Here is a 56,681-nt window from a genome sequence, read left to right as displayed (position 1 = left end):
AGTACCGCGACGATCAGCAGCGCCAGTCCACCCGCGCCGCGCCCGAGCAGAACCCGCAATCCGACCTTGCGCACCATGACGAGCGCCGATATCAGCAACGCGACCGCGACCAAGATGATCAGCATCAGGCCGATCTGCACGATCCCGAAGTCCACCGGGAAATTCATGCGGTAGTTGTACCCCGATCGGGCGCGTCAACTCACCTGAACCACATACCAACTCCGGCAACACGCCCTGAACACGCCGTCGCACTGGATGGTTCGTTATCGGGTCACGCCGGTGGCGCTGATCGTCCAGGGGTCGGTGCGCAGGGTGCAGATGCGGGTTTCGAGGTCGGGCAGGGCGGTTCGGACTGCTGTTTGCGCCTGTGCGCACCATGGGAATTCGGTGGCCCAGTGGGCGGCATCGATCACTGCGGGGCCGCCGCGGCGCAGGTGTTCGTCGACCGGATGGTGGCGCAGGTCGGAGGTGACGTAGGCGTCGACGCCGAGGCGCGCCGCGGTGTTCAGATAGGAGTCGCCCGCGCCGCCGCATACCGCGACGGTCCGGATCATGCGATCCGGGTCACCAGCCGCGCGCACGCCCCAGATGGTCGCGGGCAGTGCGGCGGCGACCCGAGAGGTGAACTCGCGCAAGGACTCCGGTTCGGGGAGGGTGCCGACCCGACCGATGCCGAGCCCGGATGGCAGCGCCGCGCGCTCGGTGACGTGGTAGGCGGGGTCTTCATAGGGATGGGCCGACCGCAGCGCCGCCAGCACGGCGGTGCGCGCCGAGGGCGGTGCGATCACTTCGAGGCGGTCCTCGTCGACCTGCCGCAATTCCCCGATGGCGCCGATCGCCGGGTTCGCCCCTGTCACCGGACGAAACTGCCCCACTCCTGGCACCCGTAAAGCACACTCACGATAGGTACCGCTGCCACCGGCACCGGCTGCGAACAGCGCGGCCAGCACGGCATCCGCATCTGAACGCGGCACCTGCACCACCCAATTGTCCATGGCAGCTTGCGGTTTCGAATCCAATGGTCCGGTGACGGTGAGTCCGAGCGCCTCGGCCAGCGCATCGGAAACTCCCGGATCAGCGGAGTCGGCGTTGGTATGCGCCGCGAACAATGCGCACCCGGACCGGATGAGCCGATGCAGCAGAGCGCCTTTGGGCGTATCCGCCGCGACAGTGTCGACGCCGCGCAACAGCAGCGGGTGGTGCACCACCAAAGCCTGTGCCCGCCAATCGATCGCCTCATCCACCACGGCGGCAGTGGCATCCACGGCGAACAGCACCCGAGTCACCTCATCGACCGGATCACCGCACACCAACCCCACCGAATCCCAGGACTCCGCCAACTTCGGCGGATAAGCCGCGTCGAGCACCCCGATGAGATCCGCGAGCGTCGTCATCCGTCTACCTCCGTCTCCCGTTTTCCGGCCACACCAAGATCACCTGCCCACACTCGACAGTCCAGGACGAGCGCCCTCGCGCCCACACGGGTGCGGACATCACACGGACAACCCAGCTGGGTCGACATCAAACTCCTGCCGCACGGATTCCGGCGATCAACCGATCGACCTCGGCGGGACCGCGGACAGCAATGCGCAGGTAATCCGGTCCGAGGCCGGGGAAGGTGTCGGCACGGCGGACCGCGATTCCATGGTCTGCCAGGTGCTTTCGCAGGAGTTCACCGTCCGGCACGCGCAGCAATAGGAATGGTCCGTCAGCGGGGGTGTGGACGTGTATGCCCAGCGCGGTCAGTCGTTCGATCATCGAGTGGCGCTCGGCGGCGATCGTCTGTGCTCGCTGTTGTGCCGCGGCGACCGCATCCGGCTCGGCGGTCGCGGTGATCGCTTCCAGTTGCAGCGTGCCCAGCGGCCAGTGGGCGCGGCCGTGATTCAGGCATGCCAGCAGGTCGGGTGCGCCGAGGAAGTAACCACAGCGCAGACCCGGCAAGGCCCAGGTTTTGGTGAGGCTGCGCAGGACGAGGATGTCCGGTGCGGGCGAAGCGGCAAGTGACTGCGGTTCGCCGGGAATCGCATCGGCGAAGGCCTCGTCGACGACGATGATGCGGCCCGGTCGACGTAGCGCGCGGATGGTTTCGGCGGGGTGCAGGACCGAGGTGGGGTTGGTCGGGTTGCCGAGCACCACCAGGTCGGCGGCGGTGGGAACGAGCGCCGGGTCGAGGGCATACGGCGGTTCGAGTACGACGCGGGTCACCGGGATATCGGCCTCGCGCAGCGCCAGTTCGGGTTCGGTGAACGAGGGATGCAGCACCGCGGCCAGTCGCGGTGCGAGCCTGGACAGCATTGCGAAGCCCTCGGCCGCGCCCGCCAACAGCAGCACTTCATCGATCGCGCGACCGTGGCGGGCCGCCACCGCGGTGCGTGCGGCGAGTTCGTCGGCCGCGCTCGGATATCTGCCGAGATCGTCGAGGCGCGCGGCCAGGCGGTTGCGCAGCCAAGGCGGCGGCGCACTGCCCTGCACGTTCACCGCGAAATCGAGCATGCCGGGGCGCACGTCGACGTCACCGTGGTGACGCAGTTTCGCGTGATCGACACTCTCGGCTGACACGAGAAATCACCCTACGTGGCGGTCCCTCGGGACGACCGGCCAGAATGGCTGTCGTGGGTGAGTTGCACGTGTCGTTCGTCTGTACCGGCAACATTTGTCGATCGCCGATGGCGGAGAAGATGTTCGCGGTACACCTGTACCGCGAGGGGCTCGCCGACCGCGTGCGGGTCAGCAGCGCGGGCACCGACGGCTGGCATGCCGGACAGGACGCCGACGCCCGCACCAACGCCACCCTGGACCGCCACGGCTACCCGACCGGCCACATCGCCGCGAAATTCGGTAACCAACACCGCGACGCCGACCTGCTGATCGCCCTCGACTCCGGCCACGAACGCCGCCTCGCCACACTCGGCATCCCATCGGACCGCCGCCGCCTGCTCCGCAGCTTCGACCCCGCCGCCGACACCCTCGACGTTCCCGACCCGTACTACGGCGACACCGCCGACTTCGACCTGGTCCACGACCAGATCGCCGCCGCCATCCCGGGGCTTTTGGACTGGGTCCGTACCACCCTCGCCGCGCGCGGCCCGATCGCCGACAATGAGCCCGGAGATAAACCAGACCAATCAGTCTCTTATGTCCCAGACGGACGCTCGTGATGCGCCGACTGACCTTCCTGCTGCGCCCGAGCTGGCTGATCCTGGCCGTACTCGTCGCGGCCTTCGCTTATCTCTGCTTCACCGTGCTCGCACCGTGGCAGCTCGGCAAGAACACCACCACCTCGCACCGCAACCAGCTGATCGCCGATTCGGTGCACGCCGCCCCGATCGATATCGCCACCGTCCTGGACAACCAGAGCACCGATTCGCGCGCCGAATGGCGACGTGTCACGGCGACCGGCAGTTACCTGCCGAACTCGACCGTGCTGGTCCGGCTGCGCCACCTCGACGGCGCGCCCGGCTACTCGGTACTGGCCAGCTTCAAACTCGACGACGGCCGCATCCTGCTCATCGATCGCGGTCTCGTCGCGGCCGTCGACGGTTCCCGCCCACCGCAGATTCCGGACCCGCCCACCGGGCCGCAGAAGATCGAGGCGCGCATCCGGATGTCCGAGGGCGTCACCCCCGGTAAGGACCCGACGGTCCAAGACGGCTACCGCCAGGTGTACTCGGTGGACACCACGCAGGAAATGACAGTCCTACAGGAGCCCCTCACCGTCATCCCCACCGGCGAACGCGGCGGCTACCTGCAGCTCAGCGAAAACCAACCCGGAGCGTTCACCCCTACTCCCCTCCCTCAACTCGACGCGGGCCCCTATCTCTCCTACGGCCTGCAATGGTTGGCCTTCGGCATCATGGCTCCCCTCGGCCTCGGCTACTTCATCTATGCCGAGATCCGCGAGCGCCGCAAGGACAAGGCCACGGCTACCCCGGAACCGACCCCGACCAAAACCCCGACCCCCACACCGGCATCCACCAATGAGCAGCGCCTGGCCGACCGCTACGGCGGTACTCGCTGACCAAGTCCGCCACTGGGCGGAGTCAGCGCCGCAGAATCGACCAGAGTGCGGCGGTCAGGACCGCGCCCACCTGGATCGCCTCCGACATGCGTACAGCGCGCCGCAGATCCGCGACCCGAGGTGCGGGACCGTCACCCAGAGTTGGACGCAGTTCGGTGCCGTGCCGATATTGGGTCCGCCCGCCGAGCCGGACACCGAGCGCACCTGCCATCGCGGCCTCGACGACCCCGGCATTGGGGCTGGGGTGCTTGGACGCGTCTCGTCGCCACGCGTGCAGTACGTCGGCCGGATGTCCGCCCACCACAGGCGCCAAGGCGGCGGTGAGCATGCCGGTGATGCGCGCGGGCAACAGATTGGCCAGATCGTCGACGCGGGCGGCGGCCCACCCGAAGCGCAGGTACCGGTCGTTGCGGTAGCCGATCATCGCGTCCAGCGTGTTGATCGCGCGATACCCGAGCAGCCCGGGTGTCCCGGCGACCGCACCCCACAGCAGCGGCGCGACCGTCGCATCCGAGGTGTTCTCGGCAATGGATTCCAAGGCGGCACGGGCCAATCCGTCCGCCTCGAGCGCCTCGGGATCGCGCCCGCACAGCGAAGGCAATAGCGCCCGCGCGCCCGCCACATCACCGGACTCGAGCCGGTCGGCCATCTCGCGTCCGGCGCGCACCAGACTGCGCCCGCCGAGCACCGTCCATGCCGCCAGCGCGGTCGCAACTACCCCACCGCGCCGTAGCCCGAACCCGAACACCGTTGTCGCACCGACCAACACCAGTTCGTGCACAACCCCCGCCGAACGCCGATCGGTGTAGGTCACCCGCTCCAGCGCAACTGCCGCCGTACCGAATCCAGCCACCGGATGCCACCGGCGTGGATCACCGAATACGCGGTCGAGCGCGAATCCGAGCATCAGCCCGGCCGCCCTGGAAGTCCCCGTTCGCACCCGGCGAGGGTAGCCCGTCACCGCGCGCAACCCGCCAGCACGCCATGCGAGCAGAGATGTCACACTCGCTAACCCTGCGTCGTCATCAGCATGACGACACCTAAGCTCGCCCCTGTTGGGGCCGCACGACCGAACGGCGAGACCAGTGACTGACCAGCCTTCCTCCGAACCCATCGACCAGGCCGAGTTGGCTCGGCGTTTCGAGGAGCACCGGCCGTATCTGCGCAGGCTCGCCTACAGCACGCTGGGCAGTCTCACCGATGCCGACGATGTGGTGCAGGAGGCATGGCTGCGGCTGCAGCGCCAGTACGAGGCCGGGACAGCGGGCGAGATCGAGAATCTGCGGGCCTGGCTATCCACCGTTACCGGGCGTCTGGCCCTCGATCAGCTCGGTTCGGCCCGCGCCCGGCGCGAGCAGTACGTCGGTGAATGGTTGCCGGAGCCCGAGGTCACCACCTGGGACGATCCGGCCGACCGGATCACGCAGGACGAGCGCGTCACCACGGCGCTGCTGGTCGTATTGGAATCCCTCTCGCCCGCCGAGCGCACCGCATTCGTACTACAGGATGTGTTCGGTATGAGCGGCCCCGAGGTCGCCGAGGTCGTCGGTCGCACACCGGCGGCGGTGCGCCAGCTCGCCTCGCGTGCACGCAAGCGCGTCGAGGACGGCACACCCCGCTTCCCCGCCTCACCCGACGAACAGGAGAAGGTCGTCTCGGCCTTCGCGGTGGCCTGGCGCTCGGGTGATCTGAGCGCGCTACTCGGCGTGCTCGACGCGAACGTCAGCCTGACCGCCGACGGCGGCGGCAAGGTCCCCGCCATCCGCCAGGCCGTGCGCGGCGCCGAACTCATCGCGAAGATGCTGCTCGGCTGGTACCACGCACCGTCCGCGGCGGGCGCTTGGGGCCGCGCGGTTCTGGTCAACGGTGCGCCCGGTCTGGTCGTCTTCGACGGCAACCACACCGGCGTGTTCTCCTTCACCATCGATAACGGCCGCATCGTCGCCATCAATGTGGTCCGTAACCCGGACAAGCTGCACGACCTGCCCACCGAAGGCGCGCCCGACTGGTACCTCGGCCCGGACGCCGAATAACCCACGGGGCCCGCACATTCGATGTGCGGGCCCCGATCGGCTAGGTGGGCGCTTGGACAACGGGCGTTTCTGGCTCGACAACGGTCCCGGATCGCTTGCGTCGCAACATAATGAGCCACACGCCGCGAGCCAGAACAACGCACAGGCCCGCCAACGCGGCAATGCCGAGAAATACGACGAGACCGGGCCAAACGTAAGTCACCTGGAGGAAAGTCGGGGCCCGACCGCGGAAGACCAGACCTGCGAGCTGTGGCAGCGCGATCAGGATCGGGATCGGGGCGAGATAAGGCAATTGGCGCAGCGCGATGAGCCAGCTCGGGCGAGCCTGCTGATCAGCCCACCGGCGCGATCGCACCAGGCAGAACCCCCCGAGCCCGAGAGTTGCGAGTGTCAGCAGCGCCATTCCCCAATCGGCGTAGATGCCCCACGGGCGATGCACATCGGGCGACTCGCCCTGGGTCAGCGCGACCAAGCCCTGCGCGATGATCTTGGGATCATCCTCGAGTGCCAAGCCGGTATCGGCGATGACAGCGATCCCGTAGCCGGTGTCGGACACCAGGACCTGCGCGGCGGTGTAGGTGAACCAGTCACCGTAGTGCACGAGCTGATCGGATTGCGCACGCTCCCAGCCCATTCCGTAATCGTCGTCACTGACTCCCGAGGGCGTGTGCATCTCGGTCACCGCCGCCGACGACACCAACCGGTGCCCGTCCGGCGCGACACCACCGTTGTTCTGGGTGATCAGCCACGCGGCCAGATCGGCGGCCGTGGTGATTACACCGTGGCTACCGCCGACGAACCAGTCCGGCTCAGCAACCGGTATCGCGAAACCGTATGCCCGAATGTATCCGTGCGTCACCTCCTCGGCCTCGCGCGCCGAATTCACCGTCGTGCTGTCACGCATTCCAATGGGCCCGAATACATTACGCCGCATATAGTCCGCGAACGGTTCCCCACTGACCACCTCCACCAACCGAGCGGCCACCTGATAATTCGGATTGTGATAGTGGAATTCCGTCCCCGGATCGGCGGCGAGTTTCGCAGCATGCAGTCGCTCGACCGCACCGGCCAGTGAATCCGCCTGCGGCCGTCGCAGATCGGGAAATGCGGTATCCGACATTCCGGACGTCTGATTCAACAACTCGCGCACCGTGATCCGATCGCCACGCGAATCGGCCAACCGAAAGTCGGGGAGGTACTCACGCACCGGCGCGTCGAGACGCACCTTCCCGGCATCGACCAACTGCATCACGGCCGACGCCGTCATGGATTTGCTCACCGAAGCGATCGGCATGCGCGTCGTCGCGCTGATCGCCGCGCCGCTCGAATCGTGCCCATATCCCGCCACGTACACCACCTGATCCCCGTGGGTAATGGCGATCGAAGCCCCCGGCAACCGTGTCCGGGAAAGGTATTCGGACATATATCGGTCCACCGCGGCCGGATCGACGCCCTCCACCGTCGGTGCCGCAACCGCCGCACCAACCGACGGCAACAGCACCAGAAGCACCGCCATCACCACTACCCGCCGCAGGAATTCCGCAGTCACCGCTTTCACCCTTCCCATCGCGCGGCCGCGCAATCGCAATACGTCAGCCAGCCAACCCAACCGGTTCGGGTATCGAATATCCGTGCGCCGCCGCAACCTCCGCCGATAACAGCCGCCCTTTATCCGCGGTGACCCCGCGTGCGAGATCGGGATGCGCCCTACACGCCTCCCGCCACCCGTGAGCGGCAATCGCGCGCACATACGGGACAGTGGCGTTGGTGAGCGCCACGGTAGCGGTGTGCGGCACCGCACCCGGCATATTCGCCACACAGTAGTACAGCGAATCGGCCACGCGGAAAGTGGGATTCGCATGCGTTGTCGGATGCGAACCGGCGAAACACCCGCCCTGATCGATGGCGATGTCCACCAACACCGACCCGGGCCGCATACCGCGAACCAGTTCCTCGGATACCAGCTTCGGCGCCCGCGCACCCGGCACCAGCACCGACCCGATCACCAGATCCGCCGCCAGCACGGCCCGCTCGATCTCGACCGCATTCGAGGCCACCGTCGAGATGCGCCCTTCGAACCGTGCGTCGAGTTCGCGCAGGCGCGCCAGATTGGTGTCCAGCACGGTGACTTTCGCCCCCATCCCGGCCGCGACAATGGTCGCGTTCGTCCCCGCGACACCACCGCCGAGCACCGCCACATCGGCCGGAAGCACTCCCGGCACCCCGCCGAGCAAAAGCCCGGCACCACCGAGCGGCGCCATCAGGTGATACGCGCCGACCTGCGGTCCGAGCTTGCCCGCGACCTCGCTCATCGGTGCCAGCAGCGGCAGCGACCCATCCGCCGCGCGCACTGTCTCATAGGCGATCGCGGTGATTCCGGACCGCAGAATCGCATCGGTGCATTCGCGCGACGCCGCCAGGTGCAAATAGGTGAACAGCACCTGCTCCGGCCGCATCCGCGGATACTCCTCGGCGATCGGCTCCTTGACCTTCAGAACCAGCTCGCCCTCCCACCACACCTGCTCGGCGGCGGGCACCATCCGCGCACCCGCGGCGACGTAATCCGCATCCGAAAATCCGGACCCCACCCCCGCGCCGGCCTGGATCAGCACCTCGTGCCCGTGCCGCACCAGTTCCCCGGCACCAGCCGGGGTCAGCGCCACTCGAAACTCCTGCTCCTTGACCTCCCGCGGAACTGCGATCCTCATATCGCCATCGTGGACCACCGACGGTCCCGGCGCCATGAACGCCGCGCTGGACGCACTGTCGGTTTCCGAGGACGCTCACACAGCGAACGTCTCACCCAGCTTCGGAATGCGCAGCTGTTCACCCCGACCGGCGTAACCGAAATTCCGCTCCAGGCGCTCGAGCGTCTCACTGAAGTGCGCCCATCCCTCGGCGTGCACCGGCACGATCACCGCATCACCCAGCGCCTCGGCGGCCTGCACCGCGGTGCGGGCATTCAGCGTGAGATCGATATCGCCGAACCGGCCGACATTCGCCGCACCGGCGAACAGGATCGCGATATCGATCCGACCGATGCGCGCCACGATCTGCTCGACGAGCTCGACCGAAGCATTATCACCCGACACGTACACGGTCGGCAGCCCCTCGGCCTGCAATACGAACCCGGTGACCACGCCGGTCTGCGACTCGCACCCCACTGGCCCGTGCAGTGCGGGCACACCCGTCACACGCACCTCACCCAGTGTGACAGTCTCCCAATTCGCCAGTCCCCGAACACCTTCGATGCGACCGGCGGCATCCGGCGTCGACAAGACGGTCGCCACGGTGGACAGGAATTCACGGCCGGAGTGGTCCAGATTGTCGTCGTGCTGGTCATGCGACAGCAGCACCACGTCCACCGGTCCCACCTGCTCCACCGGAACCGCCGGGCCGGTGAGCTTGTGCAGTGTTATCGGACCCGGGTAGTCGCCCGGAGCGTCGAAGGTGGGATCGGTCAGCCACGTCAGGCTGCCGTACCGGAAGCGCAGGGTGGGCCCGCCGATGTGCAGGGCTTCGAAGGTCGTGCGTGCAATCGTCTCGGTCATGGGATCAATACTTGTCGCCCCGATATTCGATCAATAGTGGCCCGTGAGCCGCGTAGCGATAAGATCAGGCCATGCGTTCCGTCGCCGCTCTGGCCTTCGATGGGGTCATCCCCTTCCATCTGTCGGTACCGACGCTGGTCTTCGGCCGGGTCGGCACCGAGGGGACACCTGACTATCGCGTCGAGGTGTGCGCCGAACAGCCAGGCACGCTGCGGACCCCGGCCGGTTTCGACATCGTCGTGAAAACCGGACTCGACGCCTTCGAGCGTGCCGACCTGGTGGTGATCCCGAGCTGGCAGCGCGGCATGGGCATTTCGGCGCAACTGCGCGACGCACTCCATGACGCACACGCCAGAGGAGCCCGGATCGTCGGCCTGTGCCTGGGCTCCTTCGCGGTGGCGGCGAGCGGCTTGGCGGACGGTCGGGAAGTCACCACCCACTGGGCCGCGGCCGCCGAATTGGCCGCGACCTATCCGAAGGTCCGGGTCCGCGCCGACACCCTCTGGACCGACCTCGGCGATATCGTCACCTCCGCGGGCGTCGCCGCCGCACTCGATTGCTGCCTGCACCTGGTCCGCGACGACCTCGGCAGCCGCGCCGCCACCGAACTGGCCAGGTCGCTCGTGACCGCCCCGCACCGCAGCGGCTCCCAGGCCCAGTACATACCGGTCGCAGTACCCGAAGCCGCCGACGACGATCCGATCGAACGCGCGATGGTCTGGGCGCGTACGAATCTCGGCGAGCCGATCGACCTGGATAGTTGGGCTCGCATCGCGCTGATGTCGCGACGCACCTTCACTCGACGCTTCCGCGAACGCACCGGGAACAGTCCGCAGCAATGGCTGCTGCAACAGCGCGCCGACCGCGCCCGACTACTTTTGGAATCCACCACCGAGACCATGGATCGCATCGCCGCCGAAACCGGCTTCGGCACCGCGGTCAGTCTGCGCCACCACTTCCACCGCATCCTCGGCACCAGCCCGGCCGCGCACCGCGCGCTGTTCGCGGGCGCACCCGTCCCCGAATACTCGGCCGCGGAGTAATAGCGACAGGATTGCGATGCCGCCTCCGCCGAGTTCGCCCACCCCGTGGGCTCCGCCGGCCTCGGTCCCTTTATGTTTTCGGCATGAGGATCGAGGTAAGCGGACATATACCCGAAATCGACGAGACCGCGTGGATCGCACCGAACGCCACCGTAATCGGACGCGTGCAACTGGCCGCCGAGGTGAGCGTCTGGTACAGCACGGTCCTGCGCGCCGACCTCGAGGCGATCAGCGTCGGCGCGCGCACCAATATTCAGGACGGCTGCGTCCTGCACGCCGACCCGGGTTTCCCGCTCACCGTCGGCACCGGAGTTTCGGTGGGACACAATGCGATCCTGCACGGCTGCACCGTCGGCGACGATGTGCTCGTCGGCATGGGTGCCACGGTCCTCAATGGCGCGGTCATCGGCGCGGGCAGTCTGATCGCCGCAAATGCCCTGATTCCGGAGGGTGCGCAGATTCCGCCCGGTTCGCTGGTCGCGGGTGTGCCCGGCAAGGTGCGTCGGGAGTTGAGCGAGGCCGAGCAGGACGGCATCCGACTGAATAGCGCTGTGTACCTGCACAACATGGCAAACCACCGCGACGCGAAGCAGATGTGAGACAGAGCACACTGATCAAGTGACCAAACTAAATCGCTGATAACATTTTGCCAGCGTGCCCGGTGTCCCGGGATCTCCCGCCGACGCAGCTGTCGAGTGGCCTGTAGCGCGGAGGGCGAGCCCACCGGATGGTGGCCGCGCAGCGTGCAGGTAGGAGGTATCACGGTGGCGTACGTGCAGCAGAGTATGCACCGGCCGTCGGGGCGGATCAGCGTGGCCGACATCGCGGCCCAACCGGGTGGGGTCGAGGCGCTACAGCGGCGAGTGCACGAGTTGCGCTCCAGCGGAGTGGATTTCGCCGCCAATGCGATCGAAAAGGAGATGGCGGAACTGGATCTGCCGCGCACATAGTCGCGCGTGCGCCGGTCGTCTGTCCAGTTCTGGTGCTGATCCGCGGTAGCACTGCCGCGCCCCGGTGAAATAATGAACGGCACTCACCCGCACCGTCGCGACGCCCAGCCACCACCGGCGTCCCGAGCCGATCGACTGGAGCCTCGATGCCGACCGTTCCGCCCATCCTCCAGCGCATCCTGGAAAAGCCCGTCAGCGACGGCGAGAAGTTGCTGGAGAGCGCGCTGTCAGCTTTCCTGGACTTCGGCATCAAACGCACCAGCATGGGCGAGATCGCCCGGCGCGCCGGAATCAGTCCGGCCACGCTGTACCGCCGCTTCGAATCGAAGAATGATCTGGTCGAGGCGGTCAGTGTGCGCGAGGCGCAGCGTTTCGTCGCGGAGATCGATAAGCGGGTACAGAAGGTCGACGGCGTCGAGGAGCAGCTGATCGAGATCTTCGTCGCGGTCATCACCGCGATCGCGGGCAACGAACTGTTGCGGCGGCTGCTACGCACCGAACCCGATCTCATCCTGCCCCGGCTCACCACCGAGGCCGGACCGATCATCGCGGTCGGGCGCACATATCTGGCGGAGAAATTGCGCGAACTCCACAGCGGCGCGGATGACGATTTCGACTTCGAACTCGTCGCCGAGATCATGGCGCGGCTGGCACTGTCGCTGGCATTGACGCCTGACGGGCTCATTCCGATCGATGATGTGGCGGCGGGTCGGGATTTCGCGCGACGCACCCTGCTGCCGATGGTCGGTGTCCGCGCCAGCGCATAACCGTCAACGCGTTTCGAATACCCGGATGCCGAACGCGGCCGCTACCCACTCATCGAGCAACCGGAGCGAATTCGTATCGGGCTCTCTGCCGTCGTCGATGAATTCCCGCACCAGTTCGACGACTCCACCCGCCCGCATCGTGGTCGGATCCGGCAGCGGTAGCCGCGACACATACTGGGTGATCCACCGCCGCCGACCCGAATACAGCCGATTCCCGCACACCGCATCGTAGAACCGCAGGCCCAACGCCGAGTTCGCGACGCCCATCAGCAAATACGCCAGCCGCTCCGCGGCGCCGTCGACCCCGAGATCGGCCAGCGATATCCAATAGCAGTCCCCGTTCACCACCGCCCCGGACCGATCCAAGGCGAATCGCGGCCGCTCACTGATATCGGGGAAGACCACCTTCGGCACCCGCCACAGATGCGGCCGCTGCGGCACCCAGATCTCGAACCATTCCCTGCCACTGTCGGTCAGATATTTCCGACCGGCCAACGTCTCCCGATGTGACTCCAAATATGCTGCGGCGCCCGGAAAATCCCGCAGGTCAACGGGCATGCGCGCGGGCTGCGCCGTGTCGTACGGATACAGCACCCGCACGTCGCGCTCCCGCGAGATTTGCCACGGATCGACATCCTGATGGGTGATCAAATCGAAGAGCAACTCCCCCTCCGGCGGTGGCCGCACCTCCCCCCACCGATCGGAGATGAATACCCGATCCGCAGTCGTCTTGATACCTACCCGAATTCGCCCCACGGCACCGAATGTCCGCCAGGTCCCCGCCTCCACCTCGGCCAGCCACCTGTCGACCTCCGGCCGGGACATTCGCCAAGCGCCGCTGTCCTCGGCCGCGTCACACCTCACATCCACACCGTTATCCGGACCGGAGGCGGCGATCTGCCAGTCCACCACCGAGCCCACCGGATCGCTGCGGATCGCCCGATCACCTGATATCTGATCGCCGGACGCCCCGCGGGTCACCGCCCGCTCACCCGTCGCCAACGTGCCGACCTCGACCGCGAAGGTGCGCCCACCATGCTCGACGCAGTGACTGTGTTCGGCCGCCAGCGCCTCGAAAAGATCTGTCCCACCGATGTTTTCGGCGGTATCCACCTCGTAGGCCGAAACATAGCGGCAAACTGCGCGCGACGCCGTCCGAGTGGCGATGGTGACCGCGGGCAACACCGCAGCCTCGAACAACTTCGTGTCGCCGAGGTCATACAGTTCGACCGGAGCCAACTCGGTGCGCAGCAGGCTCCGGATGTTCGCACCGGCCTTGGTGGTGAGAAACCGATTGGCACACAGCAATCCGAGTACCCCACCCGACCGCAGCAGCCGCGGCGCGACCGCGACGAATGGATGGGTGAGATCGATCCGCCCCTGCAACCCGAACTGCTTGCTGAGCAACCGCGCGGTCTTCCCACCCAACTGCTGAGTCCGCACATACGGCGGATTGGTAATGATCGCATCGAACGCCCCCGCCGCGATCCCCGCCGATTCGGTCAAGAAATCCCCGACATGCCACTCGACCGCAACTCCGGCGGTCGCCGCCCGCTCCCGCGCGACCGCAACCCCGGCCGCATCCAGGTCGTATCCGACCAACTCCACCCGAACCCCCGGCAACAACTCCCGCGCAACCTGATCCAGCGCAAGCAGCAGCTCACCGTCCCCACAGGCCGGGTCGAGCACCCGCAGCATCCCTCCGCTCGGCACCCGCACCCCTACTGGTACCTCAATCCCCTCTTCCTGCACCTCCCCATCAGGCATCCCAGTACCCGATGCCGCCACTGTGTGCGCCTGCCCATCATGCGCCCCCGCCTCCCGCACGCGCGGCACCACAGCATGAGCGACTCCAGAGCGCCCGGTCCGCAGCGGCGCATGCTCGAGCAGCCGCCGCGCGAGAAAGCGCGCCAGGGCTGGTGGCGTGTAGTGCCTACCGTGCCGTTTGCGGTCGCGCGCGGCGGGCTCGCCGGGATTCATTCCTGGGATTCTGCCTCGTCACGACGCAACCGAGGCGATAACGCGGTCGACCGGATCTCGCGTCGTCGCGGGCGGGCCCGCGTGCGGCGACCGGCGAAGCGGCGCATGAGCTCATCGGCAAGTTCCTCGTACCGCACCTGTCGATGCTGCCGAGCCCGCGGTGCCCGGCGGCGTTACCACCGGGCACCGGTGCTCATGCCCTCGAGTAGGCGACCATCGGGTCCTTGTCTTCCAACGGCGGTACCTCTTCACCATCCAGCACCTTGCGCATCCGCTCGGAATCCAACTGCCCCTCCCACTTCGCGACCACGAATGTCGCGACGCAATTGCCGAGCAGGTTCACCGTGACCCGCATCGAATCCATCAGTCGATCCGCCCCCAGCAGCAACGCGACCGCCGCCACCGGAATCGACCCGTGCCCGATCGCACTGATCGTCGCCGACAACGCCAGGAATGACGAACCCGGCACGCCCGCCATACCTTTCGAGGTCAACATCAGCACGCCGACCGCCGTAATCTGCTCGCCGAGACTCAGATCCACCCCGAGCGCCTGCGCCAAGAACAGCACGCAGATGGACAAATACAGCGTCGCACCATCGAGATTGAACGAATACCCGGTCGGTATCACCAGCCCGGTGGTCGCTCGGGAGCAACCGGCCTCGGTCAGTTTGATCATGATCCGCGGCAGCACCACCTCGGTCGATGCGGTGCCCAGCGCCAAGAACAGCTCATTCTTGATGTATTTGACGAGCTTCCACAGACTCACCCCCGCGAAAACCCGCACCACCACCGCGAGCACCAGCAGGAACAGCACCGCCGCCGCATAACAGCAGGCGATCAACTTGCCATAGCTGCTGAGCGCGGAAAGTCCGTACTGCCCAACGATGTAGGCCATCGCGCCGAACGCACCCAGCGGTGCCAATTTCATAATCCAGCCGATGATCGTGAAGAAGATCTTCCCGATGTGATCGACGGCCTCCAAAATCACCGGCGGGCCATGCTCGCCGAACTTCGCCAAAGCCAATCCGAACAGCACCGCGAAAAACAACACCTGCAACAAAGCATTCTCCGCAAACGCCGAAATCACCGATGCCGGAATGATATTCAGCAAAAAGTCGACGGTATGCGGCAGCTCGCCGTTCTTTGTGGTCTTGGCGATCTTCTCGGCGCCGGTGGCCAGGGTCTGCGCGTCGACATGAAAGCCCGCACCCGGCTTCACCAGATTGCCGACCAGCAAACCGAAGAGCAGTGCGAAGGTGGTGATCACCTCGAAGTAGATCAGCGCCTTCACACCGATCCGCCCGACCGACTTCATATCGCCCACATGGGCGATGCCGAGCACAACCGTGCAGAAGATGATCGGCGCGATCACCATCTTGATCAGCTTGATGAACCCGTCGGCCAGCGGTTTGAGGTCCGCGCCGAAGTCGGGCCACAGCTTGCCGACCAGAATTCCGGCCACGATCGCCACCAGCAGTTGCAGGAAAAGCGACCGGTACCAGGGCGGTTTGCGCACCGGGTCGGTTGCTGCGGTGGATTCGATCGTCACGCTCATGCGCGCAACGTACGAGCTATTCGTATCACCAAAGTTTCAACTATATTGCCGCGCGGAAACCCGATCGATATATGACCATCACTCCAGGTCCGACAGCGAGAACAATACGAACGAAAGCGGACCCCGGGGAAATCCCGAGGCCCGCTCTTACCGCTGGATTTACAGCGGAATGTTCTTGTGGTGGCTCTTACGCACCGGCGCCGCCGCCAATGCCGCGGCGATGATGCTGCGAGTCTTGGCCGGGTCGATGACCTCGTCCACCACACCGATCGCCAAGGCCCGCTCGACACCACCGGCGATGCGCTCGTGCTCGACCGTCAGACGCTCGTGCAGCGCCTCGCGCTCTTCCTCCGGCGCGGCGGCGAGGGCCTTCTTGTGCAGGATGCCGACCGCGGCCTTGGCACCCATCACGGCGACCTCGGAACCCGGCCAGGCATACACCGCGGTCGCGCCGAGCGAGCGGGCGTTCATCGCGATGTAGGCGCCACCATAGATCTTGCGGGTAACCAGCGTGACCCGCGGCACCCGAGCCTCGGCGAATGCGTGCAGCAGCTTCGCACCGCGCCGCACCACACCTTCCCACTCCATGCTGACACCGGGCAGATACCCGGGCACATCGGTGAGCACCACCAGCGGAATGCCGAACGCATCGCACAACCGCACGAAACGCGCTGCCTTCTCGGCACTTTCGGAGTTCAGGCAGCCACCGAGGCGGATCGGGTTATTGGCGAGGACACCGACGGTGCGCCCGCCGAGCCGTCCGAGACCGGTGACGATGCTGCGCGCATAACCGCCCTGCAGCTCCTCGAACGAGGACTCACCGTCAACGTTGTCGAGCAGTTCGTGGACGATCGGCTTCACGTCGTAGGCGCGCTTGGCCGATTCCGGCATCATCGCCTTCAGATCGACATCACCGTGCGCGGCAGCGACCAGATCGAATTCGCCCTGCTCGGCGAACATCGACACCAGGCGCCGTCCACGGTGCAGCGCATCGGCCTCATCGTTGGCGACGATGTGCGTAACACCGGATTTCTTACCGTGCGTCTCCGGACCACCCAGGGTGGCCATATCGACCTGCTCACCAGTCACACTGCGCACCACATCGGGACCGGTCACGAAGACCCGGCCCTCCGGCGCCATGATCACGATGTCGGTCAGCGCAGGACCGTAGGCGGCGCCGCCGGCCGCGAAGCCGAGCACCACCGAAATCTGCGGCACCAGACCGGACGCGCGAACCATGGCCTCGAAGACCAGACCGACCGCATGCAGCGCCTCGACACCCTCAGCCAGGCGAGCGCCGCCGGAATGCCAGATGCCGACCACCGGAATGGCGGAATCGATGGCGGTGTCGATCGCGTCGACGATGTGCTTGCAGCCCTCCACGCCCATCGCGCCGCCCATGACGGTGGCATCGGAGCAGTAGGCAACGGTGCGGACACCGTCGACCTCGCCGATCGCGGCCAACACACCGGACTTGTCGCGCGGGTGCAGCGGGAGAACGGTTCCGGGGTCGAAGAAGCGTTGGAGCCGACCGAGCGGATCACGCGGATCGGTCGCAGTTTCTGGTCGAAACGCGGGAGCAACAATTGTCATCGCGTTTTCTCCTCACCTCGAGCAAGTGCGCCGCTACCGCGGCTGCGTATGTCGAACACCGGTGGGGTCGACCGACTTTGGCGTTGGTCGACCCCACCGGCGATCGTTGTGCAGTCAGCCAGTCTGTGCGGTCAAGCCCCGGAGGGGGCAGCTTGCGTAACCCGGTAGGGGCTCCGCACAAACTGAATCGGTTACCGAGCGGCTATGCCCGACCGAAGGCGAGCGCGACATTGTGCCCACCGAATCCGAACGAGTTGTTGATGGCGTACTCGATCTCCTGGCGGCGGGCCTCGCCGTGCACCACATCCAGATCGATCTCCGGATCCTGGTTCTCCAGGTTCAGCGTCGGCGGGACGAGGCCGTCGCGGATGCTGAGCACGGTGAGCACGGATTCGAGCGCACCGACGGCGCCGATCGAGTGACCGAGGGCCGACTTCGGTGCGTACACCGAAGCGTGGTTGCCCACGGCCTTGTTGATCGCGTTCGCCTCGGCGGTATCGCCGATCGGGGTAGCGGTCGCGTGCGCATTGATGTGGGTGATGTCCTTGGGTGTCAGACCCGCGGTCTGCATCGCCCGCGTCATCGCCCTGGCGGCACCATCACCCGTGGGATCCGGTGCGACCAAGTGGAAGCCATCGGAGGTGATACCGGCGCCGAGCAGGCGCGCGTGGATCGTCGCGCCACGTGCCTTGGCGTGCTCCTCGGTCTCGATGACCATCAGCGCACCGGCCTCGCCGAAGACGAAGCCGTCGCGATCCTTGTCGAAGGGACGCGAGGCGCCCTTCGGGTTGTCATTGCGGGTGCTCATCGCGCGCATCATGGTGAATGCCGCGATCGGCACCGCGTCGATGAAACCCTCAACGCCACCGGCGACGACGATATCGGCGTCACCCATGACGATCATTCGCCACGCATTGGCGATGGCCTCGGAGCCCGATGAGCATGCCGAGACCGGAGTGACCACTCCTGCCCTGGCCTTCAATTCGAGACCGACGACGGCCGACGGACCATTCGGCATGACCATCTGAACAGCCAGCGGCGAAATCTTGCGATAGCCACCGTTCTTCAGCTTGTCGACCGAGTCGATGAGCGCATCACCGCCACCGAGCCCGGTACCGATCGCCACACCCAGACGCTCCGGGTCGACCTCGGGGCTGCCCGCGTTCTGCCAGACCTCACGACCGAGTACGGTCGCGAGCTGTTCGACGTAGGCCATGCGCCGACATTCGACACGGCTCAGCAGGGTCTCTGGCCGGACCTTCAGGTGACCGCCGATGCGGACCGGAAGGTCGTACTCCTCGACGAAGGGGTCCTCGAGAACGTCGATCCCGCTCTCGCCGTTGAGGAGTCCCTTCCACGTCGCATCGACATCACCAGCGATCGACGTGGTCGCCGCCAGGCTTGTAACGACGACGTTGGGGAAGTTCCCGTTCAAGGTGGAAGGAGTGGTCACGGTGTCGGCCCTACTCGGCGTCGAACTTGGCCTTGAGCTCCGCGGCCGCGTCAGCGTTCTCGGCCTCGAGCTTCTGGATGTAGCCGACAGCGTCGCCGACCGTCTTCAGGCTGGCCAGATCCTCGTCCGGGATCTTCACGCCGTACTTGTCCTCGGTCTGAACCGCGATCTCGACCATGGACAGCGAGTCGATGTCCAGGTCATCGACGAAGGACTTCTCGATCGTCACCTCGGAGGGCTCGATACCGGTCACCTCTTCGATGATCTTGCCGAGTTCCTCGACGATTTGTTCCTGGGTCAGAGCGGCCACTTCGTGGCTCCCTTCTTATCTACTTTGTAGGGCTTCACTGTTGTTTTTCGAATCGAGCGAGCCGATGGTTACCGTCCGCTCGGTCACGATCGCGTATTGGGTTACACGGTCGCGGGGGGAAAGCTAGCCGGAAGTGGTGAGCCCGGCCAACGCGGGGAGGTCTTCGGGGGTCTTCAGGGCCAGTGTTGGCGTGCCCTTCAGTTCCCGTTTTGCGATGCCGACGAGCGTGCCCGCCGGCGGCAGCTCCGCTACTGCCGAAACCGCCGCTGCACGGACAGTCTCGGTGCACAGGTCCCACCGAACGGGCCGGGTGACCTGCGCCGCGAGCTTAGCGACAGCATCGGCGCCGGAGGTAACCGGCTTGCCATCGAAGTTCGAAAGCAGGGTCCGAGTCGGTTCGCTCGGCGCGATCTTGGATATGGCGTCCGTCACAGCGTCCTGAGCCGGGGCCATGAACGCGGTGTGAAACGCGCCCGCGACGGGCAGCGCACGCACCCGCGCCTTCTCGGGCGCGTTCGCGGCGAGTTCCGCGAGGGCGGTCAAACGTCCGGCGGCCACAATCTGACCCGCGGCATTGCGGTTGGCCGGGACGAGTTCGAGCTCTTCGAGCCGGGCGAGCACGGCTGCCTCATCGCCACCGAGCACCGCGGACATACCGGTCGGCTCCAGTGCGCACGCCTTGGCCATCTCCGCACCGCGGATGGCGGCCAGTCGCACCGCATCGTCGGCGGAGATGACTCCGGCGACCGCTGCGGCGGCGAGTTCACCTACCGAGTGTCCGGCGACAATGGTATCGGCTGGAAGTGAATCCGACTCGATTTCCGCGAAGGCCAGCAGTGCGGCGGCGACCACGAGCGGCTGGGTAACGGCAGTATCGGTGATCTCCTCCGCCGTCGCGGTGGTGCCGAGGCGAACCAGATCCAGGCCGGAGGCCTTGGACCAGAGGGCGAGGCGATCAGTCGCGCCGGGGAGGTCGAGCCAAGGCGCGAGCATGCCGGGTGTCTGGGACCCCTGTCCAGGGGCGAGCAACGCGATCACACCTCTAAGAAAACACTGTGAGGTACGCCGCAGGTGATGTCGACGCGAATGAACCTTGCGGAGTGCTTTTGTGGAGGTCCCACAAAAGCGCATGTGGGTTGTCCCGATCGACCGGGTCACCGGATCCGTTACAGGCCTTCGTGCCCTACTGGGAATTGAGTGACTTCTGGGGTAGGAGTCGACGATTCGTTACGGGTTCGTGTCAAACGACCCACTGTGGCGGCGATCCGGAGCACGTAGGCGTCCCTCGGATTCATCGGATCACGGCCCGTGATCTCCGCTATCCGCTTGAGGCGATAGCGAACCGTATTTGGATGAACGTACAGCTGACGCGCACACGTCTCGACCGCGCCACCGCAATCCAAATAGGCCTCGAGAGTGTCGGCCAGCGCCGATCCGGCGGCAGCCAACGGTAGGACAAGATACTCGTTCAACGCGTCGATTGCAGCTCGGTCACCCAAAAGGGCCCGCTCCGGTAACAATTCGGCGGCGTGCACCGGTCGCGGGGCCACGCGCCAGCCGACAACAGCCTCCATTCCGGCCAGTGCCTCCACCGCGCTGGCGTGCGCCGCACCGAGGGTGCGCATGGTCGGGCCGATCACCACCGGACCGTCGGAGAACACCTCGGCCAGCAAATCCGCGAGAAATGGTGAGGCATACGAGGTATCGCCCAGATTCCCGCTGACCACCATCACCAGCCGCGACCCCTGGACCACGGCCAGCGCCGCACGACCGTGCCGCGCGGCGATGGCGTGCACCGAGCCGACCATCGAGACGCCCTGATCCCCCGGCGGCGTGCCGACCAGCACCGTTGCCGGCGCGGTGGCATCCCAGTTCAGGGTCGCGGCCCGCGAGAGCATGTCCGGACCGGTATCGCCGCGCACGACCGCGTCCACAACCAATGCCTCGAGGCGGGTATCCCATGCGCCGCGGGATTCCGCGGCGCTCGCGTACACCGAGGCGGCGGCGAATCCGAGCTCACGCCCGTAGCGCAACACCGCCTCGGTGAGCGCGACCAGCTGCCGGTCGTTGCGCGCGAGCGCGGGCAGCCATTGTTCGAAGAACTCCATGGCCACGCGGACCATGTCCACGGTCTGGCGCAGCGTCAGCCGCCGCGCCAGATCCTGCGGGATCACTTGGAAGGCGTCCAGGCTGAAACGGATATCGCTATCGGGATCCTGTAGCCATTCCAGGAAGTTCACCACCGCGGTCTGCACCAGCATCTGCACGCCCGCGCGTTGCGCGGCATCCAGATCGGCGAAGAACGGCAACCGATCCTGCATCGACCCGACCGCCTCGGTGGAGAGGCGTCCGGAGAACTGCTTCACGCGTTTGAGCAGCGTGTCCGGCAGCGGGTCGCGGGTTTGCCGGTTCGGGGAGAGCGCGCCCGTCGGCAGATACACCTCATGCTCGGAGGAGCCTTCGGAGATCCGACGCGGCCGCGGCGGTTTACGTTCCACCATCCAATCGTCCGCTATGCGAGTTCATCTTCGGTGCCGGGAGCCGACTTCGGCGCGGCGTCGACATCATCGATGCGGTATTTGGCCGCCGCCTCGACCGCCTTGGCCGGATCTATCTTTCCGGTGCGGCCCAGCGCGGCCAGGGCCGCGACCACGATCGACTGCGCGTCGACGTTGTAGACCCGGCGCGCGGCGGGGCGAGTATCGGAGAAACCGAAACCATCCGTGCCGAGCGTAGTGAAGTCGCCGGGCACCCACTTGCGCACCTGATCCGGCACCGCGCGCATCCAGTCCGTCGCGGCCACATACGGACCCTCGACCCGGGCCAGCGCCTGGGTGACGTACGGGACGCCCGCATCGACGCCGGGGTTGCGCAGCTGGGCGATTTCCTTGTCGAGTGCCTCCTTGCGGAGCTCACCCCACGAGGTCACCGACCAGACATCGGCCTGCACACCCCATTCCTCGGCGAGCAGCGCTTGGGCGCGCACGCCATCGGGCACCGTGACACCCGAGACCAGGATCTGGGCGCGCACATTGCCCTCACCGCCGCGCTTGTACAGGTAGATGCCCGCGAGCAGTCCGGCGATATCGAGATCGTCGGGCTCGGCGGGCTGTACATACGGCTCGTTGTAGAGAGTGATGTAGTAGAAGATGTCCTCGCCGCCGAAGCCACCCGCGGAACCGTGCGGATGCGTGCCGGGAAGTGCGACGGGACCGGGCTCCGGAGTGCCACCGCCGTACATACGACGCAGACCGTCCCGCACGATATGCGCGATCTCGAAGGAGAACGCCGGATCGTAGGTCACCACGGCCGGGTTGGTGGACGCCAGCAGCAGCGAGTGGCCGTCGTTGTGCTGTAGACCCTCACCGGTCAGCGTGGTTCGCCCGGCGGTTGCGCCGAGCACGAAACCGCGCGCCAGTTGGTCTGCCGCCGCCCACAATCCGTCGCCGGTGCGCTGGAAACCGAACATCGAGTAGAAGATGTACAGCGGGATCATCGGCTCGCCGTGAGTGGCGTACGACGTGCCCGCCGCGGTGAACGATGCGGTCGATCCGGCCTCGTTGATACCCTCGTGCAGAATCTGCCCGACGGCACTCTCTTTGTAGGCAAGCATCAATTCCGCGTCCACGGAGGTGTACAACTGCCCGTTGCGGTTGTAGATCTTCAACGAAGGGAACCACGAGTCCATACCGAAGGTACGGGCCTCGTCCGGAATGATCGGCACGATCCGCTTGCCGATCTCCTTGTCCCGCAACAGCTCCTTCATGAGCCGAACCAGGGCCATGGTGGTGGCCACGTTCTGCTTGCCGGAACCCTTGCGCACCGACTTGTAGGCCTCGTCCCCGGGCAGTTGCAGCGGCTTTGCTGCAGCACGCCGTTCGGGCAGGAAGCCGCCGAGCGCCTTCCGGCGATCGAGCATGTACTGGATTTCGCGCGCCTGCATGCCCGGGTGGTAGTACGGGGGCAGGTAGGGGTCCTTCTCCAGTTCGGCATCGGAGATCGGAATCCGCTGCAGGTCACGGAAGTCCTTGAGGTCCTGCAGGGTCAGCTTCTTCATCTGGTGCGTGGCATTGCGGCCCTCGAAGTGCTTGCCGAGGGTGTAGCCCTTGATGGTCTTGGCCAGGATCACCGTCGGCTGGCCCTTGTGCGCCATCGCGGCCGCATAGGCGGCAAACACCTTGCGGTAGTCGTGACCACCGCGCTTGAGGTTCCAGATCTCCTGATCGGTGAGGTCTTGGACCAGTGCCTTGGTGCGCGGGTCGCGGCCGAAGAAGTGGTCGCGGACGTAGGCGCCGTCATTGGCCTTGTAGGTCTGGTAGTCGCCGTCGGCGGTGGTGTTCATCAGGTTCACCAGCGCGCCGTCGCGATCGGCGCCGAGCAGCGCGTCCCACTCCCGGCCCCAGATGACCTTGATGACATTCCAGCCCGCGCCACGGAAGAACGACTCCAGTTCCTGGATGATCTTGCCGTTACCGCGCACCGGGCCGTCGAGGCGCTGCAGGTTGCAGTTGACGACGAAGGTGAGGTTGTCGAGGCCCTCGTTGGCGGCGACCTGGATCAGGCCGCGCGACTCCGGCTCGTCCATCTCACCGTCGCCGAGGAAGGCCCAGACGTGCTGATCGGAGGTGTCCTTGATGCCGCGGTCGTGCAGGTAGTGGTTGAACCGTGCCTGGTAGATAGCGTTCATCGGGCCCAGGCCCATGGACACCGTCGGGAACTCCCAGAAGTCGTTCAGCAGCCGCGGATGCGGGTACGACGGCAGGCCGTGGCCCGGCCCGCCATGGCTGTACTCCTGCCGGAAGCCGTCCATCCGGTCGGTGCTCAATCGGCCCTCGAGGAAGGCGCGGGCGTAGATGCCCGGCGAGGCGTGACCCTGGATGAAGATCGAATCGCCGCCGCCCGGATGGTCCTTGCCGCGGAAGAAGTGATTGAAGCCGACCTCGTAGAGCGCCGCCGAGGACGCGTAGGTCGAGATATGGCCGCCGACACCAATGCCGGGACGCTGCGCCCGGTGCACCATGATCGCCGCGTTCCAGCGGATCCAGGCACGGAAGCGCCGCTCCACCTCTTCGTCGCCGGGGAACCACGGCTCGTTCTCGGTGGGGATGGTGTTGACGTAGTCGGTGGAGGTCAAGGATGGAATGGCGACCCTGCGCTCACCGGCGCGTTCCAACAGCCGGAGCATGAGGTAACGCGCGCGGCCCGGACCTTCCCGGTCGAGCATGTCATCGAACGATTCGAGCCATTCGGAGGTTTCCTCCGGGTCGATGTCCGGTAGATAGGACGCCACCCCTTCGCGGATAACCCGCACCCGCCCGCCCGTAGGCGGCACCTGCGATCCATTCGGATCACGCGGCGCGGAGTCGGTGCCAGCGGATTTCGCTGGCGCGGAAGAGTGGATCAGGTCGGTCAAATCTGCTCCTCGTACAGGGGTGGACAAGCTGATAGGCGTCTGTTTCCCCGGGCGGCACACTTGGTTGGCGGACCACCCGTTTTACGAAAGGTTCGGGCGCACCTCCATCCTTGCGGAAGATGTGGCCCAGGTCATCATGTCAGGGGCATCTGCAGTACGGTTCCGCAGGGAACGTGAGTCGAGGACCGCCGGTGAAACAGAGAGGCACGGAGGACAATGAAGGTGCTGGACCCACGCGGGTTCGCAGCAGTGTGCGCGGCAACGGCGGTCGTGGTCGGCCTGACCATCGCGGGTTGCGCGAAACACGTTGACGGCGTTGCCAATCCGAATGCCTCGGAACTAGCCGCCTACAAGACCGAGGCGGCCTCCTCCTCCGCGGCGGCGACCTCCTCACGCAAGGCCGCGGCACAGGCCCAGGCGATCAGCGACAACTGCGGTCAATTCCCCACAACCACAGGTGTCGGCGTTTCGAAGTACAACGAATTCGTAGACGCCCACGATGCGAACGCCGCGGACTACAACGCCAAGCGCGATACCGCCGCCAAAACCCTCGAAGACGCCGCGACCAAGGTCGAGACGGGGGTGAACAACGCCAACGGCGCGCTGCCCGCGGACCTGCAGGCCAAGTTCGCCGAATACGTCGCTGCCGCACGACAGCTCGCCGCGGAGACCCGCAAGATGACTTACACCGCCCCGGTCGGCGCACTCAACGATGCGAGCAAGCGGGTCAACGACGCGCGCAATACGGTCAAGGACGCATGCCCCAAACGCTGAATTCGTCCCATGAATCGGGGGGTGGTGGCGAAAATCGGCCAACGACACGAGGTTGTCACGCGACATTCCATGGGTATTTCGTCCGATCAGCTTGCGCTCGAGGCGATAACCATGTTCGCTTGCAACTACCTATTGTCTGGAGTTGAGGAGGACACCACCGTGGTCGCCGCGGCGGACGCGCAGAACTACGCTCAGAAGCTTGGCATTACACACGGCATGGTTGTCCAGGAGCTGGGCTGGGACGAGGACACCGACGACGACCTGAGGGCCGACGTTGAAGAGGCCAGCGGTGGGGAGATGGTCGACGAAGACTCCGACGAGGTAGTCGACGCTGTCCTGCTGTGGTGGCGAGAAGGCGACGGCGATCTAGCGGATGAACTGATGGAAGTCATCAGTCCGCTGGCCGACGAAGGCTTCATTTGGGTGCTCACTCCCAAGACCGGGCAACCTGGTCATGTCGATCCGAGCGATATCGCCGAAGCGGCACCCACGGCGGGTTTGACGCAAACATCGGCGATCAGCCTCGGTGCCTGGTCCGGCAGCCGACTCGTGCAGCCCAAGGCACCCTCGAAACAGCGCTGACCGCTTTCGCTATGGTTTCGCCGGGCGGTGTTTCACCGCCCGGTGAAGCCCGACACGATGGAGGATCAGTGATGCCAGTCGAGCTCGGCCCGCTGGAAATCGGCACGCTCGCGCCGGATTTCACACTCAAGGATCAAAACAACCAGGACGTCACGCTCTCGGACTACCGCGGCAAGAAGAACGTGCTGATCGTGTTCTATCCGCTCGCCTTCACCGGCATCTGCCAGGGCGAGCTGTGCAAGGTTCGTGACGAGTTACCCAAATTCCAGAACGACGCCGCGGAAATCCTCGCCATCTCGGTCGGCCCGCCGCCCACCCACAAGATCTGGGCGGCCGAACAGGGCTACATCTTTCCGCTGCTGTCCGACTTCTGGCCGCACGGCGCCGTAGCCCAGTCCTACGGCGTCTTCAACCAGAAATCCGGCTACCCCAACCGCGGCACCTTCGTCGTAGACCGCGACGGCATCATCCGCTTCGCCGAAATGAACGGTCCCGGAGAGCCCCGTGACCAGGCGGCTTGGGAGAAAGCGCTCGCCGCGCTAGAGTCCTAGACCGGCCCGTCGGTCACCCACCGACGGATCCCGGGCGTATAGCTCAGTGGTAGAGCTCTGGTTTTACACACCAGCGGTCGGGGGTTCGAACCCCTCTGCGCCCACCGAAGAAGATGCAGGTAGGAAACTTTTTAACGCCTACCGTCCTTTGCTCCACGCTGGCTCCGTGGAGCAAACATGGAGCAGGACACGCCCCTCCTGACCGGGGCTCCGGCCGCGCGCGGACCTGGGCGGCAGATTGGGGTGGGTTCCGAAGTGTTCGACCAACCGCGACTCACCTCCGACGGCGTCGGTACCGGATGGCCTGGCGGGATTCCACGGCAGCGACCGCCATGGTTCAGCTCTGATGAACAGTACGAGGCGTTCCTGAAGACGATGACCCACGACCTCGGGCCACAGTGCATTACCGCGAGCAGCATCGATGTCGAGCACCTCGATGAGCAGCGCCGCAATAAGCTGCTCGCCAATCACGCGTTGCGGCCCACCCTCGAATTCGTCTGCACCGCCTTCGCTCAGTTCGACGACGCGGCACTGTTTTCCCGAATCGGCACCTTCGAGAAGCAGTTCGTTCACGGACTGACGGGAGATCTCGCGGCCAAAGTCGGCGAGGCCGTCAAGAACGGGCGTGTTTTGATGCCGCCAGCGGCGGCAACGCATCTAATCCTCGACCCCACTATCCGCGTATACGCCGGACTCACCGCCTGAGCGCCGAGCGCTCAGCTCGCCAACAGCGCCTCGCGCAGAACCGCGTCGAAACCGGTCGGCTCGCGGCCGATCAACTGCGCCAACGTCGGGTCGACCGTGGCGAATTCACCGGCCCGGCTAGCAGCGAAGATATCCACCATCATGTCCGCCTGCGCGGCCGGGACGCCATAGCCCAGCATCTGGTGCCGGAATTCCTCGTCGGATACGGTGATGCGCTTGATGGTTCGGCCCGTGAGCGCGGCCGCGAGGGCGGCAATTTCGTCGAAATCGATGGCCTGCGCTGCGGTCAATGGCGGTGTGGGACCGTCGAATCGACCTTCCTCGGTAAGGATCGCCGCGGCCGCGTCGGCGAGGTCGACGTGTGCGGTCCAGCTCACCGCCCCATCCGCGGGCAACACGAGCTCTCCGGTCTCGGCTGCCCGCCCGAAGAACCGCACTGCACTGGCAGCGTAGAACCCGTTGCGGAGCGAGGTGAACGGAACACCGCAGGCCTGCAGTACTTCCTCGTCGGTGGCGTGGTCGCGACAGGGCTCGAACCGCGAGTCCGGGCTGGCACCCATATGGCTGGTGTAGAGGACGCGGCGTGCGCCTGCAGCGGCGGCTGCTTCGATGGCAGCCCGGTGCTGTCGGATGGCCTCCGCGCCGAGCTTGTCGACCGAGACGAGGAGCACCTGGCTGGCGCCCTCGAAAGCGTGGGACAGGCTGCCCGGGTCGGTGAAGCTGCCCTGTCGCACCCGTACTCCGCGGTCGGCCAAGTCCTGCGCCTTTCGCGGGTCGCGGACGCTCACACCCACCTGGTCGGCGGGCACTCGCGTCAGCAGACTCTCGACAATCCGACGGCCCAGCTGCCCGGTGGCTCCGGTCACGATGATCATGCCTTTACTCCTTGATTCCAACGGAAACGATAATACGTTAACAGTGATACTTCCGCTGGAAACAGTCAAGCGATATCGTTAATTCATGACATCGCCCACGCCACACAGGAACGACGCCACCGTCGGACCCGACGGCACGGCGTCGACTCGCGAACAACACCGGCAACGCGTCATCGAAGCCGCCGCCGACCTGCTGGAGCGCGCGGGTCGCGATGCGGTGACAACTCGCGCAGTCGCCGACCTGGCAGGGTTGCAGCCACCGGCGATCTACCGGCTGTTCGGTGACAAGGACGGGCTACTGGAAGCGGTGGCGGAGTACGGTTTCGCGAAATTCGTCGCCGGCAAACACGTCGACCCCGACCCCGTGGATCCCATCGAAGACCTTCGGGCCGGGTGGGACCTTGCGGTCGAGTTCGGTCTGTCCAACCCCGCGCTCTACACCCTCATGTACAGCGAACCTGCCGGCACCGAGTCGGCCGCATTCCGGGCCGGACTGGAAATTCTGCGCGGACGGGTCCGTCGCCTCGCCGCGGGTGGCTGGTTGCGTGTCGACGAACAACTTGCGGCCGGGATCATTCACGCCACCGGCCGGGGTGCGGTCCTGACCTGGCTGTCCTTCCCGGAAGCCAACCGTGACCCGGCCCTGCTCACCGCACTCCGAGAGGCCATGGTCACCGCGGTCACCAACGAACGCCCGGCCATCCAAGACACCGGCGCGGCCGGCGCGGCCCGCGCCCTCCGCGCCAACCTTCCCGAGGAAACAACGCTCACCACCGCCGAACAACACCTCCTCCGAGAGTGGCTCGACCGTCTCGCAGGTGAACACTGACCCCTCGACGCGCCGGCAGGCCGCCCCGGAAGGCTGGTGACAACCAGCGCCTGCATGTGACAAATAGAACCTGTCGGCACAGCAGCCCACCCTTTGCGACCGACTAGTTTGTGGATTCATCGAAAGTGTGTTCGATGATTGGCGGCCCGTGTACCAGGTCGAAGGTCGTCGCCGAGCCGGGACGGCTGTACCGGACCCGTGCGGGCTGGGTTGAGCCCGCCTCGGTTGCCTGCCCGCGCGTCATCTAGCCCCGCGAGCCCTACGTCAGTGGTTGTCAGCGCTGTTGCTCTCGGCCCTGATCTGACGCATCGGCGGTGTGGCGGCGCCACCACCTGGCCGTTGCAGCAGATCGTCGGTGTCGTGGCGTGGACCAACCGCCGCAGGAACGGCACCACACCCATACCCCGGGTGCGCACCTCGCGCAGCGCCACAGTGTCAGTAGTCGAGGCGGCCAGCCGGAGGGTTTCCGTCTGGCCAAGGCTGTCGCCCACTCGGCGACAGATTCCATTCGTTGGCATCAACGAGTGGCACAGCGGCGAACTGGGCGACAATCCTCCCTGCCGCAAAATAGGGTTCCAGTAGAGCTTCATCCCCGGACAGGAGCCCTGCATCTTCAAAGAAGTCGGCGCAGGCACTCGCGGTATCGATGAAAAGCTTGGGTAGCTGGTAGAGCGCGAAGCTGGCCCGGTATTCGCGAAACTCCGGTTTCAGTGCGCCTAACTTCCCGTGAGGATCACCCCAGAAATGGCGAAGCACTTCGCCCATCGAGAAGTGCAGGGCACGGCTCGCGGCGGCGTGCAGGTAGTCGTACAGATCCTCGTGTCCACTCTGCTTCGCAACCCAACTGGCACTTGGCAACACGCCGCGTTGCCAGCCGTACTGCTTGCGGAACCCCTGCAGCACACCCTCCAAGAGAGTCTGCTGCTTCTTCTGGGCATCCAGGAATGCCACCGGATACCAAAGCTCCTGCATCACCGCGTCGCCGACATAGACACGCTGGGCCATTAGAGACCGAATGCCGTCGGAGCGTCCCATAGCAGTGAGAAGTTCCTGCGCGTGCTGCTGTGGTAGGTCTTTTACCCACAGCATCCACAGCAACTCATCGAGCGCTGGCCGGACGAACCCGACAGCCAAATGCCCGAGCCCAGCCTTGGCCAGCACCACGGTGGCGTCGAGGGCTTCGAGTTGACGTCGAAGAATGTAGTTGACCGCCATCCGGCGAACATCGGTCAAGGCCGTCTCCCAGCTCAGGTCCCCAATAACGATGACCTGCTTCCCAGCAGCGATCCACGCTTCGACAGCTAGCAACCGCGCTTCGACGTCACCGTCCTCGAACACAGCCATAGAGCCAGCATGTACCCAATGACGTGCTCGTACGGAATTTGCCCCCGAAGGAATCGCCAGACTCGCGTGTATCGATCCGAATCCCACCAGGCACAGGCCGAGTCGGCTTCACCTGAATCCGGTAGACCGCGAACCCGCATCGTCTGCACCCTGTGCCCATACCGGAGGGAACAGACAGCGCCCCGTGCGCCGGACCGCGCGAGCGTCAGCTCGCGAAGAACGGCGCGCGACACCGTCGCACCACGCACACACCGTGAGCCGCCCAGCACACAGGAATCAGCAACTAGGCCGCGAATCTGTAGACCGCAGGAAAGGTGCGGCCTCAGGATCTACGACGAATACGGCGTGTCCCGCCCCTGGAACGGCTGCGCAATGCCTGGCGGTGCGCCAGCCCGGAGGACATCGAGCATTTCGGGGAGTCTCCGGCATTGCCGCGTCATATCGAAGGTGACATCGAATTCGCCATGCCTCGAGTCCGAGCCCTGGCCGGTCACCTGCTCCACATCGGCGGCGAGAAGCGCTCGACGGCGAATCGATGCGGATCGGCCGTTACCGCACATATTGGCCAATATATGCGGCAACGGTCATCAAGTTCGGTATCGACGCCGACTTCAGCTCGACGCGGCCTACCGTCCGCCTTCGTCCTCGATGCGCTGCCGGATCGCCTGTACCGTACGGTCTTTCGGGATGCGCTCGGGCCAGAAGATCACCGCGAACACCACGGTCAGGGGCAGGCCGAACACGATCACCCACCCGAGCATGATCCACATGTCGGCACTCATCGGCGCACTCCGTCGATGAGCGACCAGCGGGCGAAAGTCTCACGCGGGCAGGCGCATTCGATGTCGCACGCACCCATCAGTCGATTCAGTGTCGCCGCGTCGATATGGCCGGAACTCGGGAGCAACACCACGTCGGTACCTGATGCCTCAGCCTGTTCGGCCAGACTCAGTACCGAGCCCGTGTCGGCCCAGCGCAGCACGTATCCCAACCGGCGCGCCAAGCGGCGCACTTGAGCCGAGTCCCATTCGGGTACCGGCGAACACGGGTCCATCCAGCCGAGCGCATCCATGCCGCAACCCTCCTGTCGTTGGCAAGCTCCCACCGCCGAGGACTTCGCATCACCCGGCGGCGGGGCTGAAAAAGACGCTAGGCGTGCGACTTTGGGGAATGGAGTACTTCGACGGCTACAACCGTCTACAGCCGGACTACGCACGTTAGGCTGGTCTTATGGATGAGTCGGACGCCGTTACCGGTGCCCGGCTGCGCGCTGCGCGCGAGGCGGCGAGGCTCAGCCTGTCCGCGCTGGCGGCGCGAACTCACTACTCCAAGGCATTGCTCGGCCTGTTGGAGACCGGGCAGCGCCAGATCCGACCGGAACACGTCCGCGCTTACTCCGATGCCTTGGGCATCGGCTCATCGCTGTTCAACGAACCAGCCGATGGTGAGCAGGCAGCGGCGGAATGGATTCATCGGGTTGCCGCGTCGGACCTCGGTGGAGACACTTTGGACCGCCTGGAGCTGGCGGTGGACGACTTGGCGGCGGGATACCCGATGACTCCGCCGGGCGAACTGCTCATGCGCATACGGCAACATCTCGGCTATGCCGGACGCCTGATGGACAGCCGCAAGACCCTGACCCAACACCGCCGGTTGCTGGTCGCGGTCGGCTGGCTGTCGCTGCTGGGCAGCACCTGCCACATCGACTTGGGCGAAATCTCCGCCGCAGCGGCTCGCGGACACCTGGCCTGGAAGCTCGCGGACGAAGCGGGACACCGTGAGATCGCGGCATGGTGCCTGGAAACACGGGCATGGCAGCAACTGACCGGCGGTGAGTTCACGGCAGCGGCCGAGTTAGCGCGCGCCGCGCAGTCCCTTGCCCCGGAAGACAGTTCGGCGTTCATCCAGGCGACTGCTCAGGAGGGCCGTGCTCTGGCGCGGCTCGGGGACAGCAAAGGCACCTACGGGGCGCTGCGCAAGGTCGCCATGATGGTATCCGGGCTGAGCACGCCTGATCGACCCGAACACCATTTCCGCTACGACCCAGCGAAATCGGATGCCTATGTGGCCACCACGCTGGCGTGGCTCGGTGATCCGGCGGCGGAGTCCTACGCCCGGCACGTACTCGCCGATTTGGCGGGGGCCGCATCCGCCCGCCCGCGTCGCATCGCGATGGCGAACCTTGACCTGGGTCTGGCGCTGGTCGCCGCCGACAAGCCTGATGAGGCGGCGGACGTGGCGCTGGCCGTGGTCACCTCGGGCAACCTGGTGCCCTCCCACTACTGGCGCGTATCCGAGGTGGTCTCCGGTATCGAACACCGGGATGTCGCGGACGCGGCCATGGTGCGTGAAGCGTTCCGCGACACCTACGCCGTGTAGCAACCACAGATTCGCACAGGTCAGAGGCGTGATCGGCGCACCCCCGAACTTGCCAAGACCTTGCCAAGACAGGCAGATACGGGTCGGACACAGCGGTACTGGCTGGACGTTCTCATGCCTCTGACCTCGACGGGATGGACCGGGCGGTACCTGCTGGACGATGTGGCGCGCTTTTACACACCAGCGGTCGGGGTTCGAACCCCTCTGCGCCCACCGAAGAACTACCAGCTAGATACCAGTTTCGTTATCGCAACACATCTGCTCCACGGTCATTTCATGGAGCAAACGTGGAGCAGGCACGGTTTGCGGGACCAAGAAGGGGAGCTAGATGGCGGACGCAGTCAACCCAGCCACCGCCCTGTACCAAATCCTTGACCGCGTCATCAACTCCCAAGCCACCTCCGTTGCCAAAGGGCTGGGAGTCTGTCCTCGGGGCAAACGTAGGCACTGCTGGGTTCGCGCTTCGCCACAGTGAAGTCGTAGGTCTGTTGAGCGCTGTCCATCAGCGCCTACTGAGGTTGCCTGCAGGCGACGGCGATCGCGAGCGGCACTTGCGCTATCTGCCAGCCTGGTACGACGCGATTGTCTGCCGAAACGGCTGGAACAGCTCGACCTTCCCCCGCCGCGAACCTAATCCCCTCTGAGACCCTGGACCACCTTGGCAGTTTGGGGTCCTTGTTCAGGATGATGGCGGCTTTCGTTGTGCGTCAGGCAGAGAGCAGATCCACCCTGCTGACTCGTACCTCATACTGCTCTTCACGGAGGGCGCCCTCCGCCTTCTCTTCCCAATCGGCCAGGCCACCGCTATGTCGGTGCTGTCCAGGGAGATGAGTGCCGCAGAGGCCGCGCGGCGGCGCGGGATGAGTACGGCATCGGTGGGTAGGTGGAAGCAGACTTTCCTGGATGCCGGGACCAAGGCCCTCGATGAAGATTCCCTCCGGTCCGGCCGGGGCGCAGGGCACGCCGGAGCAGCGGCGGTTGCGGATGGCACGAGACCGACGACCTACCTCAACGCGCCCTTGCTGACGTTCCCCGTCATTTGCATCATATGTTTGGCTTTGGAACGTTTTGGTGGGGTGGTTCCTGCGCCCGCGGAATGATCACGCAGGCCCTACTGCAGGCGTAGGATGAGCGCATGGATTTCGCGGTTCGGGCTGGGTGATGAAGAGGCTCCCGGGAAATCCTATAATGGGGGGTGCCATTGAAAATGGTTGGCATCACTATCGCATGCGGGTCGCTCGGGCTGACCAGTAGCCTTTACTCTCCGGTGACACTGTCGCCGGGGCGGCGGGAAAGTAAATGGAATTTGGACGCGATCATTCGTATGTCCATTTTCCGCAAATACATGAGAAATTCCTCTAAAGAAGCGAGTGAACTTCACATGTCCGAGAACAGCAAACACAGGTGGTGGGTTGTTGGCGTCGCGGTCCCTCTCCTGGCCGCCGCGATCGGCGCTATTGTCGTTTTGTGGCCCAAGCCTGATCCGACAGCTGTACCGAGCTCAACGTCATCGAACGCGCTACGGACCACGATCCCGCTTCCGGCCGCTGACCCGATACCGGACTGCAAGTGCTTCAATTACAATCCTGAATGGCCGGGTCTTGCTCGAGGCTGCTACAGCGGTTCGATGAGTGCATGTGACCGGCTGTGGAACCAGACCGCGTATGCGGCCACCCCGGCGCCTGTGGCACACAACTACGGGCTCAGTTGCGGCGGGCGACGGTCTCTCGACAAGGGGCAAGGATATACGTATTCGTCTTGTGCCGAGCGGTTCCCAGGCCATGCTTGAGTGGAGCCGCTTCACAAAGGGCAGAGTGAGAAGGCTATGGCCAGTTGGCCTTCCGCAACATCCCAGGCAAAACCGAAATCTTACGGACCTGTCGTACGTGTCCAACTCGTTGGTTGCATAGGGCTGACACCAGACGTCTAATGATAGTTAACTGATAGTTTGCTTCCAAGGGGTGGTTGGAATGCTATTGCACAGTCGCTGTTGGGGGGTGATCGCCTCAACCCTGATGGTCGGGGCGTCCATTACCGGTTCACCGGGTGGCGTCGCACAACCGCCGGAGCCGACAACGCTCGCCGGAATTCTCGCTCGAGTGGAAGCGCGCGGCAATCCAGCAGAGGGCTCCGCACTGGACGCTGCGCAGCAGTGGGTCGCGCGTTATGGGGACATAGACCTGCCACTGACCAACGTAAATCGCGCAATAGAGTACGCCGGGACCTGGCCACCGGAGTGTGTGAATCCGGTGGCAGCATTCGAGATCAACGCGCAGCCTTCCGGACCGGATATCGCCGCCATGATCTACAACGGCCCATGGCGTTTTTCGTGGGAGCCGGTGCCCGACCCGCCTGGTGTACTTTCCCCGTTCTCAGGAGTTCGGTTTATCTTCGTCAACATCGAACAGCAATTTATTGGCGAGGTTCCGTGGGAGTGGACCGGAACGCGGACAATACCGGCTATTCCGTTGGATCGGGCCTTCCAAGGGAACTTTCCGATTCGATTCAGTCAACTCACTGAGTTCGGTGGTGGGACGGTCGTCGGCCTCTTTGTCGGGCAAGACATCCCGACTAATGGGCCCCAGTGTCCCCCGTACAGCAGAGCGGTTGTCGCAAACGGGGACTCCACAGGCTGCTCGCACTTCTTGTGCCCGAGTGGCTACCCCTACAACCGCTACCCGCCTCCCTACGGCTGACCGCGACCACAGCCTATGCACTTGGGGTGAGGCGGGTTTCACCGCTGCTGGCTGCGCCACTTGAGGTAACCCTGTTGCGGATTTGGACGCACCGAAACCCTCCTCCAGGGCACACCGCTGACTGCCGCCGCCCTGCCGAACCTCCGGCAGCTGCCGCCCTGCTCGATGAGCTGGACATGCGTGAGGATGCCCGCCCGGCGTACCGTCGAGTTTGTGAGCAGTGGCGCCTTGCCGGCGGCAGCGGTGAAGGGCTCGGACCCGTGGGCCCGGGTGTTCGCGGCGCTGTATGACCCTCTGCTGTGGGTGGGCGAGAGGGCGGGTATGGGCGCTCGCCGACGGGATTTGCTCCGCCATGCGAGGGGGCGGACTGTCGAGCTCGGCAGTGGCACCGGTCTTAACCTGGAGTACTACCCTGACGGTCTCGACGAGCTGATCCTCACCGAACCGGAGCCCGCGATGCGTGCGCGGTTGGCGCGGAGACTGCTTCGCAGTCGACGTCGAGCGCGTGTGCTCGACGCATCGGCGGAACAACTGCCGTTCGCGGATGAAACCGTGGATACGGTCGTCTCAACTCTCGTGTTATGCACCGTCGACGACCCTGATCCGGTGTTGCGGGAGATCGAGCGCGTGTTGCGCCCCCGCGGGCAGCTGCTGTTTCTCGAGCACGTACGTTCTGAGTCGCGGCGACTTGCCTATTGGCAGGACCGCCTCGCTGGCCCGTGGCGCCGGTTCGCGGAGGGCTGCCACTGCAACCGCGCCACTCTCGAGCTGATCCGGGCGTGCGGGCTGGAGCTCGAAGACGTACAGGAAGCGTCGTGGCGCGGAGAGCCCCCGATTGTTCGACCGCTGATCCAGGGTGTGGCCACCAAAAGCGGTAAGTGACTGAAGCTGCGGCTCACTCGGCCGCGTACCGGCGTGCTGCCTCAACGGGCCTGTCGGTGGTACCAACCGCATGAGACAGCACAACTAACCGAGCACGCCTACGCTCCCCCACTGGCTATCAGCCAGGCTCGCGTAACGCTGCGTCGTCCGCAGCGACGCGTGCCCAAGCAGTTTTTGAACCTGCTGGATCGGCACCCACGCGCGTACGAGGCGGCCCGCGTAGGTGTGCCGTAGATCGTGAGGCCGGACCTTTCCCAGTCGCCGGGTGAACTCGGCGGCTGGGAAGTCGGCGATGCCGGAGCTGAAACGGCCGATTCGTGTCCGCACCGGCCATGAACAGGGCAAACTGTCCGGTGGACTCTCGCGGTCTCACGGTAGGGCTGACCATAGGCAGTATTCCGGAGCTAGGAGGACGCGATGACTAGTTTTGCAAGCCAGCAGTGCATCTCCCAGATGTCGGAGACGAACCCGCGGGCGCAGCTGTTCGTTGATGGAGGCGCCGCATACGCCTATTTGATGTACCGGGATATCCAAGACGGCCGGTACGACCGCATCCCTACGCCGCCGGGCAACGATCATCTGGTGTTGCATGTCGAGAAGGGGCTGCGGGTGACGATGTTCTCCGAGCCCGTGTTCACCGGAGCCAAGACCGTAGTGGCAGCGGATCAGGGCAGGCGCGTCAGGCAGTTGGTCGACCGCGCGGTGGTGAAATCAGCGATCGTCGAATCGGTCTGACGCAGACCATCGCCGCAGCCGCTCGAAGTCTTCTCATGGACTGTCGAGGAATTAATCATCTACCGAACGCGGGACTGCCGCAGATCTTCATAGCGCGATGCGCGCGCCGACCGCGGTCAAGGTGAGGATGGCTCGGGGTCCGGTGACGAGATCGCCTGCTTTGGCGATGGTGCTGAGAAAGGCCGTCCCGGTGCCGAGCACGAACAGCACACCGATCACGATCAGGTAGCCGATTTCCGGACATGCGTCGATCCACCCCGGCGGGCCGAGCGGGTACGCAATTGTGCGGGGCTGCATGCCAGTGGCGTGTGAGGGCAGTGCAAGAGCCCGCTGTAAAGGTCGATGGCATGACGTGGCATAGCGGCCAGCAGGCCGAGGGGAAAACAATTCTGGTTACCGGCGCTAACGCTGGCATCGGGTATTTCACCGCCGAGCAACTGGCGGCCAACGGTGCCACCGTGGTGCTGGGCTGCCGTGACACCGCCAAGGGCGACCTCGCGCTGCGCGCGATCCGGGCACAGGTTCCCGGCGCACGACTGCGATGCGTGCGCTTGGATCTGGCGGATCTGTCCTCCCTGCCTGCGACAGCGGACGCCCTCGATGCCGATAGCCTGGACGCGGTCGTGCTCAATGCCGGAGTGCTGCTGTCGGGTCGCGATCGCCGCGTGAGTGCTCAGGGGCACGAATTGATGTTCGCGACAAACCATCTCGGGCACTTCGCGCTAATCGCTCATCTTGCGCCGATGCTGACGGCCGCCGCGAACAGTCGGGTGATCACGGTGGGCAGCTTCGCCGCGCGGTCGGAGCGGCTGGATCTCACCGATCTGCAGTCCGAGTACGACTACCGGCCCAAGCGCAGCTATGGGCGATCGAAACTGGCCCAGATGCTATTCGGTTTCGAACTGGATCGTCGTCTGCGCGCACGCGGTGCCGGCACCGCCAGCATTGTCGTCCATCCCGGCGGTGCCCTGGACTCGCTGACCCCGTCGCGGCCACCGTTGTTCGTGCGCACCACCACCCAGCGCCTGCGCGGGCTGCCCGCAGGTGTTGTACTGCACGGCAAACACGCGGGGGCCGAAAGCATTGTCCGAGCCGTTCTGGACGCCGAGATCACCGGCGGGCAACTATGGGGGCCAAGGGTTTTCGGTCTCCGCGGACAACCGCATCGGGAAACACCCCACGCGCATATGACCGACCTCGACACCGCCACCGGAGTGTGGGCCGCCAGCTCGGCACTCACCGGCGTCGATCCGCTCGACTGTCCGTCTACGCCGGCCCGACCATGACCCCCCCTGTTTCAACTCCAAATACCCCGAATCGTCATGACGGGCGCCTCGGAATGCCACACAGCTCGCGGTTCGAAACCGGCGACTGTGCACGTTCGAACGAGCGCACCATAATGCCGCTACCCGAGCGAACGACTGACGCTTGGGGGTGTGCGCGGTGGTCTCTGATGTGCCTGCTGCGGCCGATCAGGTTCTGCGCGAGATGACCATGATGTATTCGCAGGGAGCGTTCGTTCGGTTGGCGAAGCCGTGGTCCGCGTCGGCCTGGAAGAACAGGGAGTCGCCTGTGTTCAGGGTCTCGCTGATCCCGCCGATCGCGACGGTGAGAGTGCCTTCGAGCACCACGAGTTGTTTCTCCGTACCCGGCGGATACGCGGGCAGCAGCCCGGTAGAGACCTGTGCGGGGAGGTAGTGGACGACCATCTCGGCTCCTCCCGCGCCCGGGGCCGCTGACACCATGTGCCGCTCGAAGCCGGTTTCCGGGTCACGGAAAACGGGGCGATCGTTCTTGCGCATGACAACGGCCACACCAGACGCGGCAGCAGCTGCCCCACCGATCAGGTCCGACAGCGACGCGTCGAGCGCGTGGGCGATCCTAGACGCGACGCCGATCGTCGGGCTCTTCTCACCGCGTTCGACCTTGGACAGCATCGCCCGGCTGACCGACGACTGTGTGGACAGCTGTTCCAGCGTCAGACCCGCCTCCTCGCGGCGTCGCCGCACGTTACCGCCGAACGCGCCGGCCAGGTCGTCACTGTGCTGCGGTTCGGCCGTGTTTTCGTCTTGCTCGACCACCCGTGCTCCTCGATCGATGAGTACCTCGCTGCCCACAGTGTAGATTTCTTCTAAAGAAGATATAGTCTTCTATCGGAGACACGCGATATGCGCCCAACACGACGGAGGTTCCATGCGTTTGATCTCGAGTGGCCAGCACCATGCCACGTTCGAATTCGGCGATCTGCAGGTGATCTCGTTGCGAGACGGGTACATCGACATGCCGCCGACACGGCTCCGCGACGAGGATGGGCGCACGCTCGAGGAGCTGCCAGCCGCCGTGCCGCTGGCCGGTGACAACTTGCGGCTGTCGGTCAATGCCTTCTTCGTCACCGACGGCACGCGGTCGGTTCTCATTGACACCGGCGCGTCCAACGCATGGCACGACCCCACCATGGGATTGATCTACGACGCGCTCGACGAAGCGGGAATCGACCGCGCGCATGTCACCGATGTGGCCATCACCCACAAGCACGAAGACCATGTGAGCGGCCTGATCGCGCCGGACGGTTCAGAGGCGTTCACCGAACTTGAGCGCGTGTGGATCGGCGCGGGCGACACCTCGGTGTTCACGGGGCGGCTCGAGCCGATCCGCGACCGGGTCGTACCCGTGTCCGAGACGGTCGCGATCAACGACTGGACCACCGCGATCCCGACGCCGGGCCACACACCCGGTCACACCGTCTACCACGTCAGGAGCGGCACCGGTCACCTTCTCGCGTGGGGCGACACCGTTCACGTTCCCACGCTCCAATTCGATCAGCCGAACGTGTCCTGGGAGCTCGACGGCAACCAGTCCCAGGCCCGCGCCGCGCGAGCGGCCCTCCTCGAACAACTGACCCAACCACACCACTTCGTAGCCGGCGCCCACCTCGACTCACCCGGCATCGCCCGCGTAACCCCCTCCGGCGACGGCTACGCGCTGGAATACCTCGCACCACCGATCGGCTGATCGAGCCTGTCGGCTCCGAGCCGCGCTCGCGATGGCGGCCAAGGGGGCAAGCTCGTCCGGAACGTGGTCGAGCCGATCAGGCGCTGTCCGGGCGCGTAGAAGTTGATCAAGGTCGAGGGTTAAATTAGCCGGAGGCCTTGTTGAGGAAGATCTGCTCGCAGCCGGCCGCGGTGAGCGCGTCGCGTTGCCCGTCAGGGTTCTGGTCGGTGGTCGATACACGCCCGTAGTCGATTCTCATGCCGGAATGCATCGAAACCCGACAGGTTGACTTTCGGTGCGCGCGGCATGCTTTACAGGCCCGGCCTACGGAAACGTCATGCCGCCGTGGCTGTCTCGCGAACGTCCGTTCGCGAGACAGGTGATGGTTGCCCAGTGCCGAGCTCAGTTAATGGGCGCGGTGGGCATGTTCCGGAGCGATGATGCGTGGGTGGTCGAATCGGGAGTTGTCGATGACGATGTCGGCTCGTGCCCACGGCCGCGAACACTTGAAGTACAGGCGCTGTCCGTCGACGTATCGACGCATCGTCTCGTGCTCTGGGTCCGGGTGAGTGCCATCGCGTTCGGCCATCCGCTGGGCCGTCACCTCGAATGGCACGTCCAGAAAAACCGACACATCCCAGATGTCGACGAGTTCGTCTCGATGTAGGAACAGTCCCTCGACCACGACCACCGCTTTGCGCGGCGCGAGACAAGCCGCCCGACGGACGATGGTGTCGGAGCCGGGATCGTAGGAAGCGGTGCGATACCAACCATCACCGCCGGACCGCAGTGGGTCGAGTGCGTCACGACGTAGTGCGCGGTAGTTGTAGGAATCGAGCCAGAAACCCTGTGGTGATCGTCGGCCCCGTGCATGCCGGACCACGGACGGGTTCAGGAAATCATCGGCATGCAGCACGATCACGGGTCGAGTGTGAAGCCGCTTCACGAGTTCGGTGGTGAATGTGGTCTTCCCGCTGCCATCGACGCCATCAACAGCGACGAGGGCACGCTCGAGCGCAACCCCTTTCAATATCCGTGCGGCGATCGTCTGGAAAACATCGACCATCGAACAAGTATTGCCGTACAGGCGCGCTCTGTCGGTGGCACACTCGACGACCGCGAGTAGACAACCGACGAGCAGTGTCGAAGCGTTCAGTAGACACTGGACACCGGTGCCCTGCGAGTGAATCAGTGATTTGAGGCTCGACACAGCTCCTCACCATCCGTGCCATCGGGAACGCGAAAACACCGCCATCTTCGACTGCAAGTCACACGGAAACCCGCGCCGGGGATTTACGTCGAAAAAGCCTGGGATGCAGCTATTTTCGACATCGTGGATCGGCTACGGGCGGGGTCCGACCGCCGACCAGAACCCCGCCCCCCTTGCGTCGGCTCTCGAAACCGGCGGTTCCGTCGCGTCATCCCTCGCCGCCCAACTATCGTCCGGCGAGCTCGGCGACGACCGGAGCGAACCTTTCGGCGAAGTCGGCGCCGAAGATGAAATAGGAGAAGCCGATCTCCTCCCGTCGCCGCTGGATTTCCTCGGCGGCGGCGGCCGGGTCGTCCGGAAGTACGGTCAGCGCGTCCGCCGCGCGCAGCGCGGCAGGGTCGGTGTCGGGGGGCGCCATGTGCGGCGCGACAGTGTCGCCGATGACCGGCACGGCGAGCGCGAGCTCGATGTCCGGAACGGCGCGGAAGTCGTGTGCCAGCCGCGCGACTTCGGTCCGAGGCTGATCCCCCAACGCGAAGGTGACCGTGTCCGCGACCTCGGCCGCCAACGCCCGGGCCTTCGGACCGAGTACGGCCATCGCCACCGGCGTGTGCATGTCGGGGCCATCGAGATCGCGCAGCGCCCTGACGGTCTCACCAATCTGTGCCAGCCGCTCGTGCGGCGGGACGACGGGCAGTCCCTTGTCGCGGAGCTCGTCCTCAATTCCTGGCCTGCCGGTGCCGATGCCCATCTCAAAGCGACCGTCGGTCAGTAGCGACAGCGAGTGTGCTTCCCACGCCGTCATCCAGGCCGGGCGTAGCGGAGAGGCATACACCCAGGTGCCCACGCGCAGGTCGGTACGGGCCGCGACGGTGGCAAGCATGGGGCCAGGCGCCGGTTGTGTGAGAGGGAAGTCGGGCACCAGCAGCGTCGAGTAGCCGCTGTCGGCGATGCGGCGCACACGGTCCAGCCACGTCGGCAGGTCAGTTCTGAGCGGGGCAACGACCCCGAATCGAAACGGTCTCGTCATGCCTGAATTCCTCTCTGTGGTCGGCGAGATCACTTGCCAGCCACCTTTGGGGTAGGCCCATGATCATCTCCTTCGGTACATCCAGAGATATCGACGACGGATCAACCCGAAATTCATCGGTGCAGCCGAGATCGTGTCCACGCTCCGGCGAACGGCCCTGAACTCGGCATTTTGGTGCGTTGACCCTCTCGAGCTCAGTGGCACACGCCGACTAAACGAGCCATTAGTCCTGTTGAAGAGGACTCCGAACATAGCTGAAGAGGACTCCCAGCATCGACAGTCCCGGCCCAATGTTCAACAAATGTGTCGAAAACGGTTGGTGTTCAACAAGTCCTGTCGGGCCTTTCTCGTACAGTCGCGCCCATGACCGACACCTCCGGCGCGGCATCGGCGCTCGCCCTCGAAGGTGATGTCCTCGACCCGATCGGAGGCGGCGGCGCACTCGTCGGCTACGCGCGGGTGTCGACGACCGGGCAGCTGCTCGACCGCCAGCTACATGCGCTGACGGCCGCCGGATGCCAGAAAATCTTCGCGGACAAGAAATCCGGCAAGAACGCCGAGCGCGAAGAACTGTGGCGTTGTCTCGAGTACCTGTGCCCCCGGCGACACCCTCGTGGTGCCCGCCCTGGACCGCCTCGGCAGATCCTGCAAAGCGTCATCGCGATCGTCGCCAGTCTGTAAGCGCGGCATCGGATTCCGGTCCCTGGACGAAGCGCTCGACACACCACCCGGCGGCCGGTTGGTCTCCGTATGTTCGCCGCGCTGGGCGTAGTTCATCCGCGAGCCGATCGTCGACGGCACCGACGAGGGCCTGGTCGCCGCCCGAGCCAGGCAACGCCTCCGCCGGCCACCGAACAGATCCGCCAGGCCCGCGCTATCCTCCCCCGCCCGGAGGAGGCGGTGTCCTCGGCCACGCGGCTGGTCGGTGTCTCGCGGCACCCCCTACAAGCACATCTCTGCCTCGACCAACGTTTGCCATGCCGCTGCCTTACGCGCGCAGTTGGCCACCCTGCAACACCGGTGCCGTTGCATGGTGAGCTGTGCCTCCAGCACACCAAGTGGCTCGTCCGGTGCGTCATGCGGAAACCCGACCGGCCAGTACGCGGCGGTGTTCATCTCACTCAGCTCCCTGCTCACACGATGCAATCTCTTGACGGACTGCCCTTCGAGTACCCGTCCTGGCCACGGCCACACCACGGCGACGACCGCGACCATGACTCCCCGCACCGCAGCCAAGCCGACCGCGAATGCCTGCCACCCCTGCATACCGGTCACCGAATCTCGGTGTCCGACACGGCGATCGGCACTCCCCCGTCCGGAAACGCTTTCATGAGCTCCCGAGTATTGGCCCACTTCGCAAGCATCCTGACCGACGGACGGCTGATCTACTTCGCAGACTTGGGCCTCGCCGACTTCGATCTTTCCGCCGAGGAGACTGACTTCTTCCGGAATCACAGCGCATACGACCACTGCTACATCGCAAGTCACCTGCTCCGTCACATTCTCCTCGGTAAACAGCGTGACAGAACGAAATACAAAGCGTTCCTGCGCGATTGGGGCGCAGAACCACCGATGTAAAGCCCGAGTTCGCCGCGATCATCATGTACGGGCCAGCGATGATCCTGAACAACTTCCACCGCGATCTGCTCTGGAGTAAGCGCACACCCGTCCCGGAACTCGGGCTCGCCGGCTACCCGGAAACCGTTGGTCGTGAGCCACTGGCAGATCTACTGAGAAATGTTCTGCCACAACGACGAATCGGATTACCGATGACTTGTCGAGTACTCGGTCCGTATGACGCCAGCATACAGGATCTCTGGAACCCGGAATTACGCGGAACGGTGGTTCAGCCGACCGAGAGTTTCACCACCGGATCGGGGCCAAGGTCGGTGACGTATACGTTGCCCGCCGTGTCGACCGCGACACCCTGGGGGTTCTTCAGGCCGGTGAATGGCAGCGGGGTCGGCGTCGACGCGCCCGCCGCCATCATCACCACCCATTTGTTACCCCAGTCGACGACGTATACGTTTCCCGCCGCGTCGACCGCCAAACCCTGGGGATCTTTGAGCCCGGTGAACGGGAAAATGGTCGGCGCCGACGCGCCCGCCGCCAACCGCGTCACATGCTCGGTACCCAATTCGGTGACGTATACGTCGCCCGCAGTGTCGACCGCCACACTATCGGGACCTTGGAGGCCCATCAACGGCAGCGTCGTCAGCGCCGACCCATCCGCCGTCAATTTCATCACCCGATCATTACCCCGGTCGGCGACGTATACGTCTCCCGCGCTGTCGACCGCCACACCGTGGGGATCCTTCAGGCCAGGGAACGGTAGTGGGGTCGGCGTCGAGGCGCCCGCCGCCAATTTCATCACCCGATCGTTACTCGTGTCGCTGACGTATACGTTGCCCGCCGTGTCGACTGTCACATCCTGGGGATTCTTCAGGCCGGTGAACGGGAGCGGGGTCGGCGTCGAGGCGCCCGCCGCCAATTTCATCACCCGATCGTTACCCATGTCGGTGATGTATACGTTGCCCGCCGTGTCGACCGCCACACCGGTGGGCAGGCTAACGTCGGTGAACGGTAGCGGAGTCTGCGGCGAGTAGCCCCCGGCGATAGGTGTGGGCGCGTTGCCATCGCCGCCTGATTCTCGTTGGAAGCCGATGAAGACAGCTACGGCGGCCGCCACCGTAACCGCGACTGCGGCGGCGAGCAGCCCGGCGGTCTTGGGCGACAATCTGATTCGCCGCGTTTGGCGCGCAGCCACGCCCCCGGTGGTGCTGACCGCGGAATCGTCTACCACGGCGCAGGCCGCCGCGGCCAGCTCGCGCACGGTCTGGTAGCGCTCGTCGGGGTTTTTGGCCATTCCCTTGGCGATGACCGCATCGAACGCAGGCGGTACCTCGGGTGTAGTGGTGCTGGGACGCGGCGGCGGGGTGTGCAGGTGGTGGGCGATCACACCTTGCACCCCCGCTGCGCTCGCAAACGGCGGACGACCGGTCAGGCACTCATACAGCACGCATGTCAACGCGTATACGTCCACTCGGGCATCGGCCTTGATCTCCGCGCCGATCTCCTCCGGCGCCATGTAGGCGATGGTGCCGATGGTCTCGCCGATCGTGGTCAGCGTACGGTCGTCGGCGGCGTGGGCGATCCCGAAGTCGATCAGGGAGGCGAACTCATCGGCCCCTAGCAGGATGTTGGTGGGTTTGACGTCGCGGTGGACCAGCCCGGCGTCGTGGGCCGCCTGCAGCGCGCCTGCCACCTGTGCGACGATCGCCACCGCCCGCTGCGGCGACAAGGCCCCTTCTTGCGTGATCACCTTGCGCAGGTCGGTGCCCTCGATCAAGCGCATATTCAGATAGAGCCGACCGTCGATGTCGCCGAAGTCGTGGATGGGGATCACATGCGGCTCGGTCAACTGCGCTACTGCCCGGCACTCCCGGCGGAACCGCTCGCGCAGCTGCTCGTCATCCGCGAAGCGCTCGGGCAACACCTTGAGCGCCACCACCCGATTGGTCAGCGAATCATGCGCCCGCCACACCTGGCCCATGCCACCCTGACCGAGCAGCGACAGAAGCCGATAACGTCCGAAAGCCTCCGCTGGCCCCCGAGTGGGGTCCCCGCCACTCAATGCCGTGTCATCCATTGCGCCGTCCCATGACCACCCGACTGGCAAACGGTGTACTTGCCTGCATTCCAACCCCCCGCCCGCGAGCGGGTGGCCCTCACTAGTTGATTTAGCCAGGCCGACAGTCGAGAGTCGGCGCTATCGTCGGCGCGCGAATTTCCCAGCCCATGCTCATGCCGGCAAGTACGCGGCCGGGCACTGCCCCGCAACCGGTGCGAGTGCGCGGATCGTGTCCAGAAATCCGCCAACAAACCTGTAGCAACTTCAGCGTACCTCTGAGCCATACGATCAACTTCGTGAATCCGGCCGTCCAACACCACTCGGAGGCCAGGCCAGATTGCATAAAGGCCGGTCCGACAGTGAACCGATTCCTATGCCCGGGTGCCGACCGGTAGGCCCCCGTCCAGCACCGATCAATATCAGGAACTCCTGGAACGTCGCGACTGAAGGACGAAACGCATCGGCCGTCCGGCAGGCGTGGCGGACGGAATGTGTTCATCGCGGCAGGATTTCGGCAGAGCGATTGCGCGCTACGTGCACATCGGTGGCCGATACCGCGAGCGGGAGAAATCGCGCCACCGCGCCCTAGGCCTACTCAGCGATCGATTCGACGCTCACGCCTTTCCATTGGGTGCGCCATCCGGCAGCTGTAGCAGGCCGCGTGCCACGAGCCCCAGCACCTGCTCGAGCGCGAAATCGATGTCGGCCCGGGTCGTGGGCAAGGGCCCGTCGACGAGCAGACCTGCCAGGCCGTGGACGGCCGACCAAGCGGCGATAGCGGCCCCAGGCCTTCGGTTCGAGTCCAGCAGGCCGGCCGCCTGTGCCTCGTCGAGAACCTGATTGAGGATTTCGAATGGTTCGGCACTCTCCGGTGGCGACTCGACCTCTTCGGCGGGCTGTGAGTCCCGGCTGTTGGTGTCGGCCGGGGGGTGCGAATAGAAGGCGGTGCGAAACAATCCGGGTTCGGTCAACGCGAAGTCGATGTACGCGGTCCCCACGGCGCCGAGCCGCAAGACGGGATCGGCAGCGCTGTCCACGCCTCGACGCATCTGCGCGGCCAGTTCGCTACGCGCAGAGCGCGATACATCCGCGAGCAGTGCCTCGCGGTCGGCGAAGTGGCGATAGGCGGCCGAGTGCGATACCCCGGCCACCCGCGCCGCCTCCCGCAGGATCACTCGGTCCGGTCCGCCCTCCCGTGCCAACGCGACGCCCGCGTCCACCAGAGCCGTTCGCAACGAACCGTGGTGGTAGGGCTTTTGCCGATTCCTGGAGGGCCCGACTGAGCTCATACGTCAAGGATCGCACATCAGTGTTGACACTGGTCACATCGGTGCCTGCGCATGGCAGTCGTGCCGATGAATCGGCTGGACCGGTTCGACAGTATGCAGGGGCCCCCACCCCGTGCACCCGCGATACTCGGGCGAGTCGGCATTGTGGCGTGCCGTGAAACCCGCCTCGGACGAACGCGCCGGTGTGACATTCACGACCTTGGCCGACACCCCATCGTCGTAGCTCCGGACTGTGTCACGGCAATTCGAGATCCTGATCCATCCGAACGGTGGCCCGCCGGTATCCGCAACGCTCGGTATTGCATGCAGGTTCAGCAGGTCACAATCTCCATCAGACCCGCGAACGTGGCGATCACCGCCCACTCGCGGCGTACGCCCTTCATGTCCGCTTCTTGACGGATGCCGACCTCACAGCGGGGTAGCGGGGCCTTGTGATAGCGCGGCCACGGATAGCATCGATCTTCGTACAGATCGAGGAAACGCCGAGGGGCTTGTGTTGACTACCGACCGTCTTGACCGCTGGAACGCTCACGAGGCTTCGGCGGAGGCGATGATTCCGATCATTGGCAGGCTGTACCGAGAAAAGGGGGTCACCATCCTCCTGCACAGCCGGTCGCTGGTGAACAAATCGGTGATCAGCATTCTGCGGACGCACCGGTTCGCGCGGCAGATCGAGGGTGAGGAACTGTCGATCGAGGAGACGCTGCCATTCCTCGAAGTGCTCAGCAACTTGGACCTGGGGCCGTGCAAGATCGACCTCGGCCGGTTGGTGATGGCCTATCGCACCGATGGTCGCGGGCTGTCGATTCCGGAGTTCACCGGCACGGTGCTGGCCGATGTCACCGACGGCAATAAGGCCGAGGCGCAGGGCCCACGCGACGTGGTGTTGTACGGCTTCGGGCGGATCGGTCGTCTGGTCGCTCGGCTGCTCATCGAGAAGGTCGGGTCCGGCAACGGGCTGAACCTGCGGGCCGTGGTGGTACGCAAGGGTGGCGAGGGTGATCTGGCCAAGCGGGCGTCGCTGTTGCGACGGGATTCGGTACACGGGCAGTTCAATGGAACGATCAAGGTCGACGCCGAGAACGACACGATCATCGCGAACGGCAACGTCATCAAGTTCATCTACAGCGATGATCCGACGACGATCGACTACCCCGCGTTCGGGATCAACGAGGCGATCCTGATCGACAACACCGGCAAGTGGCGTGACCGTAACGGCCTGTCGCAGCACCTGCGGCCCGGCATCGCGAAGGTCGTGCTCACCGCGCCCGGCAAGGGCGACGTCCCGAATATCGTGCACGGCGTCAACCACCGCGACCTCGATCTGTCGGAACAGATCTACTCGTGCGCTTCGTGCACGACCAACGCGATCGTGCCACCACTCAAGGCGATGGATGACGAGTACGGCATTGTGCGCGGTCACGTGGAGACTGTGCATTCGTTCACCAACGATCAGAACCTGCTGGACAACTTCCACAAGGCCGACCGGCGCGGGCGCTCCGCCCCGTTCAACCTCGTGCTCACCGAAACCGGCGCCGCATCCGCGGTCGCGAAGGCGATGCCGGACTTCAAGGCGAAGATCACCGGCAACTCGATTCGCGTTCCTACACCGGACGTTTCGGTCGCGATCCTGAACCTGCAACTCGAGCGCGAGGTCACGAAGAGCGAAGTGCTCGAGTACCTGCGTCAGGTGTCACTGGCTGGACCATTGAGCCGCAACCTGGATTACACCGCGGCCACCGACGTGGTTTCGAGCGACTTCATCGGCTCCCGCGCGGCATCCATCGTCGACGCCAACGCCACCATTGTCGACGGCGACACCGCGATCCTTTACCTCTGGTATGACAACGAATTCGGCTATTCGTGCCAGGTAGTGCGGACGGTGCAGTACATCTCGGGCATCGAGTATCCGACCTACCCGCAGTTGGGTAAGCAAGATCGCACCGACGCCGTTCCCACACCGGCCACGGCCGCCGCACGTTAGTTCGCACGGTCGACTCCGGCCATTGCGGTTTTTCCGCGGCGACCGACCTCGCCCGTGCACTCGAGAAGCAACTGTAGTTTGCCCAGAAAGCTGGCGACCACGCAACGTAGGTGGCCGACTTGTTTGGGCTACACACCCGCTATCGGGGAATCGAATCCTCCTGCGTCCGAACAGCGACGGGCCTGCCCCGCCAGCAAGGTCGGCGCCATCCGCGGGCACGATGTCGAAGAAAAATGGGGTTGTTCGTCGGCATGCCAGTAGCGGTCACCTCAGGAATTCGCGGACTGCGCCGAGCCACTGGTCTGGCTGATCGATGTGCGCCATGTGGCCTGCCTCGTCGATCACCACCGGCCGTGCGGAGGGAATCAGGGCAGCCGCCTCGGTGGTGAGTGTCGCGGGGAAGATCATGTCTTGCCGGCCGTGTAGCAGTAACAACGGCACGTCGAGTTCGGCCAGTCGCCGCGCCGCGTTCTCGTATCGGGGCGAGGGCAATGCGCCTGCCACCATGGGCCGCATCCATTCGGCGGAGAACCGGATGGCCGCGAGACGCCGCAGGTAGTCGGGTAGGGCTGCTGGCCGCCAGATATTTGCCGAGGCTCCGGCGATGGCTGCTGCGCGGGTAAGGCCGGCACCGGCCAACGAGCTCTCGGACCACACTTGCGCCTCCCTGGCGCGACGCTCTTCCCGAACCTGCCATCCGGCGAAGGCGTCTGCGGGCACCGGCAGGACGCTGCTGGACGCAATGATCAGCCGTCGTACCCGGTCAGGTGCATCCAAGGCGAGACGTTGGGCGATCAGGCCGCCGTATGAGAACCCCAGCACGTCGGCTCGGGCGACACCGTATGCATCGAGCAGCGCCGTCAGATCCCCGACAACAGTGTCCGGGGTGTATTCGTCGTCTCGAAGTCCCTGGGTGGATCGGCCGCAGCCGCGCAGATCCGGCAGTATCAGCCGATGCGTCCCTGCCAACTCGACGAGCGGTTCGCGCAGATAGCTGTGATCCCAGTCCGGTCCACCGTGGATAACCAACAGTGTTCGCCGCGCCGGACCGGCGGAGTGTGCGACAAAGAGCGTCACCGCGGGATCCGCGGACACTGGCACAACCTGCTCGACAAACACTTCGCTCAGTCTTCCATCCACTTTGCGCGTCAATGACTGATCGAGTGGCCGCATAGGCTGGCGGCACGATTCATCATGTGCAGGTGGGGTGCCCGGCGGGCAGCGAGGATCGTCAGCGAGCCTTCTACGAGGGGGTTCTCGGATGGACAGAACTACCGAAACCACCGCTGCTGGCGGCTCGCGGTGGCTGCTGGTTCCAAGTCCCCGGGCTCAGTGGGCCCGACGGAGAGTTGCACGTGGGTGTCGAGCAGGACTTCCGCCCCGCACATAGAGCTCACCCGGCGTTCGTCGTCGATATTGACGCAACAGCCGGTACCCTTGTGTCCGCTGGGTTTCCGGTCGAGTGGGCCGATCCGGCCGAGATCCCTGGACGCCGCCGCTTTCACACGCGCGATGGCGACGGCAACCGGCTGGAGTTTCTCTCCTCTGAAGGCCACTGAACAACCGGCGACATGCAGAAGCCAATCAGACTGCCGGACAACGAGCTGATACGTCGTTCGGCCATCGGGCAAGGGATTCTCCGACACGAACCGGCCCGGCTGCCTCTGGCGCCCGGTCGTGACATGCACGCAGGAATGCCTCGCTCGCGAGACCCCGGTCGTCATGACGCCAACCCAGCCGGTCCGCCCATGTCGTGAGAACTCCATCGCCAAACCGTGGAGGTCGTGACACGCATCGACGTGAGCGATCACAATTTACCAAACGCGCAACTCCTTGACACGGGGCAAATGTTCGCGCTAACAATGTTTGCGTTAACATTGTTAGGAGCGTCACAGTGGCGGACGAGTATGTGGTCGGTGTCGACTTCGGGACGTTGTCCGGGCGGGCACTTGTTGTCAGGGTGCGGGACGGGGCCGAGTTCGGTAGTGCGGTAAGCGAATACCGGCATGGGGTCATCGATCGAGTGCTGCCTGTGACGGGCGCTGAGCTGCCGCCGGATTGGGCGTTGCAGGATCCCGAGGATTATCTCGACGTCTTGCGGGCGGCGGTGCCGGAGGCGCTGGCCGAGGCGGGGGTCGACCCCGGCGATGTCATTGGGATCGCTACCGATTTCACGGCGTGTACGGTGCTGCCCACACTTGCCGATGGGACGCCGCTGTGTCGGGTGCCGGAGTTCGCGGGGCGTCCGCATGCCTATCCGAAGTTGTGGAAACACCATGCGGCACAAGCACAGGCGGATCGGATCAACACCCTCGCCCATGAACGGGCCGAACCGTGGATCAATCGGTATGGCGGCAAGATCTCGGCGGAGTGGGAGTTCGCCAAGGCGCTGCAGATGTTGGAAGAGGATCCCGAAATCTATGCCAGGGCCGAGCGCTTCATCGAGGCTGCGGACTGGATTGTCTGGCAGCTGTGCGGCAGGGAGACCCGCAACGTCTGTACGGCTGGTTACAAGGGAATTCACCAGGACGGTAGTTGGCCGAGCAGCGACTACCTGGCTGCGCTGAATCGGGACTTCGCCGACTTCGCTGTCGGCAAGCTGGTCCACCCGCTGTCCCCGCTCGGGGGCCGTGCCGGAGGCCTGACCGAGCGGGCAGCGGGATGGACGGGGCTGCGGCCTGGGATCGCGGTCGCGGTGGGCAACGTCGATGCGCATGTCACCGCGCCCGCTGCGCGGGCTGTCGAGAATGGGCAACTGCTCGCGGTCATGGGCACGTCCACCTGCCACGTCATGAACAGTGACCACCTCGCTGAGGTCCTTGGAATGTGCGGCGTGGTGGATGGCGGAATCATCAGTGGCAGTTGGGGTTACGAGGCGGGGCAAAGTGGGGTCGGCGATATTTTCGCGTGGTATGTCGACTCGTCGCTGCCGGGGCGCTATCACACCGAGGCTGCCGCGCGCGGCATGGACGCCCACGCCTATCTGAGTGAGCTGGCGCAGCGGCAGCGAGTCGGTGAACACGGGCTGGTCGCATTGGACTGGCACAACGGAAATCGCTCGGTGCTCGTCGACCATGATCTGTCCGGGGTGCTGGTCGGCCTCACACTTGCGACGAAACCCGAGGACATCTATCGCGCATTGCTGGAGGCCACCGCCTTCGGCACCCGCACCATCATCGAAACCTTCAATGCCGCAGGTGTTCCCGTTCGCGAACTGGTGATTGCCGGTGGCCTGCTGAAGAACTCGTTGCTGATGCAGATCTATGCCGATGTGACGCGGTTACCGCTGTCGATCATCGGCTCGGATCAGGGCCCGGCGCTCGGCTCGGCCATCCATGCCGCTGTCGCCGCCGGGGCCTACCCGGATGTTCGTGCCGCCGCCAAGGCGATGGGCCGGTCGAACCGCAACGCCTACCTCCCCGATCCCGACCGCGCCGCCGCCTACGACGCCATCTACGCCGAATACCAAGCCCTACACGACCATTTCGGCCACGGCGGCACCGAGGTGTTGCACCGGCTGCGGCGTATCCGCAACGACGCACGAAGGGAAGTCGCTACCGCATGAGTGAGCGAACGGCCGCGGCCGCTATTACCGTCCTGCGCGAGCAGCTGGTCGATCTGCATCGAGAACTACTGCGCTGGGGTCTGGTGGTGTGGACCGCGGGCAATGTCTCCGCCCGGGTACCCGGCGAGGAATTGCTGGTCATCAAGCCGAGCGGGGTGTCCTATGACGAACTCACCCCGAATTCGATGGTGGTCTGCGATTTCGACGGCAAGCTGGTCGAAGGCGATCTGGCACCGTCGAGCGATACCGCCGCGCACGCCTATATCTATCGAGCGATGCCCGAGGTGGGCGGCGTGGTGCATACGCATTCGACCTATGCGAGCGCGTGGGCCGCACGCGCGGAACCGATTCCGTGCGCCCTGACCGCGATGGCCGATGAGTTCGGCGGCGAAATTCCGGTCGGCCCCTTCGCACTGATCGGCAACGACGATATCGGCCGAGGTGTGGTCGCGACGCTGTCGGGCCACCGCTCCCCCGCCGTCCTGATGCGCAATCACGGCGTCTTCGCGGTCGGGCACGACGCGCGTGCCGCGGTCAAGGCGGCCGTCATGTGCGAGGACGTGGCTCGCACCGTGCATATCGCGCGCCAGCTCGGTGAACCGGTCACCATCGCGCAGGCCGATGTGGACAGCCTGCACGACCGCTACCAGAACGTATACGGCCAGCACTGAATTCCGGCCGCCGACAAAGGAGTACGTCCTCGATGAACCCGAAACCACGCATCGGCCTACTCGGCATCATGCAGGCCCTCTACGACGACATGATCCCGGGCATCGCCGAGCGCCAGGACCGCTACGCCCACGACATCGCCGAACAACTCGCCGATCTCGCCGACTGGACAGTCGGACGCCCGGTCAAGGATCGGCGTGACGCCGAGGCGGTCATGCGCGAATTCGTCAATGCCGATCTCGACGGCGTCATGGTGGTGATGCTCACCTACGGCCCGGCGATGCGGGTGGCCCGGTTGTTCAACGAGAACCGACTTCCGGTGCTACTGGCCAATATTCAGCCCGAGCCGAACGTCACCCCCGCCTGGGATATGGCGGATATGACCTACAACCAGGGCATCCACGGAGCCCAGGACACCGCGAATGCGATGGTCCGCGCCGAGCGTCCGTTCACGGTGGTTACCGACGACTGGAGAAGCGCGGAATTCGCCGCGCGCGTCGACCGTTGGGCGCGGGCCGCGCGAGCCGTCACCGCATGGCGGTCGCTGAAGGTCGGCGTATTCGGCTATGCCATGAACGATATGGGCGATATACGCGTCGACGAGAACGCCCTATTGCGGGCGCTCGGCCCGGAGATCAGCTTCGTGGCGCCGGGCGACCTCTACCGCGGCAGCCAGGCGGTTACCGATGACGAGGTGGCGGCGCTGATGGCCTGGGAGGACGGGGAATTCGCGATCGATCCGGCACTGACCGACGCGGAACGCGAAGACCACGCCCGGATGCAAATCGCCATCGAACGCATTCTCACCGACCGCGGCTACGGTGCGTACTCGACGCATTTCGATGCGATCGGCGAGGACGGCCGGTTCCAGCGGCTGCCGCTGGCCGCAGCATCGAGCCTGATGGCCAAGGGCTACGGCTATGGCGCGGAAGGCGACGCGATGGCCGCCGCCATGGTGTACGCGGGACATCAGCTGATCGGTGACGGCCATTTCACCGAGATGTACGCGATGGACTTCCCCTCCGACTCGATCCTGATGAGCCATATGGGCGAAGGGAATTGGCGCATCGCGCGCACCGACGAGCCGGTCCGGCTGATCCGGCGCGAGCTCGGCATCGGCAAGCTCGACGAACCGCCGACCTTCGTGTTCCGCTACCAGCCGGGGCCCGCGACGCTGGCCTGTCTGGTTTCGCTCGGCGGCGAAAAATTCCGAATGGTGGTGGCCGAGGGCGAGGTGCTCGACAGTCAGCAACTGCCCGCGCTGGAGATGCCCTACGGCCAGTTCCGGCCCGCGAGCGGCGTGCGTGCCTGCATGGATGGCTGGCTCACCGCCGGCGGACCGCACCACCAGGTCATGAATATCGGCCAGCACGCCGCCGACTGGCAGGTCTTCTGTCAGCTCGCCGGCATCGAGTTCGTCCAGGTCTAGTCAAGGAGTTGTGCCATGCCCACCATCAACCGACGCGGACTCTTCGCCGGCGCCGCCGGTGTCGCCGCACTGTTGGCCGCCGCCGCGTGTTCCGTTGAGGACAGCGGGAGTTCGTCCGCGACCGGCGGCATGATCGGCATCGCCATGCCGACGAAATCCTCCGAACGCTGGGTCGCCGACGGTAACAATATCGTCAAACAATTCAAGGACCTCGGCTACGACACCGATCTGCAGTACGCCGAGGACGTCATCGAAACGCAGGTTTCGCAGATCGAGAACATGATCACCCGTGGCGTCAAAGCCTTGGTGATCGCGGCGATCGACAACAAATCGCTCACCGGCGTACTGCAGCAGGCCAAGACGAACAAGATTGCGGTGATCGCCTACGACCGACTCATTCGCGACACCGCGAATGTCGACTATTACGCCACCTTCGATAACTTCAAAGTCGGTGTGCTGGAAGCGAATTACATCGCCGACCGACTCGGCCTGCGGGATGGTAAGGGCCCGTTCTCGATCGAACTGTTCGCCGGTTCTCCCGATGACAACAACACCTACTACTTCTTCAACGGCGCCATGTCGGTGATCCGGCCCTATCTCGACTCCGGCAAGCTGGTCGTGCGCTCCGGACAAACCGCCGTCGATCAGGTGACCACCCTGCGCTGGGACGGCGCAACCGCCCAGTCCCGGATGGAGAACCTGCTCAGCGCCAATTACTCCACCACGAATATCGATGCCGTGCTGTCCCCCTACGACGGCCTCAGCATCGGCATCGTCTCGGCCCTCAAGGCGGTCGGTTACGGCAGGGGCGATAAGAAGATGCCGGTCGTCACCGGTCAGGACGCCGAGAAGGCGTCGGTGAAGTCGATCATCGCCGGCGAGCAGACCATGACCGTGTTCAAGGACACCCGCGACCTCGCCAAACGCGCCGTGCAGATGGTCCATGCGATCCTCACCAGCGGCACGCCGGAAACCAATGACACCACTTCCTACGACAACGGCGCCAAGAAGGTGCCGTCGTATCTGCTGCAGCCCGTCTCGGTCGATAAGGACAACTACCGGAAGGTGCTCATCGACTCCGGCTACTACTCCGAGCGCGACTTCGCCTGACGACCAGGAAAGGGCTGCCCGCATGGCCGAGTCAGGGCCCGGAGGCGGCGGCCTGCGTAACCACGGAGGGCCCCTCGGGCATGCAGAAAAGGACACTGCCCATGACAAAGCACATTCTCGAAATGCGCGGAATCACCATGGAATTCCCGGGTGTGAAGGCGTTGGACGCGGTGGATTTCGCGGTGGCCGACGGCGAGATCCACGCGCTGGTCGGCGAGAACGGCGCGGGCAAATCCACGCTCATGAAGGTGGTCAGCGGCGTCTATCCGCACGGCTCCTACAGCGGACAGATCCGCATGGACGGTACCGATGTGGCGTTCAAGGATATTCGCGGCAGCGAGGCGGCGGGTATCGCGATCATCCACCAGGAATTGGCGCTGGTGCCGCAGCTTTCGATCGCGGAGAACATCTTTCTCGGCAATGAACGGCTGCGCAGCTGGACCGTCGACTGGCACGAGACCAACAGGCAGGCGATGCTGCTCATGCGGCAGGTCGGTCTCGTCGAGGATCCCGAAACCCTGGTCGCCGCTCTGGGCGTCGGTAAACAGCAACTCGTGGAAATCGCCAAGGCGCTGTCCAAACAGGTGCGATTGCTCATCCTCGACGAACCGACCGCGGCACTCAACGAGACCGACAGTGCGAGCCTGCTCGCGCTGCTGCGGCAACTGCGTGCACAGGGCATCACCTCGATCCTGATCTCGCACAAGCTCAATGAGGTTTTGGCAGTTGCCGATTCGATCACCGTGCTGCGCGAC

General features: G+C 65.1%; 57 protein-coding genes and 1 tRNA gene (2 of these 58 cut by a window edge). 29 read left to right on the top strand and 29 right to left on the bottom strand.

Features of this window, described 5'->3' with window-relative positions:
• The 3 genes from ACIBI6_RS30300 to cobC form a co-directional block, all read right to left on the bottom strand.
• Positions 1–167 carry the 5' end (the start) of a hypothetical protein gene (locus ACIBI6_RS30300; RefSeq protein ID WP_364345404.1) on the bottom strand. Its footprint begins 478 nt before the window's first position, so 167 of the gene's 645 nt are visible here — the first part of the coding sequence; it begins with the start codon at positions 165–167; its stop codon lies beyond the left edge, outside the window.
• A gap of 96 nt (positions 168–263) precedes the next feature.
• Positions 264–1,394, bottom strand: a complete 1,131-nt coding sequence (locus tag ACIBI6_RS30295) for a Nif3-like dinuclear metal center hexameric protein (protein WP_364345406.1) — start codon at positions 1,392–1,394, stop codon at positions 264–266.
• Positions 1,395–1,521: 127 nt separating this feature from the next.
• Positions 1,522–2,559: an Rv2231c family pyridoxal phosphate-dependent protein CobC gene (gene cobC / locus ACIBI6_RS30290; protein ID WP_364345408.1), complete on the bottom strand. Its 1,038-nt coding sequence runs from the start codon at positions 2,557–2,559 to the stop codon at positions 1,522–1,524.
• A gap of 44 nt (positions 2,560–2,603) precedes the next feature.
• Here cobC and ACIBI6_RS30285 point away from each other — a divergent pair, with 44 nt between their 5' ends.
• Both ACIBI6_RS30285 and ACIBI6_RS30280 read left to right on the top strand, forming a co-directional pair.
• Positions 2,604–3,158, top strand: a complete 555-nt coding sequence (locus ACIBI6_RS30285; RefSeq protein ID WP_364345410.1) for a low molecular weight protein-tyrosine-phosphatase — start codon at positions 2,604–2,606, stop codon at positions 3,156–3,158.
• Positions 3,158–4,018 carry an SURF1 family protein gene (locus ACIBI6_RS30280; RefSeq protein ID WP_364345412.1) on the top strand — a complete coding sequence of 287 codons (861 nt, stop codon included), beginning with the start codon at positions 3,158–3,160 and terminating at the stop codon, positions 4,016–4,018. The genes ACIBI6_RS30285 and ACIBI6_RS30280 overlap by 1 nt, the downstream gene beginning before the upstream one ends.
• 22 nt (positions 4,019–4,040) lie before the next feature.
• Here ACIBI6_RS30280 and ACIBI6_RS30275 read toward each other — a convergent pair whose 3' ends face one another.
• On the bottom strand, positions 4,041–4,958 hold the full coding sequence (locus tag ACIBI6_RS30275; protein ID WP_364345414.1) for a cobalamin biosynthesis protein: 918 nt from the start codon (positions 4,956–4,958) through the stop codon (positions 4,041–4,043).
• Between the two features lie 145 nt (positions 4,959–5,103).
• Between ACIBI6_RS30275 and sigJ the strand changes: the two genes are divergently transcribed.
• Positions 5,104–6,051 (top strand): RNA polymerase sigma factor SigJ, encoded by a 948-nt coding sequence (sigJ, locus tag ACIBI6_RS30270; protein WP_364345416.1) that lies wholly within the window; start codon positions 5,104–5,106, stop codon positions 6,049–6,051.
• Positions 6,052–6,091: 40 nt separating this feature from the next.
• Here sigJ and ACIBI6_RS30265 read toward each other — a convergent pair whose 3' ends face one another.
• From ACIBI6_RS30265 to ACIBI6_RS30255, 3 genes are all read right to left on the bottom strand, one after another.
• Positions 6,092–7,600, bottom strand: coding sequence for a serine hydrolase domain-containing protein (locus ACIBI6_RS30265; RefSeq protein WP_364345418.1), 1,509 nt, complete (start codon positions 7,598–7,600; stop codon positions 6,092–6,094).
• Between the two features lie 43 nt (positions 7,601–7,643).
• Positions 7,644–8,759 carry an alanine dehydrogenase gene (gene ald, locus ACIBI6_RS30260; protein ID WP_364345420.1) on the bottom strand — a complete coding sequence of 372 codons (1,116 nt, stop codon included), beginning with the start codon at positions 8,757–8,759 and terminating at the stop codon, positions 7,644–7,646.
• 75 nt (positions 8,760–8,834) lie between these two features.
• Positions 8,835–9,602, bottom strand: coding sequence for an MBL fold metallo-hydrolase (locus tag ACIBI6_RS30255; protein ID WP_364345422.1), 768 nt, complete (start codon positions 9,600–9,602; stop codon positions 8,835–8,837).
• A gap of 71 nt (positions 9,603–9,673) precedes the next feature.
• On the opposite strand from ACIBI6_RS30255, the gene ACIBI6_RS30250 reads away from it, so the two are divergent.
• The 4 genes from ACIBI6_RS30250 (at position 9,674) to ACIBI6_RS30235 (ending at position 12,362) form a co-directional block, all read left to right on the top strand.
• A complete protein-coding gene (locus ACIBI6_RS30250; protein ID WP_364345424.1) occupies positions 9,674–10,645 on the top strand; it encodes a helix-turn-helix domain-containing protein in 972 nt (323 codons plus the stop codon).
• Between the two features lie 83 nt (positions 10,646–10,728).
• Positions 10,729–11,244 carry a gamma carbonic anhydrase family protein gene (locus tag ACIBI6_RS30245; RefSeq protein ID WP_396958603.1) on the top strand — a complete coding sequence of 172 codons (516 nt, stop codon included), beginning with the start codon at positions 10,729–10,731 and terminating at the stop codon, positions 11,242–11,244.
• Positions 11,245–11,409: 165 nt separating this feature from the next.
• Positions 11,410–11,595 (top strand): hypothetical protein, encoded by a 186-nt coding sequence (locus tag ACIBI6_RS30240; protein WP_364345428.1) that lies wholly within the window; start codon positions 11,410–11,412, stop codon positions 11,593–11,595.
• A gap of 146 nt (positions 11,596–11,741) precedes the next feature.
• Positions 11,742–12,362, top strand: a complete 621-nt coding sequence (locus ACIBI6_RS30235) for a TetR/AcrR family transcriptional regulator (protein WP_364345430.1) — start codon at positions 11,742–11,744, stop codon at positions 12,360–12,362.
• A 3-nt stretch (positions 12,363–12,365) separates the two neighbouring features.
• Here ACIBI6_RS30235 and ACIBI6_RS30230 read toward each other — a convergent pair whose 3' ends face one another.
• The 8 genes from ACIBI6_RS30230 to aceE form a co-directional block, all read right to left on the bottom strand.
• Positions 12,366–14,342, bottom strand: coding sequence for an Eco57I restriction-modification methylase domain-containing protein (locus tag ACIBI6_RS30230; protein ID WP_364345432.1), 1,977 nt, complete (start codon positions 14,340–14,342; stop codon positions 12,366–12,368).
• A 193-nt stretch (positions 14,343–14,535) separates the two neighbouring features.
• On the bottom strand, positions 14,536–15,897 hold the full coding sequence (dctA, locus tag ACIBI6_RS30225; RefSeq protein ID WP_364345436.1) for a C4-dicarboxylate transporter DctA: 1,362 nt from the start codon (positions 15,895–15,897) through the stop codon (positions 14,536–14,538).
• Between the two features lie 159 nt (positions 15,898–16,056).
• Complete coding sequence (locus tag ACIBI6_RS30220; RefSeq protein WP_364345438.1) at positions 16,057–17,490, bottom strand: carboxyl transferase domain-containing protein; 1,434 nt, start codon at positions 17,488–17,490, stop codon at positions 16,057–16,059.
• A 202-nt stretch (positions 17,491–17,692) separates the two neighbouring features.
• Positions 17,693–18,943, bottom strand: coding sequence for a KasA/KasB family beta-ketoacyl-ACP synthase (locus ACIBI6_RS30215; protein ID WP_364345440.1), 1,251 nt, complete (start codon positions 18,941–18,943; stop codon positions 17,693–17,695).
• 10 nt (positions 18,944–18,953) lie between these two features.
• A complete protein-coding gene (gene acpM, locus ACIBI6_RS30210; protein ID WP_107655016.1) occupies positions 18,954–19,253 on the bottom strand; it encodes a meromycolate extension acyl carrier protein AcpM in 300 nt (99 codons plus the stop codon).
• Positions 19,254–19,376: 123 nt separating this feature from the next.
• Positions 19,377–20,291, bottom strand: coding sequence for an ACP S-malonyltransferase (locus ACIBI6_RS30205; protein WP_364345443.1), 915 nt, complete (start codon positions 20,289–20,291; stop codon positions 19,377–19,379).
• Between the two features lie 128 nt (positions 20,292–20,419).
• Positions 20,420–21,754 (bottom strand): helix-turn-helix domain-containing protein, encoded by a 1,335-nt coding sequence (locus ACIBI6_RS30200; protein ID WP_364345445.1) that lies wholly within the window; start codon positions 21,752–21,754, stop codon positions 20,420–20,422.
• 11 nt (positions 21,755–21,765) lie between these two features.
• Positions 21,766–24,585, bottom strand: coding sequence for a pyruvate dehydrogenase (acetyl-transferring), homodimeric type (gene aceE / locus ACIBI6_RS30195; RefSeq protein WP_396958648.1), 2,820 nt, complete (start codon positions 24,583–24,585; stop codon positions 21,766–21,768).
• A 297-nt stretch (positions 24,586–24,882) separates the two neighbouring features.
• Between aceE and ACIBI6_RS30190 the strand changes: the two genes are divergently transcribed.
• From ACIBI6_RS30190 to ACIBI6_RS30170, 5 genes are all read left to right on the top strand, one after another.
• Positions 24,883–25,440, top strand: coding sequence for a hypothetical protein (locus ACIBI6_RS30190; protein ID WP_364345449.1), 558 nt, complete (start codon positions 24,883–24,885; stop codon positions 25,438–25,440).
• Between the two features lie 159 nt (positions 25,441–25,599).
• A complete protein-coding gene (locus ACIBI6_RS30185; protein WP_040688342.1) occupies positions 25,600–26,022 on the top strand; it encodes a DUF3052 domain-containing protein in 423 nt (140 codons plus the stop codon).
• 71 nt (positions 26,023–26,093) lie between these two features.
• Complete coding sequence (locus tag ACIBI6_RS30180) at positions 26,094–26,573, top strand: peroxiredoxin (RefSeq protein ID WP_364345451.1); 480 nt, start codon at positions 26,094–26,096, stop codon at positions 26,571–26,573.
• Positions 26,574–26,605: 32 nt separating this feature from the next.
• Positions 26,606–26,677, top strand: a tRNA-Val gene (locus tag ACIBI6_RS30175).
• A 73-nt stretch (positions 26,678–26,750) separates the two neighbouring features.
• On the top strand, positions 26,751–27,278 hold the full coding sequence (locus ACIBI6_RS30170) for a hypothetical protein (protein WP_364345453.1): 528 nt from the start codon (positions 26,751–26,753) through the stop codon (positions 27,276–27,278).
• A gap of 11 nt (positions 27,279–27,289) precedes the next feature.
• On the opposite strand, the gene ACIBI6_RS30165 is transcribed toward ACIBI6_RS30170, so the two are convergent.
• A complete protein-coding gene (locus tag ACIBI6_RS30165) occupies positions 27,290–28,153 on the bottom strand; it encodes an NAD(P)H-binding protein (RefSeq protein ID WP_364345455.1) in 864 nt (287 codons plus the stop codon).
• A gap of 85 nt (positions 28,154–28,238) precedes the next feature.
• Here ACIBI6_RS30165 and ACIBI6_RS30160 point away from each other — a divergent pair, with 85 nt between their 5' ends.
• A complete protein-coding gene (locus tag ACIBI6_RS30160; RefSeq protein WP_364345457.1) occupies positions 28,239–28,982 on the top strand; it encodes a TetR/AcrR family transcriptional regulator in 744 nt (247 codons plus the stop codon).
• Positions 28,983–29,417: 435 nt separating this feature from the next.
• Here ACIBI6_RS30160 and ACIBI6_RS30155 read toward each other — a convergent pair whose 3' ends face one another.
• From ACIBI6_RS30155 to ACIBI6_RS30145, 3 genes are all read right to left on the bottom strand, one after another.
• A complete protein-coding gene (locus ACIBI6_RS30155) occupies positions 29,418–30,326 on the bottom strand; it encodes a DUF5677 domain-containing protein (protein ID WP_396958602.1) in 909 nt (302 codons plus the stop codon).
• Between the two features lie 626 nt (positions 30,327–30,952).
• On the bottom strand, positions 30,953–31,108 hold the full coding sequence (locus ACIBI6_RS30150) for a hypothetical protein (RefSeq protein ID WP_364345461.1): 156 nt from the start codon (positions 31,106–31,108) through the stop codon (positions 30,953–30,955).
• On the bottom strand, positions 31,105–31,398 hold the full coding sequence (locus ACIBI6_RS30145) for a hypothetical protein (protein ID WP_364345463.1): 294 nt from the start codon (positions 31,396–31,398) through the stop codon (positions 31,105–31,107). Before ACIBI6_RS30145 ends, ACIBI6_RS30150 begins: the two co-directional genes overlap by 4 nt.
• Before the next feature lie 158 nt (positions 31,399–31,556).
• Between ACIBI6_RS30145 and ACIBI6_RS30140 the strand changes: the two genes are divergently transcribed.
• Complete coding sequence (locus tag ACIBI6_RS30140; protein WP_396958601.1) at positions 31,557–32,705, top strand: helix-turn-helix domain-containing protein; 1,149 nt, start codon at positions 31,557–31,559, stop codon at positions 32,703–32,705.
• Between the two features lie 2,882 nt (positions 32,706–35,587).
• Positions 35,588–36,283, top strand: a complete 696-nt coding sequence (locus ACIBI6_RS30135; RefSeq protein ID WP_396958647.1) for a class I SAM-dependent methyltransferase — start codon at positions 35,588–35,590, stop codon at positions 36,281–36,283.
• 84 nt (positions 36,284–36,367) lie between these two features.
• Here the strand turns inward: ACIBI6_RS30135 and ACIBI6_RS30130 are convergent, their stop codons facing one another.
• The gene (locus ACIBI6_RS30130; RefSeq protein WP_364345469.1) at positions 36,368–36,610 is read right to left on the bottom strand and encodes a site-specific integrase; all 243 of its coding nucleotides are present in this window, start codon (positions 36,608–36,610) and stop codon (positions 36,368–36,370) included.
• 90 nt (positions 36,611–36,700) lie between these two features.
• Here ACIBI6_RS30130 and ACIBI6_RS30125 point away from each other — a divergent pair, with 90 nt between their 5' ends.
• Positions 36,701–37,018, top strand: a complete 318-nt coding sequence (locus tag ACIBI6_RS30125; RefSeq protein ID WP_364345471.1) for a hypothetical protein — start codon at positions 36,701–36,703, stop codon at positions 37,016–37,018.
• Positions 37,019–37,105: 87 nt separating this feature from the next.
• On the opposite strand, the gene ACIBI6_RS30120 is transcribed toward ACIBI6_RS30125, so the two are convergent.
• Positions 37,106–37,315, bottom strand: coding sequence for a hypothetical protein (locus tag ACIBI6_RS30120; protein WP_396958600.1), 210 nt, complete (start codon positions 37,313–37,315; stop codon positions 37,106–37,108).
• A 50-nt stretch (positions 37,316–37,365) separates the two neighbouring features.
• Between ACIBI6_RS30120 and ACIBI6_RS30115 the strand changes: the two genes are divergently transcribed.
• A complete protein-coding gene (locus ACIBI6_RS30115; protein ID WP_396958599.1) occupies positions 37,366–38,304 on the top strand; it encodes an SDR family NAD(P)-dependent oxidoreductase in 939 nt (312 codons plus the stop codon).
• 186 nt (positions 38,305–38,490) lie between these two features.
• Here the strand turns inward: ACIBI6_RS30115 and ACIBI6_RS30110 are convergent, their stop codons facing one another.
• A complete protein-coding gene (locus ACIBI6_RS30110; protein ID WP_364345478.1) occupies positions 38,491–39,099 on the bottom strand; it encodes an XRE family transcriptional regulator in 609 nt (202 codons plus the stop codon).
• A 112-nt stretch (positions 39,100–39,211) separates the two neighbouring features.
• Here ACIBI6_RS30110 and ACIBI6_RS30105 point away from each other — a divergent pair, with 112 nt between their 5' ends.
• Positions 39,212–40,030 carry an MBL fold metallo-hydrolase gene (locus tag ACIBI6_RS30105; protein ID WP_396958598.1) on the top strand — a complete coding sequence of 273 codons (819 nt, stop codon included), beginning with the start codon at positions 39,212–39,214 and terminating at the stop codon, positions 40,028–40,030.
• A 124-nt stretch (positions 40,031–40,154) separates the two neighbouring features.
• On the opposite strand, the gene ACIBI6_RS30100 is transcribed toward ACIBI6_RS30105, so the two are convergent.
• Both ACIBI6_RS30100 and ACIBI6_RS30095 read right to left on the bottom strand, forming a co-directional pair.
• Positions 40,155–40,268, bottom strand: coding sequence for a recombinase family protein (locus ACIBI6_RS30100; RefSeq protein ID WP_364345482.1), 114 nt, complete (start codon positions 40,266–40,268; stop codon positions 40,155–40,157).
• Between the two features lie 147 nt (positions 40,269–40,415).
• Positions 40,416–40,955, bottom strand: a complete 540-nt coding sequence (locus ACIBI6_RS30095) for a uridine kinase (protein ID WP_364345717.1) — start codon at positions 40,953–40,955, stop codon at positions 40,416–40,418.
• Here ACIBI6_RS30095 and ACIBI6_RS30090 point away from each other — a divergent pair.
• Positions 40,917–41,135 carry a hypothetical protein gene (locus ACIBI6_RS30090; RefSeq protein ID WP_364345737.1) on the top strand — a complete coding sequence of 73 codons (219 nt, stop codon included), beginning with the start codon at positions 40,917–40,919 and terminating at the stop codon, positions 41,133–41,135. The two genes, ACIBI6_RS30095 and ACIBI6_RS30090, sit on opposite strands and share 39 nt — an antisense overlap.
• Positions 41,136–41,445: 310 nt before the next feature.
• Here the strand turns inward: ACIBI6_RS30090 and ACIBI6_RS30085 are convergent, their stop codons facing one another.
• Positions 41,446–42,282 carry an LLM class flavin-dependent oxidoreductase gene (locus ACIBI6_RS30085; protein WP_396958597.1) on the bottom strand — a complete coding sequence of 279 codons (837 nt, stop codon included), beginning with the start codon at positions 42,280–42,282 and terminating at the stop codon, positions 41,446–41,448.
• Positions 42,283–42,612: 330 nt separating this feature from the next.
• Here ACIBI6_RS30085 and ACIBI6_RS30080 point away from each other — a divergent pair, with 330 nt between their 5' ends.
• Positions 42,613–42,930 carry a recombinase family protein gene (locus ACIBI6_RS30080; RefSeq protein ID WP_396958596.1) on the top strand — a complete coding sequence of 106 codons (318 nt, stop codon included), beginning with the start codon at positions 42,613–42,615 and terminating at the stop codon, positions 42,928–42,930.
• Positions 42,863–43,021, top strand: a complete 159-nt coding sequence (locus ACIBI6_RS30075) for a hypothetical protein (protein ID WP_396958595.1) — start codon at positions 42,863–42,865, stop codon at positions 43,019–43,021. Before ACIBI6_RS30080 ends, ACIBI6_RS30075 begins: the two co-directional genes overlap by 68 nt.
• Positions 43,022–43,191: 170 nt before the next feature.
• Here the strand turns inward: ACIBI6_RS30075 and ACIBI6_RS30070 are convergent, their stop codons facing one another.
• Positions 43,192–43,524, bottom strand: coding sequence for a hypothetical protein (locus ACIBI6_RS30070; protein ID WP_364345739.1), 333 nt, complete (start codon positions 43,522–43,524; stop codon positions 43,192–43,194).
• Between the two features lie 9 nt (positions 43,525–43,533).
• On the opposite strand from ACIBI6_RS30070, the gene ACIBI6_RS30065 reads away from it, so the two are divergent.
• Positions 43,534–43,827 carry a hypothetical protein gene (locus tag ACIBI6_RS30065; RefSeq protein ID WP_396958594.1) on the top strand — a complete coding sequence of 98 codons (294 nt, stop codon included), beginning with the start codon at positions 43,534–43,536 and terminating at the stop codon, positions 43,825–43,827.
• Between the two features lie 268 nt (positions 43,828–44,095).
• On the opposite strand, the gene ACIBI6_RS30060 is transcribed toward ACIBI6_RS30065, so the two are convergent.
• A complete protein-coding gene (locus ACIBI6_RS30060) occupies positions 44,096–45,898 on the bottom strand; it encodes a serine/threonine-protein kinase PknD (RefSeq protein WP_396958593.1) in 1,803 nt (600 codons plus the stop codon).
• A 596-nt stretch (positions 45,899–46,494) separates the two neighbouring features.
• Positions 46,495–47,169, bottom strand: coding sequence for a TetR/AcrR family transcriptional regulator (locus tag ACIBI6_RS30055; protein ID WP_396958592.1), 675 nt, complete (start codon positions 47,167–47,169; stop codon positions 46,495–46,497).
• Positions 47,170–47,665: 496 nt separating this feature from the next.
• Between ACIBI6_RS30055 and ACIBI6_RS30050 the strand changes: the two genes are divergently transcribed.
• Positions 47,666–49,153, top strand: coding sequence for a glyceraldehyde-3-phosphate dehydrogenase (locus tag ACIBI6_RS30050; RefSeq protein WP_396958591.1), 1,488 nt, complete (start codon positions 47,666–47,668; stop codon positions 49,151–49,153).
• 264 nt (positions 49,154–49,417) lie between these two features.
• Here ACIBI6_RS30050 and ACIBI6_RS30045 read toward each other — a convergent pair whose 3' ends face one another.
• Complete coding sequence (locus tag ACIBI6_RS30045; protein WP_396958590.1) at positions 49,418–50,248, bottom strand: alpha/beta fold hydrolase; 831 nt, start codon at positions 50,246–50,248, stop codon at positions 49,418–49,420.
• 101 nt (positions 50,249–50,349) lie between these two features.
• On the opposite strand from ACIBI6_RS30045, the gene ACIBI6_RS30040 reads away from it, so the two are divergent.
• The 6 genes from ACIBI6_RS30040 to mmsA all read left to right on the top strand — a co-directional run.
• Positions 50,350–50,712, top strand: a complete 363-nt coding sequence (locus ACIBI6_RS30040) for a VOC family protein (protein ID WP_396958589.1) — start codon at positions 50,350–50,352, stop codon at positions 50,710–50,712.
• A 335-nt stretch (positions 50,713–51,047) separates the two neighbouring features.
• Positions 51,048–52,718, top strand: a complete 1,671-nt coding sequence (gene araB / locus ACIBI6_RS30035) for a ribulokinase (RefSeq protein WP_396958588.1) — start codon at positions 51,048–51,050, stop codon at positions 52,716–52,718.
• Positions 52,715–53,389 carry an L-ribulose-5-phosphate 4-epimerase gene (locus tag ACIBI6_RS30030; RefSeq protein ID WP_396958587.1) on the top strand — a complete coding sequence of 225 codons (675 nt, stop codon included), beginning with the start codon at positions 52,715–52,717 and terminating at the stop codon, positions 53,387–53,389. Before araB ends, ACIBI6_RS30030 begins: the two co-directional genes overlap by 4 nt.
• Before the next feature lie 32 nt (positions 53,390–53,421).
• Positions 53,422–54,816, top strand: a complete 1,395-nt coding sequence (locus ACIBI6_RS30025) for an L-fucose/L-arabinose isomerase family protein (RefSeq protein ID WP_364345503.1) — start codon at positions 53,422–53,424, stop codon at positions 54,814–54,816.
• 15 nt (positions 54,817–54,831) lie between these two features.
• On the top strand, positions 54,832–55,926 hold the full coding sequence (chvE, locus tag ACIBI6_RS30020; RefSeq protein WP_396958586.1) for a multiple monosaccharide ABC transporter substrate-binding protein: 1,095 nt from the start codon (positions 54,832–54,834) through the stop codon (positions 55,924–55,926).
• A 101-nt stretch (positions 55,927–56,027) separates the two neighbouring features.
• Positions 56,028–56,681, top strand: the 5' portion of a protein-coding gene (gene mmsA / locus ACIBI6_RS30015; protein WP_364345508.1) for a multiple monosaccharide ABC transporter ATP-binding protein. It continues 900 nt past the right edge of the window; only the first 654 of its 1,554 coding nucleotides appear in the window; it begins with the start codon at positions 56,028–56,030; its stop codon lies off the right edge, out of view.

It is taken from the genome of Nocardia sp. NPDC050412 (assembly GCF_044458825.1).
Lineage (GTDB): Bacteria > Actinomycetota > Actinomycetes > Mycobacteriales > Mycobacteriaceae > Nocardia.
The sequence above is the reverse complement of the archived record's forward strand: the minus strand, read 5'-3'. Positions and strand labels throughout refer to the sequence as shown.

Excerpts from the sequence above, each read along its gene's own strand:
- ACIBI6_RS30295 (WP_364345406.1), bottom strand. The coding sequence starts at position 1,394 with ATGACGACGCTCGCGGATCTCATCGGGGTGCTCGACGCGGCTTATCCG.
- ACIBI6_RS30285 (WP_364345410.1), top strand. The coding sequence starts at position 2,604 with ATGGCTGTCGTGGGTGAGTTGCACGTGTCGTTCGTCTGTACCGGCAAC.
- ACIBI6_RS30280 (WP_364345412.1), top strand. The coding sequence starts at position 3,158 with ATGCGCCGACTGACCTTCCTGCTGCGCCCGAGCTGGCTGATCCTGGCC.
- ald (WP_364345420.1), bottom strand. The coding sequence starts at position 8,759 with ATGAGGATCGCAGTTCCGCGGGAGGTCAAGGAGCAGGAGTTTCGAGTG.
- ACIBI6_RS30255 (WP_364345422.1), bottom strand. The coding sequence starts at position 9,602 with ATGACCGAGACGATTGCACGCACGACCTTCGAAGCCCTGCACATCGGC.
- ACIBI6_RS30250 (WP_364345424.1), top strand. The coding sequence starts at position 9,674 with ATGCGTTCCGTCGCCGCTCTGGCCTTCGATGGGGTCATCCCCTTCCAT.
- ACIBI6_RS30245 (WP_396958603.1), top strand. The coding sequence starts at position 10,729 with ATGAGGATCGAGGTAAGCGGACATATACCCGAAATCGACGAGACCGCG.
- ACIBI6_RS30235 (WP_364345430.1), top strand. The coding sequence starts at position 11,742 with ATGCCGACCGTTCCGCCCATCCTCCAGCGCATCCTGGAAAAGCCCGTC.
- ACIBI6_RS30230 (WP_364345432.1), bottom strand. The coding sequence starts at position 14,342 with ATGAATCCCGGCGAGCCCGCCGCGCGCGACCGCAAACGGCACGGTAGG.
- dctA (WP_364345436.1), bottom strand. The coding sequence starts at position 15,897 with ATGAGCGTGACGATCGAATCCACCGCAGCAACCGACCCGGTGCGCAAA.
- ACIBI6_RS30220 (WP_364345438.1), bottom strand. The coding sequence starts at position 17,490 with ATGACAATTGTTGCTCCCGCGTTTCGACCAGAAACTGCGACCGATCCG.
- ACIBI6_RS30200 (WP_364345445.1), bottom strand. The coding sequence starts at position 21,754 with ATGGTGGAACGTAAACCGCCGCGGCCGCGTCGGATCTCCGAAGGCTCC.
- ACIBI6_RS30190 (WP_364345449.1), top strand. The coding sequence starts at position 24,883 with ATGAAGGTGCTGGACCCACGCGGGTTCGCAGCAGTGTGCGCGGCAACG.
- ACIBI6_RS30180 (WP_364345451.1), top strand. The coding sequence starts at position 26,094 with ATGCCAGTCGAGCTCGGCCCGCTGGAAATCGGCACGCTCGCGCCGGAT.
- ACIBI6_RS30170 (WP_364345453.1), top strand. The coding sequence starts at position 26,751 with ATGGAGCAGGACACGCCCCTCCTGACCGGGGCTCCGGCCGCGCGCGGA.
- ACIBI6_RS30165 (WP_364345455.1), bottom strand. The coding sequence starts at position 28,153 with ATGATCATCGTGACCGGAGCCACCGGGCAGCTGGGCCGTCGGATTGTC.
- ACIBI6_RS30160 (WP_364345457.1), top strand. The coding sequence starts at position 28,239 with ATGACATCGCCCACGCCACACAGGAACGACGCCACCGTCGGACCCGAC.
- ACIBI6_RS30155 (WP_396958602.1), bottom strand. The coding sequence starts at position 30,326 with ATGGCTGTGTTCGAGGACGGTGACGTCGAAGCGCGGTTGCTAGCTGTC.
- ACIBI6_RS30150 (WP_364345461.1), bottom strand. The coding sequence starts at position 31,108 with ATGAGTGCCGACATGTGGATCATGCTCGGGTGGGTGATCGTGTTCGGC.
- ACIBI6_RS30145 (WP_364345463.1), bottom strand. The coding sequence starts at position 31,398 with ATGGATGCGCTCGGCTGGATGGACCCGTGTTCGCCGGTACCCGAATGG.
- ACIBI6_RS30140 (WP_396958601.1), top strand. The coding sequence starts at position 31,557 with ATGGATGAGTCGGACGCCGTTACCGGTGCCCGGCTGCGCGCTGCGCGC.
- ACIBI6_RS30135 (WP_396958647.1), top strand. The coding sequence starts at position 35,588 with ATGCCCGCCCGGCGTACCGTCGAGTTTGTGAGCAGTGGCGCCTTGCCG.
- ACIBI6_RS30125 (WP_364345471.1), top strand. The coding sequence starts at position 36,701 with ATGACTAGTTTTGCAAGCCAGCAGTGCATCTCCCAGATGTCGGAGACG.
- ACIBI6_RS30120 (WP_396958600.1), bottom strand. The coding sequence starts at position 37,315 with ATGCAGCCCCGCACAATTGCGTACCCGCTCGGCCCGCCGGGGTGGATC.
- ACIBI6_RS30115 (WP_396958599.1), top strand. The coding sequence starts at position 37,366 with ATGACGTGGCATAGCGGCCAGCAGGCCGAGGGGAAAACAATTCTGGTT.
- ACIBI6_RS30105 (WP_396958598.1), top strand. The coding sequence starts at position 39,212 with ATGCGTTTGATCTCGAGTGGCCAGCACCATGCCACGTTCGAATTCGGC.
- ACIBI6_RS30100 (WP_364345482.1), bottom strand. The coding sequence starts at position 40,268 with ATGAGAATCGACTACGGGCGTGTATCGACCACCGACCAGAACCCTGAC.
- ACIBI6_RS30090 (WP_364345737.1), top strand. The coding sequence starts at position 40,917 with ATGCAGCACGATCACGGGTCGAGTGTGAAGCCGCTTCACGAGTTCGGT.
- ACIBI6_RS30080 (WP_396958596.1), top strand. The coding sequence starts at position 42,613 with ATGACCGACACCTCCGGCGCGGCATCGGCGCTCGCCCTCGAAGGTGAT.
- ACIBI6_RS30060 (WP_396958593.1), bottom strand. The coding sequence starts at position 45,898 with ATGGATGACACGGCATTGAGTGGCGGGGACCCCACTCGGGGGCCAGCG.
- ACIBI6_RS30055 (WP_396958592.1), bottom strand. The coding sequence starts at position 47,169 with ATGAGCTCAGTCGGGCCCTCCAGGAATCGGCAAAAGCCCTACCACCAC.
- ACIBI6_RS30030 (WP_396958587.1), top strand. The coding sequence starts at position 52,715 with ATGAGTGAGCGAACGGCCGCGGCCGCTATTACCGTCCTGCGCGAGCAG.
- ACIBI6_RS30025 (WP_364345503.1), top strand. The coding sequence starts at position 53,422 with ATGAACCCGAAACCACGCATCGGCCTACTCGGCATCATGCAGGCCCTC.
- chvE (WP_396958586.1), top strand. The coding sequence starts at position 54,832 with ATGCCCACCATCAACCGACGCGGACTCTTCGCCGGCGCCGCCGGTGTC.